Source organism: Serratia sp. P2ACOL2 (assembly GCF_003691565.1).
Classification (GTDB): Bacteria; Pseudomonadota; Gammaproteobacteria; order Enterobacterales; family Enterobacteriaceae; genus Serratia; species Serratia liquefaciens.
The window spans coordinates 5,455,492-5,513,162 of the sequence record NZ_CP033162.1 but is presented as its reverse complement, the minus strand read 5'-3'; the positions used below and the strand labels follow the sequence as shown (position 1 = coordinate 5,513,162).

At 56.2% G+C, this 57,671-nt stretch carries 49 protein-coding genes, 2 tRNA genes and 1 pseudogene (2 of these 52 only partly in view); 17 read left to right on the top strand and 35 right to left on the bottom strand.

Features of this window, described 5'->3' with window-relative positions; genetic code table 11:
• The 5 genes in view from bcsZ to bcsR are tightly spaced (at most 55 nt apart) and all read right to left on the bottom strand, a layout consistent with a single transcriptional unit that may run on beyond the window.
• A protein-coding gene (gene bcsZ / locus EBA31_RS26365) for a cellulose synthase complex periplasmic endoglucanase BcsZ (protein ID WP_122080695.1) crosses the window boundary here: on the bottom strand, positions 1-859 show its 5' portion. Its footprint begins 254 nt before the window's first position; 859 of the gene's 1,113 nt are visible here — the first part of the coding sequence; the start codon lies at positions 857-859; its stop codon lies off the left edge, out of view.
• A gap of 5 nt (positions 860-864) precedes the next feature.
• Positions 865-3,168: a cellulose biosynthesis cyclic di-GMP-binding regulatory protein BcsB gene (bcsB, locus tag EBA31_RS26360; RefSeq protein ID WP_122080545.1), complete on the bottom strand. Its 2,304-nt coding sequence runs from the start codon at positions 3,166-3,168 to the stop codon at positions 865-867.
• A 55-nt stretch (positions 3,169-3,223) separates the two neighbouring features.
• Positions 3,224-5,827, bottom strand: coding sequence for a UDP-forming cellulose synthase catalytic subunit (gene bcsA, locus EBA31_RS26355; protein ID WP_122080544.1), 2,604 nt, complete (start codon positions 5,825-5,827; stop codon positions 3,224-3,226).
• On the bottom strand, positions 5,824-6,561 hold the full coding sequence (gene bcsQ / locus EBA31_RS26350; RefSeq protein WP_122080543.1) for a cellulose biosynthesis protein BcsQ: 738 nt from the start codon (positions 6,559-6,561) through the stop codon (positions 5,824-5,826). The genes bcsA and bcsQ overlap by 4 nt, the downstream gene beginning before the upstream one ends.
• 3 nt (positions 6,562-6,564) lie before the next feature.
• On the bottom strand, positions 6,565-6,756 hold the full coding sequence (gene bcsR, locus EBA31_RS26345) for a cellulose biosynthesis protein BcsR (RefSeq protein ID WP_046374762.1): 192 nt from the start codon (positions 6,754-6,756) through the stop codon (positions 6,565-6,567).
• 201 nt (positions 6,757-6,957) lie between these two features.
• Here bcsR and bcsE point away from each other — a divergent pair, with 201 nt between their 5' ends.
• From bcsE to bcsG, 3 genes are read left to right on the top strand one after another with little or no spacing between them, the layout of a single operon-like run.
• A complete protein-coding gene (bcsE, locus tag EBA31_RS26340) occupies positions 6,958-8,526 on the top strand; it encodes a cellulose biosynthesis protein BcsE (protein WP_122080542.1) in 1,569 nt (522 codons plus the stop codon).
• Positions 8,513-8,716, top strand: coding sequence for a cellulose biosynthesis protein BcsF (gene bcsF, locus EBA31_RS26335; RefSeq protein WP_020824733.1), 204 nt, complete (start codon positions 8,513-8,515; stop codon positions 8,714-8,716). Before bcsE ends, bcsF begins: the two co-directional genes overlap by 14 nt.
• A complete protein-coding gene (gene bcsG / locus EBA31_RS26330) occupies positions 8,713-10,365 on the top strand; it encodes a cellulose biosynthesis protein BcsG (protein WP_122080541.1) in 1,653 nt (550 codons plus the stop codon). The genes bcsF and bcsG overlap by 4 nt, the downstream gene beginning before the upstream one ends.
• A gap of 333 nt (positions 10,366-10,698) precedes the next feature.
• Here the strand turns inward: bcsG and dppF are convergent, their stop codons facing one another.
• From dppF to EBA31_RS26300, 6 genes are all read right to left on the bottom strand, one after another.
• Positions 10,699-11,688 carry a dipeptide ABC transporter ATP-binding subunit DppF gene (gene dppF / locus EBA31_RS26325; protein WP_020824731.1) on the bottom strand — a complete coding sequence of 330 codons (990 nt, stop codon included), beginning with the start codon at positions 11,686-11,688 and terminating at the stop codon, positions 10,699-10,701.
• On the bottom strand, positions 11,685-12,665 hold the full coding sequence (dppD, locus tag EBA31_RS26320; protein ID WP_020824730.1) for a dipeptide ABC transporter ATP-binding protein: 981 nt from the start codon (positions 12,663-12,665) through the stop codon (positions 11,685-11,687). Before dppD ends, dppF begins: the two co-directional genes overlap by 4 nt.
• Before the next feature lie 15 nt (positions 12,666-12,680).
• A complete protein-coding gene (gene dppC, locus EBA31_RS26315; protein ID WP_041414095.1) occupies positions 12,681-13,583 on the bottom strand; it encodes a dipeptide ABC transporter permease DppC in 903 nt (300 codons plus the stop codon).
• Between the two features lie 11 nt (positions 13,584-13,594).
• Positions 13,595-14,614 carry a dipeptide ABC transporter permease DppB gene (gene dppB, locus EBA31_RS26310; RefSeq protein WP_020824728.1) on the bottom strand — a complete coding sequence of 340 codons (1,020 nt, stop codon included), beginning with the start codon at positions 14,612-14,614 and terminating at the stop codon, positions 13,595-13,597.
• A 170-nt stretch (positions 14,615-14,784) separates the two neighbouring features.
• A complete protein-coding gene (gene dppA, locus EBA31_RS26305; protein ID WP_122080540.1) occupies positions 14,785-16,392 on the bottom strand; it encodes a dipeptide ABC transporter periplasmic-binding protein DppA in 1,608 nt (535 codons plus the stop codon).
• 601 nt (positions 16,393-16,993) lie between these two features.
• On the bottom strand, positions 16,994-18,685 hold the full coding sequence (locus EBA31_RS26300; protein WP_122080539.1) for a glycosyl hydrolase family 18 protein: 1,692 nt from the start codon (positions 18,683-18,685) through the stop codon (positions 16,994-16,996).
• Positions 18,686-19,066: 381 nt separating this feature from the next.
• Between EBA31_RS26300 and EBA31_RS26295 the strand changes: the two genes are divergently transcribed.
• Positions 19,067-19,357, top strand: a complete 291-nt coding sequence (locus EBA31_RS26295; protein WP_122080694.1) for a DUF6516 family protein — start codon at positions 19,067-19,069, stop codon at positions 19,355-19,357.
• Positions 19,354-19,701 carry a glycosyl transferase family 1 gene (locus EBA31_RS26290; RefSeq protein ID WP_046374767.1) on the top strand — a complete coding sequence of 116 codons (348 nt, stop codon included), beginning with the start codon at positions 19,354-19,356 and terminating at the stop codon, positions 19,699-19,701. Before EBA31_RS26295 ends, EBA31_RS26290 begins: the two co-directional genes overlap by 4 nt.
• 53 nt (positions 19,702-19,754) lie before the next feature.
• Here EBA31_RS26290 and EBA31_RS26285 read toward each other — a convergent pair.
• From EBA31_RS26285 to EBA31_RS26255, 7 genes are all read right to left on the bottom strand, one after another.
• Positions 19,755-19,831 (bottom strand) — tRNA-Pro (locus EBA31_RS26285).
• A 120-nt stretch (positions 19,832-19,951) separates the two neighbouring features.
• Positions 19,952-21,283, bottom strand: coding sequence for an MFS transporter (locus tag EBA31_RS26280; RefSeq protein ID WP_020824723.1), 1,332 nt, complete (start codon positions 21,281-21,283; stop codon positions 19,952-19,954).
• 100 nt (positions 21,284-21,383) lie between these two features.
• Positions 21,384-22,919, bottom strand: coding sequence for a signal transduction histidine-protein kinase/phosphatase UhpB (gene uhpB, locus EBA31_RS26275; protein ID WP_046374768.1), 1,536 nt, complete (start codon positions 22,917-22,919; stop codon positions 21,384-21,386).
• On the bottom strand, positions 22,919-23,509 hold the full coding sequence (gene uhpA / locus EBA31_RS26270) for a transcriptional regulator UhpA (RefSeq protein WP_046374769.1): 591 nt from the start codon (positions 23,507-23,509) through the stop codon (positions 22,919-22,921). Before uhpA ends, uhpB begins: the two co-directional genes overlap by 1 nt.
• A gap of 366 nt (positions 23,510-23,875) precedes the next feature.
• Positions 23,876-25,570: a kdo(2)-lipid A phosphoethanolamine 7''-transferase gene (eptB, locus tag EBA31_RS26265; protein ID WP_122080538.1), complete on the bottom strand. Its 1,695-nt coding sequence runs from the start codon at positions 25,568-25,570 to the stop codon at positions 23,876-23,878.
• A gap of 223 nt (positions 25,571-25,793) precedes the next feature.
• Entirely contained in the window at positions 25,794-26,219 is a 426-nt protein-coding gene (locus EBA31_RS26260) for an organic hydroperoxide resistance protein (RefSeq protein WP_004934114.1), read from the bottom strand.
• A gap of 157 nt (positions 26,220-26,376) precedes the next feature.
• Positions 26,377-26,841 (bottom strand): MarR family winged helix-turn-helix transcriptional regulator, encoded by a 465-nt coding sequence (locus tag EBA31_RS26255; RefSeq protein WP_020824719.1) that lies wholly within the window; start codon positions 26,839-26,841, stop codon positions 26,377-26,379.
• Positions 26,842-26,953: 112 nt separating this feature from the next.
• Here EBA31_RS26255 and EBA31_RS26250 point away from each other — a divergent pair, with 112 nt between their 5' ends.
• Positions 26,954-27,553: an HD domain-containing protein gene (locus tag EBA31_RS26250; RefSeq protein WP_041415142.1), complete on the top strand. Its 600-nt coding sequence runs from the start codon at positions 26,954-26,956 to the stop codon at positions 27,551-27,553.
• Between the two features lie 3 nt (positions 27,554-27,556).
• Here the strand turns inward: EBA31_RS26250 and EBA31_RS26245 are convergent, their stop codons facing one another.
• From EBA31_RS26245 to EBA31_RS26230, 4 genes are all read right to left on the bottom strand, one after another.
• Complete coding sequence (locus EBA31_RS26245; protein ID WP_122080537.1) at positions 27,557-28,951, bottom strand: carbohydrate porin; 1,395 nt, start codon at positions 28,949-28,951, stop codon at positions 27,557-27,559.
• A gap of 128 nt (positions 28,952-29,079) precedes the next feature.
• The gene (locus tag EBA31_RS26240) at positions 29,080-30,483 is read right to left on the bottom strand and encodes a glycoside hydrolase family 1 protein (RefSeq protein ID WP_115057938.1); all 1,404 of its coding nucleotides are present in this window, start codon (positions 30,481-30,483) and stop codon (positions 29,080-29,082) included.
• A 14-nt stretch (positions 30,484-30,497) separates the two neighbouring features.
• Positions 30,498-32,360, bottom strand: a complete 1,863-nt coding sequence (bglF, locus tag EBA31_RS26235) for a PTS beta-glucoside transporter subunit IIABC (protein ID WP_122080536.1) — start codon at positions 32,358-32,360, stop codon at positions 30,498-30,500.
• Positions 32,361-32,622: 262 nt separating this feature from the next.
• A complete protein-coding gene (locus tag EBA31_RS26230) occupies positions 32,623-33,381 on the bottom strand; it encodes an SDR family NAD(P)-dependent oxidoreductase (protein WP_046374774.1) in 759 nt (252 codons plus the stop codon).
• A 114-nt stretch (positions 33,382-33,495) separates the two neighbouring features.
• On the opposite strand from EBA31_RS26230, the gene EBA31_RS26225 reads away from it, so the two are divergent.
• Positions 33,496-34,359 (top strand): LysR family transcriptional regulator, encoded by an 864-nt coding sequence (locus tag EBA31_RS26225; RefSeq protein WP_122080535.1) that lies wholly within the window; start codon positions 33,496-33,498, stop codon positions 34,357-34,359.
• 91 nt (positions 34,360-34,450) lie between these two features.
• Positions 34,451-35,200 carry an NAD(P)-dependent oxidoreductase gene (locus tag EBA31_RS26220; RefSeq protein ID WP_122080534.1) on the top strand — a complete coding sequence of 250 codons (750 nt, stop codon included), beginning with the start codon at positions 34,451-34,453 and terminating at the stop codon, positions 35,198-35,200.
• Here EBA31_RS26220 and EBA31_RS26215 read toward each other — a convergent pair.
• Positions 35,197-36,645 (bottom strand): carboxylesterase, encoded by a 1,449-nt coding sequence (locus EBA31_RS26215; RefSeq protein ID WP_122080533.1) that lies wholly within the window; start codon positions 36,643-36,645, stop codon positions 35,197-35,199. The two genes, EBA31_RS26220 and EBA31_RS26215, sit on opposite strands and share 4 nt — an antisense overlap.
• A gap of 322 nt (positions 36,646-36,967) precedes the next feature.
• On the opposite strand from EBA31_RS26215, the gene EBA31_RS26210 reads away from it, so the two are divergent.
• From EBA31_RS26210 to EBA31_RS26190, 5 genes are all read left to right on the top strand, one after another.
• A complete protein-coding gene (locus EBA31_RS26210; protein ID WP_122080532.1) occupies positions 36,968-37,981 on the top strand; it encodes a TRAP transporter substrate-binding protein in 1,014 nt (337 codons plus the stop codon).
• A gap of 23 nt (positions 37,982-38,004) precedes the next feature.
• On the top strand, positions 38,005-39,876 hold the full coding sequence (locus EBA31_RS26205; protein WP_122080531.1) for a TRAP transporter large permease subunit: 1,872 nt from the start codon (positions 38,005-38,007) through the stop codon (positions 39,874-39,876).
• A 24-nt stretch (positions 39,877-39,900) separates the two neighbouring features.
• Complete coding sequence (locus EBA31_RS26200; protein ID WP_122080530.1) at positions 39,901-40,662, top strand: SDR family NAD(P)-dependent oxidoreductase; 762 nt, start codon at positions 39,901-39,903, stop codon at positions 40,660-40,662.
• A gap of 68 nt (positions 40,663-40,730) precedes the next feature.
• The gene (locus EBA31_RS26195) at positions 40,731-41,768 is read left to right on the top strand and encodes a LacI family DNA-binding transcriptional regulator (RefSeq protein WP_122080529.1); all 1,038 of its coding nucleotides are present in this window, start codon (positions 40,731-40,733) and stop codon (positions 41,766-41,768) included.
• 104 nt (positions 41,769-41,872) lie between these two features.
• The gene (locus EBA31_RS26190; RefSeq protein WP_020824705.1) at positions 41,873-42,295 is read left to right on the top strand and encodes an HIT family protein; all 423 of its coding nucleotides are present in this window, start codon (positions 41,873-41,875) and stop codon (positions 42,293-42,295) included.
• A 36-nt stretch (positions 42,296-42,331) separates the two neighbouring features.
• Here the strand turns inward: EBA31_RS26190 and EBA31_RS26185 are convergent, their stop codons facing one another.
• Entirely contained in the window at positions 42,332-42,568 is a 237-nt protein-coding gene (locus EBA31_RS26185; RefSeq protein ID WP_020824704.1) for a DUF4282 domain-containing protein, read from the bottom strand.
• Between the two features lie 144 nt (positions 42,569-42,712).
• On the opposite strand from EBA31_RS26185, the gene EBA31_RS26180 reads away from it, so the two are divergent.
• Both EBA31_RS26180 and EBA31_RS26175 read left to right on the top strand, forming a co-directional pair.
• Positions 42,713-43,300 (top strand): histidine phosphatase family protein, encoded by a 588-nt coding sequence (locus EBA31_RS26180; RefSeq protein WP_122080528.1) that lies wholly within the window; start codon positions 42,713-42,715, stop codon positions 43,298-43,300.
• Positions 43,301-43,684: 384 nt separating this feature from the next.
• A complete protein-coding gene (locus EBA31_RS26175; protein WP_122080527.1) occupies positions 43,685-44,320 on the top strand; it encodes an acyl-homoserine-lactone synthase in 636 nt (211 codons plus the stop codon).
• Here the strand turns inward: EBA31_RS26175 and EBA31_RS26170 are convergent.
• From EBA31_RS26170 to EBA31_RS26155, 5 genes and pseudogenes are all read right to left on the bottom strand, one after another.
• Positions 44,289-45,037, bottom strand: a pseudogene (locus EBA31_RS26170) (LuxR family transcriptional regulator). The gene EBA31_RS26175 and the pseudogene EBA31_RS26170 sit on opposite strands and share 32 nt — an antisense overlap.
• A gap of 880 nt (positions 45,038-45,917) precedes the next feature.
• A complete protein-coding gene (locus EBA31_RS26165; RefSeq protein ID WP_020824701.1) occupies positions 45,918-46,673 on the bottom strand; it encodes a nucleotidyltransferase domain-containing protein in 756 nt (251 codons plus the stop codon).
• A gap of 31 nt (positions 46,674-46,704) precedes the next feature.
• Positions 46,705-46,799: transfer RNA gene (locus EBA31_RS26865), tRNA-Sec, on the bottom strand.
• 102 nt (positions 46,800-46,901) lie between these two features.
• The gene (locus EBA31_RS26160; protein WP_122080526.1) at positions 46,902-48,248 is read right to left on the bottom strand and encodes an esterase-like activity of phytase family protein; all 1,347 of its coding nucleotides are present in this window, start codon (positions 48,246-48,248) and stop codon (positions 46,902-46,904) included.
• Between the two features lie 76 nt (positions 48,249-48,324).
• The gene (locus EBA31_RS26155) at positions 48,325-49,524 is read right to left on the bottom strand and encodes a cyanate transporter (protein WP_020824699.1); all 1,200 of its coding nucleotides are present in this window, start codon (positions 49,522-49,524) and stop codon (positions 48,325-48,327) included.
• A 126-nt stretch (positions 49,525-49,650) separates the two neighbouring features.
• Between EBA31_RS26155 and EBA31_RS26150 the strand changes: the two genes are divergently transcribed.
• The gene (locus EBA31_RS26150) at positions 49,651-50,505 is read left to right on the top strand and encodes a LysR family transcriptional regulator (RefSeq protein ID WP_020824698.1); all 855 of its coding nucleotides are present in this window, start codon (positions 49,651-49,653) and stop codon (positions 50,503-50,505) included.
• Positions 50,506-50,510: 5 nt separating this feature from the next.
• Here the strand turns inward: EBA31_RS26150 and EBA31_RS26145 are convergent, their stop codons facing one another.
• The 6 genes from EBA31_RS26145 to xylF form a co-directional block, all read right to left on the bottom strand.
• A complete protein-coding gene (locus tag EBA31_RS26145; RefSeq protein ID WP_122080525.1) occupies positions 50,511-50,951 on the bottom strand; it encodes a DNA-binding protein in 441 nt (146 codons plus the stop codon).
• Complete coding sequence (locus EBA31_RS26140) at positions 50,902-51,522, bottom strand: nucleotidyltransferase domain-containing protein (RefSeq protein WP_122080524.1); 621 nt, start codon at positions 51,520-51,522, stop codon at positions 50,902-50,904. The genes EBA31_RS26145 and EBA31_RS26140 overlap by 50 nt, the downstream gene beginning before the upstream one ends.
• A 67-nt stretch (positions 51,523-51,589) precedes the next feature.
• Positions 51,590-52,768, bottom strand: coding sequence for a D-xylose utilization transcriptional activator XylR (gene xylR / locus EBA31_RS26135; RefSeq protein ID WP_020824695.1), 1,179 nt, complete (start codon positions 52,766-52,768; stop codon positions 51,590-51,592).
• 318 nt (positions 52,769-53,086) lie between these two features.
• A complete protein-coding gene (gene xylH / locus EBA31_RS26130) occupies positions 53,087-54,271 on the bottom strand; it encodes a xylose ABC transporter permease XylH (protein WP_122080523.1) in 1,185 nt (394 codons plus the stop codon).
• On the bottom strand, positions 54,249-55,790 hold the full coding sequence (locus EBA31_RS26125; protein ID WP_020824693.1) for a xylose ABC transporter ATP-binding protein: 1,542 nt from the start codon (positions 55,788-55,790) through the stop codon (positions 54,249-54,251). Before EBA31_RS26125 ends, xylH begins: the two co-directional genes overlap by 23 nt.
• A 29-nt stretch (positions 55,791-55,819) precedes the next feature.
• Positions 55,820-56,815 (bottom strand): D-xylose ABC transporter substrate-binding protein, encoded by a 996-nt coding sequence (gene xylF, locus EBA31_RS26120; RefSeq protein ID WP_020824692.1) that lies wholly within the window; start codon positions 56,813-56,815, stop codon positions 55,820-55,822.
• 366 nt (positions 56,816-57,181) lie between these two features.
• On the opposite strand from xylF, the gene xylA reads away from it, so the two are divergent.
• A protein-coding gene (xylA, locus tag EBA31_RS26115) for a xylose isomerase (protein ID WP_115057926.1) crosses the window boundary here: on the top strand, positions 57,182-57,671 show its start. The gene runs 830 nt beyond the window's last position; 490 of the gene's 1,320 nt are visible here — the first part of the coding sequence; it begins with the start codon at positions 57,182-57,184; its stop codon lies off the right edge, out of view.

The window sequence follows — 57,671 nt, the reverse complement described above, 5'->3', positions numbered from 1 at the left end:
CGATTTTCTCCGGCGGCACGCCTTGCTGGGCCGTTAGCTGCGCCATAGGTTGCAGTTGCTTGAGCAACGCCGCCTTATGTTCATCGTCGTCCGCCAGCATGCCGGCCCACAAATAAACCCGGATGGCGTCATAACTGCCGATATTCGGTTTGACGGTATCCGGCTGCCAGCCTTTGCCGACCTGCCACACCACCCAGTCCGGCGAAAAGCCGTGCGGTGCGGTTTCCAACCACAACCGCTGGTTGGTTTGCTGCATCTTCCGCCATGGGCCATTCAGCACGGCAAAACGTGCCAGCAGTTGCGGGGGTAAATAGCTCGGATTGAGGCGCCAGCGATCTTCCGCCACAAAGCCGACTTTGCCCGGTAACAGCATCAACCCCAGCCCCGGGATATCCGCCACTTCTTCACGAGCGATACGTTGCAACAACAGGGTGCCAAGGGTTTGATAACGGCGGCTTTTCCACAACCGACCGGCTTCCAGCAAATTGTAGGCAATCCACAGGTCGGCATCGGATGCCGAATTGCTGTCCAGCACCGTCCACTGTTTTTGTTCGTTTTCGCCCCACAACCAGGCGGGCAAATGTGCACTGAGGTCGCCCGCGGCCAGATTGTTTTCCGTCCATGTCAGCAATTGATCGAAAGCAGGCCGATCGTTTGCCACCAGCGCGAAGAACAGTCCGTAACTCTGGCCTTCCGAGGTGGTGATTCGGTTAGGACTGCTCGGATCGATCACTCGCCCCTGCTCACTGATATAAAACTGTTTGTACTGTTGCCAGGCCGGCCATTCACAGGCTGCAGCCGCGCTGAATGCGCACAGCAGCAGCATGCCGATGGTCAGACGCTTCAACCTCGCAGGCATGGCAATCAGTCCCGGTCTTCAGGTGACAGGCGACGGCGGCTGAAGGCCTTCAGGCCACGCCATAACATCAGCGCCAGCACCACCACGACCACCACGGCGATCACCGCCAGCCACACCGGATGGGTCGACAGCGCGTGCCAGATACGCTCCCACCATGGCAGATGGCCAACATAATAAACGTCGCCCACTCGCAGACTGTTCACGCCTGATTCACGGATCACCGCAACCGAACCAAACACCGCGGCACGCTTGCCGCTGTCCAGCTGCGCCGTGTTCAACAGGTCGTAACCCCGCGCGCTGTCCGCCAGCAATGCCACAATGCTGCGCTGAGCGTTAAACGGCGACTGCACGCCGATAATTGCAGCCATCGCCCCTTCAGAACTGATGGTGGTTTTGCTGTCCGGCTTGGTGTCTTCTGCCAGCACGTCCATGGTCGGCAGCGGCAACTGCCGGGTCGGTTGTTTGACCCAGCTCTGGGTGGCGTCCACCAGCAGGCTGATCTTTTTATCGTCCTTCAGCTCCGGGGGAATAGTGCCGATCATCAAAATATCGGCATCCCGATCCTTGGCCTGCGACCAGTCGTCACTCAGCGTCATCGCCAACGCCGGGTAACCGGTTTGCGCGCCAATGATGCCCATCGCGTTCAGCAAAGCGCTGACCTGCGCCGGTTGCGGCTGCTTGTTTACCAGCACCAGCGTTTGCGACAAATCGGCCAGGCGGCTGAAAGGGAAACCGGCATTGGCAAAGGCCCGCAGGTCCGGCATCGCCATAAAGTGACGGTAACCGGAGAAATCAATGGTCGATGCGCCGTCGATCACCGCATGGTTAGCGGTGAAGGAATAGGTTTCGCAACGCCCTTCCGCGCCGCTGGCCAGCAGCGTGGTGTAGTCAAAGTCGAAACGCAGTTGGTTGGTCGCCCCCAGACGCAGCGCCGGAATATTGACGTTCTTGTCCGAGTCGATCAGCCCCTGGGTCAGTGGCAAGCGCAGCAACTGGGCCCCCTGCTCATGCTCCGGCACCAGCGAGTAAGCCTGCACGAACTGGTTGTTCAGGCTGACGCTCAGCCGAGAACCGTCCTGAATGCGCGGGGCGGTATAGCGGTATTTCAGGTGCATATCGATGCCGGTACTGCGGATCAGGAACAGGTCCGGCGGCAAATTCATGGTCAACGAAATGGGGCCCGGCTCGATACCGCTGGTTTGCAATTGCTCAGCGTACTGCTGCAGCTCGGCGAAGGTCATCGGCCGATCGGTGCGCACCCAGTTAGGCGCATCATAGGGCTGACGCGGAGCCAGCTGTTCGACCTTGTCCACCGTGACGTTTTGGCCACGGAACAGAATATTGCCCTGCGCGATACCTTTCACCGCGGTGATCAAATCGTTGTCATCGCGCCCCTGCACCAGCAGCAGTTTGATGTACGGGTTATCCGGATGGCTTATCATCTCCACCGTCGGCCCGTTGACCGCCGGATAATCCCGCAGGAAATCCGGACGCTGCTTGTTGGCGGCGAAGACGATGGCGTGCTGTTCCGGCAGCTTGTTGTACAGCGTCGGGAACGACTGACCGCGCCACTGTGCTTTGCTGCCGAACCACGAAGCCAAAATGCCTGCCGCGCGCTGCTGAGTGATATCCGGCTGGCCGGCAAACACCATCGGCAAGATCAGTGGGCGGTTATCGCGGCTGTCAAAAAACGGCTCCGGGAAATGCGACAGTTCGTTCTTCACCGGCAAGGTCTGGAAGCGCAGGTTCAACGAGCTGGATTTACTGACTTCCAACCACAAGGTCGTGCTGGCCGGGTTTTCGCAAATGTTTTGGTAATGGCCAACGAACACCAGCCGTACGCGGTTAAAATCGGTGATATAGCGAGGATCTATCGCCATTTGGATGCGATTTGGTTTACCGAGCTGCTCTTTGGCAAGGGTCGTCACCCCCATCAGCTCATCATTAAGGTAGACCTTGACGTGCGATTCCACCGGGAGCAGCGACGGTGACGGCGTAAACTCCAGATCAAGCATCGCCTGCGACACCACCTCATCGCTGCGCACACCGAATTCAACCTGGCCATCCGGCCGGGTACCACGCAGGGTAAAGGTCCCCGGCGGCGGAGCAATAGTGGCGAACGGCAACTGCACATCACGAACCGGCGCATTCGGATCCACCGGCGCGGCCGATCCCATAGGGGTGGTGACCGACGCATCGGCGGGTATCGTCACCGGCGGCTGTCCGGTCGGCGCGGTGGCGGTTTCAGCCTGAGACAGGGTGCTGATGCCTAAGGCCAGGGCGGTAAACCAGGTTATTTTTCTCGTCATCGTATCATCATCAATGTTATAGCCTGGGGGCCAGGCGAGTGAGCGGGCGGTTTGCCTATACCACTGTCTCTTTTTGGCTGAAGGCCGGGGCTCTGCCAACGCCGTGTGGGATAAATGACACTACCCACGCAATCAGCGTCGTGAACCCGACCAGCAGGCGGCGCACCATCGGCGGTGCATAATCCGCCATACGTACGTAACCCCGGAAGCCCAGCGCCAGAACGTCGCGCAGGCTTTCGATCGGTTTATCTTCAGGGAACCCGTCCTGCCACAACGCCCAGGTATCGGCGCGGGCAAAGGTGCACTGAATAAAATCAATGTGTTCGCGGGTGGTCATGGAAACCATACGGATCCCCACCTTGCTGCCGAAGGCTCGGGTCACCACACACGGAAAGCTGTATTCCTGCTGCCCGCGTTTGAGCAGCAGCGACACCTTGTCGCCATCTTTCAGCGCATCCGCTACGCGCATCTCAATGCCCACCCCTCCATCGGAATAATCGCGCAGCGTACAAGGGAACAGATGGCCGTCGGCACGAGCGATTGCGGCCGGCATCGCGATCTCTACCCGGTGCGCCTGACGCACCTGTTTGGCCTCTACCGCTACCGCCACCGCCCCACCGAGAATGGTCATGTTGTACAGCACCCACACCAGGCTGATGATCACCGTCATGACTTCATCGGTCGGGCCGTAACCCAGCCGCCAAACGCCGAAGAACAGCCCGGCCAGATTCAGGATCACCAGGAACATATAGGGCCGGGTGATCACCCAGTCGACGTGCTCTTCTTCCACCAGCCCGCCTTTGGCGGTGACGTTGAATTTGCCCTTGTGCGGATTGAACAGCGCCACCGTCGTTGGCCGGGCGATATACCAGGCCAATACCGTTTCGTAGATCTCGCTCCAGAAAGAGTGCCGGTATTTCCCCTGAATACGCGAGTTGGTCAGACTGGCGTGGATCATATGCGGCAACACATACAGCGCGATCGCCAGCGCCGGGGCGAAAATAATGTAGGCATGCAGCAACAGAAAGGCCAAGGGTGCGGTCAGGAAGATCAGCCGTGGAATACCGGACAAGAAGTGCAGCATGGCGTTGGCATAACATAACCGCTGCGCCAACTTCAGCCCCTTGCCTAACAGCGGGTTATCCAGCCGGAAGATTTGCACCATGCCGCGTGCCCAGCGAATACGCTGGCCAATGTGCGCCGACAGGCTCTCGGTCGCCAGCCCGGCGGCCTGGGGGATACGGATATACGCCGAGGTGTGTCCACGGCGATGCAAACGCAATGAGGTATGGGCATCTTCGGTGACGGTTTCCACCGCGATACCGCCGATTTCATCCAGCGCACTGCGACGCAGAATGGCGCAGGAGCCGCAGAAGAAGGTCGCGTCCCACATGTCGTTGCCGTCCTGCACCAGGCCATAGAACAGCGTTCCTTCGTTCGGCGTCTGACGAAAACGCCCCAGGTTGCGCTCAAAAGGATCCGGCGAGAAGAAGTGATGCGGGGTCTGCAGCATCGCCAGCTTTTTGTCTTTGAAGAACCAACCCATGGTCAGTTGCAGGAACGAGCGCGTGGGTACGTGGTCACAGTCAAAAATCGCGACAAACTCGCCGGTGGCCTGTTTCAGCGCGTTGTTGATGTTCCCGGCTTTGGCATGCTCATGAGTCGGCCGAGCGATATACTTAACCCCCACCTCTTCGGCGAACGCTTTGAATTCTGGCCGGTTACCGTCATCGAGAATGTAAATACTGACCTTCTCTTTCGGCCAGTCGATGCCAAGCGCGGCGTAGATGGTCGGCTTCACCACCCCCAGATCTTCGTTGTAGGTCGGCACCAGCAAATCGATCGTCGGCCAGGTTGCGCTGTCGGCAGGCATCGGCACCGGCTGGCGATTCAGCGGCCAGACGGTCTGGAAATACCCCAACACCAGCACCACCCAGGCATAGGTTTCCGCTATCAGCAGCAGCAGGCCGCAGGTCAGGCTGAGCGGATCGTCCCAGTTCAAGGTGGCGGTATAGCGCCACCACAGGTAGCGGCAGGAAACGGTCAGCGACAGCACGATCAGCATCAGTCCCGGCAGACGGCCCGGTACCCGGCGCACCACCATGGCAATGGCCCACAGCAGCACCACAAACACAAACTGCGCCGGCAGATCGAACGGTTGAGAAATACAGAGTATGGCGAGGATTGCCGCCAATACGCCGACAATAATAAACAGCAGACGGCGCATGCGCTGGCTCATCAGGCCTAGGCGCTCGACCGAACGCTGCTCCAGCCCGGCATTTTCCAGCCGCTGTGGCAGGGTTTGCAGCCATTGGGCGTAGCGCAATTGCAACCGCCGCCAGCCGGCGAAACGATGATGGGTTACAGGTGCACGATCGGTGCGGAACACCAGCAGCCACAACCCTTGCACCAGATAGCGCAGCGCGTCCGCCGGCCGCGGACGGCTGGAGGATAGATGGGGGAACCAATAGCTGCGCGCAGCCCGCAACCGTTGCCAGCCGGGGGATTCGAAACGCAGGAAAATCCAGCCCAGTGCCACCAGCAGCGTGGTGAAAAAGGCGGTAAACGCCGACGAACCGTGCCGTCGGTAGTTACGGTAACGCGTCTGCACCGCCTGATGGACCGGCGGCACCAGCAGCAAGTTCATCACCCGGCTCATGTCGGCGTCCCCTTCAGGTTAATCAGACACCAGTTAGCCAGCGTCAGCACTTCATCCGCAGCCAGGCTTTCCGGCCGATATTCCCCCAAAGGCTGTTTCACCGCCAGGGCTTCGGCCATCGCCTCATCGCGGTGGATAACCACCGGCAACAATCCCCCCAGCGTTTGCAGCCACAGTTGGTGTAAATCCTGCTGGAGTCGGCTGGCGGCGAAATAGTGGTTAATCAGGAAACGGCAGCCTTGCGGCAGCGCTTGCTGATGCAGCCGCACCTGGCAGTTTGCGTCCGGAGCAATCAGGGTAAAGACGCAATCTGCCACCGCCAGCGCCTGCTGAGCCAGTGCTTCATCATCCGCCGGCAGATCCAACAGGATCCAGTTGTACTGCGCCGAGGCGTTTAGCTGCGCCAGATTGTCCTGCCAGCGGGCGGGCTGCTGCCGACAAGATTGCTGTACATTCACCCGTTCCGCCAGGGTGAGCTGGCCAAAGGGGAGAAAGTCGAGGTTTTCACAATAGCGCATCGCGCCCTGTTGCCAATCGCCGCCGTCCTGCTCGGCCCGGGCCCAACCCCGTGCCAGCTCGAATGGCATATTAAAATGCAGACGCAGCAGGTTATCCGGCGCAAAATCAATCGCCAATACCGACTCGCCCAGTTGCTGTAATGCCCACGCGAGCGCCGCGGTGACCGACGTCGCCCCCATCCCGCCTCGCAACCCCTGCAGAGCAATCACTGGCATAAACTAACGGCTCCCCGTGGTCTGCGCTAATTCGGCCAGCAGCGGCCAGTTGGCCATCATTTGCGTTAACCGCTCCTGACGTGCGATATCGACATAGCTTAATTTTGGCAGCGAAAATGCCTGACTAAGCGCCAGCAAATCGTCCTGAGTTTCCGATGGCACCACTGCGTGAAAGCGCGTTAATTGATCATTCATTCTGCCGCCTCAAAAAAATAGGCTAATGTTAATTACTATAGCAACGCTAAAAAAAAGACATGGCCAATAAGATGATTCTCAACAAATATTAGTACATGGCTGGTTTTAATTTTTTTATTATTGTTCCCAATGACAGGATGGCCGAATAGCTATACTCAGTTGGCCGCGACGACACTTTCAACGAAAGTAGAAAAATATCCTATGGCGCAATCTTTCTCATTAGGTGTTCGGCAGATTTGGGAAGAACTGTCTGTCATGCAAGCCCCGGGGCTGTATTGGGTGAATGTCGACCGTCAAACCGATGCCAACCTGCTCTGCCAGCAAACCTTGGCTGCCCAGGCTGCAACCAGCCAGGTCGCGTTGATATGCAGCGGAGAAAAACCTGACGGGTTGCTGGCGGCACTTGTCTCCCCCGCATTGAAAAAAATCCCGCTGTACCAGCTACCCGAGAAAAAAGCGGCACTGATGCACTTTAGCGACGACCTGATGCGCGCCCTAAAACCGCAAAATCGCCTATTGATTCTGTTGGCCCATGCCAGCTTATGGCAGACCTTCACCCGCGAAGAGTTGGGTGACTGGACCCGCGCCACCGGCGCCTGGCTGCGCCGACAAGGCTGCACGCTGCTGATCCTCAGCCACGGCGGCGGCGTGAATAAACTCAAAGGGCAACTCAGCACTCAACACCGCATCCTTAACGGGCTGGCCAGCCTGCAGTGGCAGCAGGACAGTGCACAGTATCTGGTTAACTGGTGGAGCACCGAAAACGGCATCAACGCCAACCAATTGCTGACGCTGTATGCCGGTGAACACGGCTGGCAGGGTGACGACGACAGCAATAAACCTTCTCCGACCTCCATCCGCAGCGATGAAGGGCGCTACCTGGCCCAGCAGAGCATTCTTGAAGGCGCGCCGCCGCTATCGGCCAACTGGCAACTGCTGCAAACCAATGCGCAACTGGCGCAGCACGGCATGTTGACGCTTTCGGCTACGTTGATCTTCGCCCTGTACCAAAGTGATGAAATTGATGCGCTGGCACATCAAATCCACAGCCTGCGCCGTCAGCGCGGCAACGGACTGAAAATCGTGGTACGCGAGATGAGCGCCAGCCTGCGTTACAGCGACGAGCGCTTGCTGTTGGCCTGCGGCGCCAATCTGATTGTGCCGCACGTGGCACCGTTATCGCGCTTTTTAACCATGCTTGAGGGTATCCAGGGGCAACGCTTCTCGCGCCACGTTCCGGCAGATATTGATGCCCTGCTGGCCGGGCTGCGCCCGCTGCAACTGAAAGGTTATATGCGGCCGGACGATTTTAGTCAGGCGGTGATTTCGCTGATGGGCAACACGCTGCTGCCGGAAGACGGTAAAGGTGTGATGGTAGCGCTGCGCCCGGTGCCCGGGTTGCGCGCCGAACAGGCGATGACCCTGTGTTTTCTACGGCGCTTCGGCGACGTAATGACCGTGGTGCAAGGCCGACTGGTCCTGTTTCTCTCCACCTGCCGGATTAACGATTTGGATACCGCTCTGAAGTTTATTTTTCGTCTGCCGGTAGATGAAGCCTTCAGTAACCGGGTGGTGTGGCACCAGGACGTAGATATTATTTCTGAAATTAAACGGCTGGCGCACAACGCCAATATTCCGTTGCCTGCAGCGACCGTACAGGCCACACCGCGCCAGGCCGCCGCCGAGGCTGACCGCCCGCAGGAGCGCCGTCAACCGGTGGCTTTCACGCTGACTACCGGTGTGCAGGAGAATAAGCATGTTGAATCTTAACGACATTGTGCAACTGATTATTCTGTGCGCCATTATTTTCATCCCGCTGGGTTACGCCTTTCACCGGCGTTTCCCGCACTGGCGTCAGTACTGGCAAAACCTGTTGTTATCACCGCGCTATTTAAAATCCATCGGATTATGGGTGCGCGAAGGTTCTTCATCTCAGATTAAGCGTAAGAAACAGCCATGAAGCCAACAAACAACCCGCAATCCGACAACTCCCTGTGGCGCTACTGGCGTGGGCTGGGTGGCTGGAACTACTACTTCCTGGCCAAATTTGCCCTGCTGTGGTTCGGTTACCTGAACTTCCACGCCTTGCCCAACCTGGTGTTCATGGCATTTCTGTTGATGCCGATACCGGCGATGCGTCTGCACCGCTGGCGTCATTACGTGGCGATCCCGATTGGGATTGCATTGTTCTATCACGACACCTGGTTGCCCGGCATCAACAGCATCATGAGCCAGGGTTCGCAATTGACCGGCTTTAGCGCCCAATATCTGCTGGAGCTGATAAATCGCTTTATCAATTGGCAGATGATCGGCGCGGCCTTCGTGATGCTGATTGCCTACCTGTTCCTGGCTCAATGGGTACGGGTTACCGTGTTCACCGTTGCCGCACTGGTGTGGTTGAACCTGGTCAACATTGCCGGGCCGGCCGTCTCCCTGTTACCGGCCAGTACCAACGCTTCTACCAGTAGCACCCCGGCAACGACGCCGCCGGCTGCCGGGGGCGACAGCGCACCGGCGGACAGTGCGCCGCCAACCAGCGCCAACCTGACGGCCTATCTGAATCAGTTCTACGACAAGGAAAAAACCCGCGCAACCGCCTTCCCGGCCAGCCTGCCTGCCGATGCTCAGCCGTTTGACCTGCTGGTGATCAACATCTGTTCGTTGGCCTGGGCCGACATGGACGCGGTAAAACTGGAAAACCATCCGCTGTGGTCGAAGATGGACATTATGTTCGACAACTTCAATTCGGCCACCGCCTACAGCGGCCCGGCGGCAATCAGGTTGTTGCGCGCCAGCTGTGGTCAGCCTTCGCATCACGATTTGTATCAGCCGGTCAATCAGCAATGCTATCTGTTTGATAATCTTGCCAAGCTGGGCTTCAAAGAGCAGCTGATGCTGGATCACTCCGGCGTGTTCGGCAACTTCCTGAAAGAGCTGCGCGAACAGGGTGATATGCAGGCACCGCTGATGTCTCAGGCCGGGATCGGCAATGAGCTGGCCTCGTTCGATGGCGAACCGATATACAACGATTTGGAACTGCTCACCCGCTGGCTGGATCAGCAGCAGAAAGCCGGTGAGACCCGCAGCGCCACCTTCTTCAATATCATTCCACTGCATGACGGTAACCGTTTCGTCGGTTCGAACAAGAGCGCGGACTATCAACCCCGGGCGCAGAAATTGTTCGACCAGTTGAACACCTTCCTGGATCAATTGGAGAAGTCTGGCCGCAAGGTGATGGTGGTGATCGTGCCGGAACACGGCGCGGCACTGGTGGGAGACAAAATGCAGATGTCCGGCCTGCGCGATATCCCAAGCCCGAACATTACCCATACGCCGGTAGGTATCAAACTGGTTGGTATGAAAGCGCCGCATCAGGGCAGCCCGCTGCAGGTCAAAACGCCAAGCAGCTACCTGGCGCTTTCCGAGCTGGTTTCTCGTTTGGTAGACGGCAAGGCCTTCACCGCACCGAGCGTAGACTGGCAGGCGCTGACGCAGAACCTGCCGCAGACGGCGGTCATTTCCGAGAATGACAACGCCATCGTGATGCAATACCAGGGCAAGCCTTACATCCGGCTAAACGGCGGCGATTGGGTACCTTATCCCCAGTAATTGCATTACGTGATGACTCAGGAGCACGCCTTCGGGCGTGTTTTTTTAGAGGCATCAATCTGCCACGGCGCAGTAATCCTTAACATTAGCTTTGGTAATTCCATTCCCAAACGGCGAAATAGTCCGGGCAGAAAAAGCCAGGATATTAATTATCACTGGCTTGCGAAGATTCCTAATTCAGCTTATTTCGTCAGGATTTCGTTAAGAAAAATAAGCGCCATTAATATAAATAAAAAATCCACTCAATAAACTAATTAATACGCTCATAATTAAAAGCAAAAAAATGCCGGCGTAAAGGCCGGCATTTATAGTTAATTGTCATGGATAACAAAGTTATGCCGCAGAATTTTCATCCTGATCGACCGCAAAGCAGGCCACCATCTGCTCGCCGTATTGCTTTAACTGCGGTTGCAGTTGGGTACAAGGCCCGAAAGCACGGCGGCAGCGAGCATTGAATGCACAGCCTGGCGGCGGGTTCATCGGGCTGGGCAGTTCGCCGGTGAGCTTGATGCGCTCGCGACGCATATCCGGATTCAGGCGCGGCGTCGCGGACAGCAACGCCTGGGTATACGGATGACGCGGGTTGTTGAAGATGGCGTCTTTACTGCCCTTCTCCACGCAGCGGCCGAGATACATCACCATCACTTCGTCGGCAATGTGCTCCACCACCGACAAATCATGGGAGATAAACACGTAAGACAGCCCCAGATCCTGCTGCAAATCCATCATCAGGTTCAACACCTGCGCCCGCACGGACACGTCCAGCGCGGAAACCGGCTCATCGGCAATCACCACGTCCGGGTTAAGCATCAACCCGCGTGCAATAGCGATACGCTGCCGCTGCCCGCCGGAGAACATATGGGGATAACGATCGTAATGCTCGGTTTTCAATCCGACCTTGGCCATCATCTCCAGCGCTTTCTCACGGCGTTCTGCGCTGCTTAACGCGGTATTGATCTGCAATGGCTCCTCAAGGATCTGCCCGACCTTCTTGCGTGGGTTGAGCGATCCATAAGGATTCTGGAACACGATCTGGATCTTTTGTCGTCGAAGTTTCTCGGCAGTGACATCCGGCTTCAGCAAATCCTGCCCCTGATAGTACAGCTCACCGCCGGTCGGCACTTCAATCATCGTCAGCAGGCGACCCAGCGTGGATTTACCGCAGCCGGACTCGCCCACCACCGCCAGCGTTTTGCCACGCTCAAGCGTAAAGGAAACGCCATCCAGCGCTTTGACCAGCCGCTCCGGGGCAAATAGCCCCTTCTTGACCGGGTAGTGTTTCTTCAGGTCAATCGCCTGCAATAAGGGTTGGTTCTGGCTCATACGGTCGGCCTCCCCGCATCATCCAGCGGTGTGTGACATTTAACCTGACGGCCGGGAATGCTGCGCAGTTCCGGCTCTTCAGTACGGCAACGCTCATTGGCGTACGGGCAGCGTGGATTGAGCAAACAGCCGCTTGGGCGGTCATATTTGCCCGGTACCACACCAGGCAGCGAAGCCAGGCGCGCTTTATCGGCGGCGAATTCCGGCAACGCGCGCAGCAGCGCCTGAGTATAAGGGTGACGCGGTGCGCGGAAGATTTCCGATGCCTTACCGGACTCCACCACCTGCCCGGCATACATCACGATGATGTGATGCGCCGCCTCGGACACCAGCGCCAGATCGTGAGTGATCAGCAATAAGGCCATATTTTCGCGTTGCTGCAGTTCCAGCAGCAGTTCGATAATTTGCGCCTGAATGGTCACGTCGAGCGCGGTGGTCGGTTCATCGGCAATCAGCAGCTTTGGTCGGCAGGCAATCGCCATGGCGATCATCACGCGCTGGCTCATCCCACCGGAAAGCTGGTGCGGATACACGTCGAGACGCGAAGCCGGGTCGGGGATACCTACCTGGGTCAGCAAATCGACAGCCCGTTGACGACGAGTGCGGCGGTTGCCGCCCTGGTGCACCTTCAACGCCTCCATGATCTGGAAGCCGACGGTGTAGCACGGGTTCAGGCTGGTCATCGGATCCTGGAAAATCATCGCCACTTCCGAGCCTACCAGTTGGCGACGTTCTTTTTCGGAAATTTTGCGCAGATCCTGGCCGTTAAACTCCAGTTTTTCGGCCATCACCTTACCGGGGAAGTCGATCAGCCCCATAATCGCCAGCGAGCTGACGGACTTGCCGGAGCCGGATTCGCCGACAATGCCCACCACCTGGCCCTGCTCCACGCTGTAACTGATGCGGTCTACCGCGCGGAAGGGAGTGCCTTCGTCACCGAAGTGCACCGAAAGCTTGTCTACATTTAATAACGCCATCTCTCTCGTCCTCTGTTACTGCTTGAGTTTGGGGTCGAGAGCGTCACGCAAGCCGTCCCCCATCAGGTTAAATGCAAGCACCGTCAGCAGAATCGCCACGCCGGGGAAGGTCACGACCCACCAGGCGCTTTGAGCGAACTGCAGTACGTCGGAGAGCATGGTGCCCCACTCCGGCGTTGGCGGTTGCGCACCCATGCCCAGGAAGCCGAGAGCGGCCATATCCAGAATGGCGTTCGAGAAGCCAAGAGAAGCCTGGACGATCAGCGGCGCCAGGCAGTTTGGCAAGATGTTGATAAACATTTGGCGCAGCGCACCAGCGCCCGCCACGCGTGAAGCGGTGACATAATCGCGGTTTACTTCCACCAAGACCGCCGCGCGCGTCAGTCGCACGTAGTGCGGCAAGGCGACGAAGGTTAACGCCAGCGAAGCGTTGACGATGGAGGGGCCGAAAATGGCCACCAGCACCAACGCCAGCAGCAAACTCGGCAACGCCAACATGATGTCGACGATACGCATGATGATCGCATCCACTACGCCGCCGAAATAGCCCGCCAACAGGCCCAGCACCACGCCCATGATCAGCGAAAGCACCACCACCAGACAGCCGACCAACAGCGACAGCCGCGCGCCGTACATCAGGCGCGACAGTACATCACGGCCCACATCGTCAGTACCGAGGATATATTGCCAGCTGCCGCCTTCCTGCCAGACCGGCGGTTTGAGCAGCGCGTCGCGGAACTGATCCGCCGGCGCATGCGGTGCCAGCACCCCGGCACCGATGGCGATAACGAACATCACAATGATATAAACCAGGCCGACAACGGCCCCTTTATTGCGCTTGAAATAGTGCCAGAACTCCTGAAACGGGGTCATGGGCTTCGGCGCACCTTTAACTACAGACTCAGTGACTTGAGACATTAGAGCGCCCCTTATTTCTTGTGGCGAATACGCGGGTTGACCACGCCGTAGAGCACGTCTACCAGCAGGTTAACCAGAATAATCATACAGGCGACCAGCAATACGCCGCCCTGAACAACCGGATAGTCGCGACGCTGCAACGCATCCATCAGCCAGCGCCCCAGGCCCGGCCAGGAGAAGATGGTTTCGGTCAGGATGGCACCGGCCAGCATGGTGCCGACCTGCAGGCCAATCACCGTTACCACCGGCAGCAAGGCATTGCGCAAAGCATGCACCACGATCACCCGCATGCGGCTCACGCCTTTGGCGCGCGCGGTACGGATGTAATCTTCGCCCAACACTTCCAGCATTGAGGAGCGCGTCATACGCACGATCACCGCCAGCGGAATGGTGCCGAGTACGATAGCAGGCAGGATCATATGCATCACGGCATCAGCGAAGTCGCCCGGTTCGCCCCAAATCAGGGTATCAATCAGCATAAAACCGGTTAACGGCAAGGTATCGTCGAGGAACACCGTGTCGCTGACCCGCCCCGATACCGGCGTCAGGTTTAGCTGCACCGAGACCAGCATGATCAGCATCATGCCCCACCAGAAAATCGGCATCGAGTAGCCGGTCAGCGAGATGCCCACCGCGGTATGATCGAATATTGAGCCTCGCCTGACTGCCGCCAGCACCCCGACCGGGATACCCACCAGCACGGCAAAAATCATCGCGCAGAACCCTAATTCCAGCGTGGCCTTGAAGCGTGGAACAAACTCATCCCAAACGGAGATGCGGCTTTTGAGGGACGTACCCAAATCACCCTGCAACACGTTGGATACGTAAGAGAAATATTGTTGATAGAGCGGTTTATCCAGCCCCATTTCCGCCATCAACTGCGCATGGCGTTCTGCGGAGATCCCGCGTTCCCCGGCCATGATGGTCACCGGGTCACCGGGGATCATATGGACGAATGCAAAAGTCAGCAAAGTTATGCCGATAAACGTTGGGATAACTAACCCCAAACGTCGGAGTATGAACTGCAACATATCCCGAACTCTCTGTATAAAGTGCCCGGCAGCTCATCGTCCGCCAGGCTTATTAAAGCTCACACACTTTGAACAATCCTGATGCCATACGCCGGAGACTGGTCAGCAGAAGCGCAACCTGTTGCGCCCCTGCCAAGTCCATTCGTATGTCGCCGGCTTAACGGCCAGAATTAATCTAGAGAGACATTCTCAAAGTGATGCTTACCAAGCGGATCCACAACATAGCCCTTCACTTCTTTACGCACTGGCTCGTAAACGGTGGAGTGGGCGACAATCAGTGCCGGAGCCTGATCGTGCATCACTACCTGAGCCTGTTTGTACAGTTCGATGCGTTTGTCGTGGTTCGATTCAGCGCGTGCCGGTTGGATCAGATCTTCAAACGGCTTGTAGCACCAACGAGAGTAGTTGGAACCATCTTTCGCCGCCGCACAGCTAAACAGCGTGGCGAAGAAGTTGTCCGGATCCCCGTTGTCGCCGGTCCAGCCCATCATCACCGTCTGATGCTCGCCCGCTTTGGCGCGCTTGAGGTACTCACCCCACTCATAGGTCACGATTTTGGCTTTCACGCCGATTTTCGCCCAGTCAGACTGGATCATTTCCGCCATGCGGCGCGCGTTCGGGTTGTACGGACGCTGTACCGGCATAGCCCACAGATCGATGGCGAAGCCGTCTGCCATGCCCGCTTCTTTCAGCAGCTCTTTGGCCTTGACCGGATCGTAGGTGTAATCCTTCACCGCGTCGTTATAGCCCCACATGGTTGGCGGGATCAGGTTTTTAGCCGCCTGGCCTGCGCCCTGGTACACCGCGTCGATGATCGCCTGCTTGTTGACCGCCAGGGTCAACGCCTGACGCACCTTCAGGTTATCCAGCGGTTTTTTCTCAACGTTGAACGACAGGTAGCCAACGTTCAGCCCCGGTTGTTCCATCAGGTTGATGGTTTTGTCCTGCTTCATGCGGGCGATGTCAGCCGGGTTCGGGAACGGCATCACCTGACATTCGTTTTTCTGCAGCTTGGCGTAACGCACTGAAGCGTCTGGCGTGATAGAGAACACTAAACGGTCGATCTTCGGCTTGGTGCCCCAGAAACCGTCGAATGCCTTATAAAGGATTTTGGAGTCTTTCTGGTATTGCAGCAGTTGGAACGGACCGGTACCGATGGGGTTCAGGTCAACTTTTTCCGGAGTACCGGCTTTCATCATCGCGTCGGCGTATTCGGCAGACAGAATGGATGCGAAGTCCATACCCAGGTCAGCCACAAACGGGGCTTCCGGACGGTTCAGCACGAAACGGACTGTGGAATCGTCCACCTTCTCGATTTTGGCGATCAGTTTCGGCATGTCCATGCCTTCAAAGTACTCATAGCTGCCGCCGGAGACTTTGTGATAGGCATTATTCGCGTCCAGCTGGCGTTCGAAGGAGAACACCACGTCGTCGGCGTTGAAGTCACGGGTCGGTTTGAAATCTTTGCTGCTCTGCCACTTCACGCCTTTACGCAGGTGGAAGGTGTAGACTTTGCCGTCTTCGCTAACGTCCCATTTTTCAGCCAGGCCCGGCTGCAGTTCGGTGGTGCCGATTTTGAATTCGACCAGACGGTTGTAAATCGGCACCGAGCTGGCGTCATAAGTGGTACCCGAGGTAAACAACTGCGGGTTGAACCCTTCCGGGGAACCTTCAGAACAGTAAACCAGAGTCTTGGCTTGCACGCTGGCCGCAACGGTCAACGCAATCAGCCCAATACCGAATTTCAGAATCCCTGTTTTTCCCAAGGAACTTGTCATCGCTAGTGCTCCATTATGTGATGTGATGTGTGTTTTACCGCCAGAGCCTGTATTTTTTATTGCGCGGCCTGTGCAGTGTGCCCGAAGGCTGGGAGGGATAATTGCGCGAGAGAGCCGGGTGGAACGCGTCCCGGTGGGGGCGTCTGAGCGCGTGGAATTCACTCAAACAACTCTCGCTCTTACCCCTGAGGCTACCAAATTGCCAACTGTTTGGGGTGTCGTCAATATAACCAGTAGGGATTTACACAGACTGTGAGAAACAGCAAACAAACATAAAAAAAACCTTTCTTTAACAGTTGCAGCATTAAAAATTATGCTACACGGTCATTTTTAGTTCGTTAGCCTGCACTGAAGAAAGTTACTGGTGTTTAACTCCGATAAAAAACTAAAAAAGTTTGTTGCTGAATGATGAATATCTGAACGGTTATTTTTGTGATCTGCGTTAAATACAGGATGAAATGCTGATCCCCTACCCGAAAGAGTGAGGCACTGAAGCCCTTTTTGATCGAGACGACTCCACAATCTATGCGCCGTTAAAAAACTTTCGTCTGTAAAAAGCCGGGGGCGAAAAGATATCCCCCGGCAACGTACTACAACCGATTTAAGGCGTACCGACGCTGTTGCCCAGGCTGCTGTTCATGTTATTCAGAATATCGCCGTTGTCGGCGTCAATTTCCCATGAGAACAACCCGCCCAGCTGCTTATCCAGCACATATTTGCCCTTCGCCTGCACCGAGCGCGCATCGTCGAAGGTGATCAGATCGCCAGTGGAAGGTTTGAAGACATAGGGTGCTTCAGCGGTAGCATCGTAGCTGTACTGCCATTCGCCGCTCATAAACTCATTGGCGATCTGGCGGTAATCCACGATGCCATTTTCCCAGGTGCCTTTCACCGGGCCAGTGGCGGTGCCGGTAAACGGAATGTTGTTCTGGTAACCGTTCACCCCGGTCCAACCGCGACCGTACATGGCGGTGCCCACCACGATTTTGCCCGGCTTCACGCCCTGCGTGAGCAGTGCATTAACGCCATTCACCGTGGTATACGCCGTATCCGGTTTCCAGGCCGGCGCTTTCAGCGCAGTCTGGTGGCCGAGGTTTTTCAGATCGAATGCTCCATAGAAGTCGTAGCTCATCAGGAAAATGTGATCCATCGAGTTTTGTGCGGTGTTGTAATCCACCTTGTCGATTTTATCCTTGCCGGCGCTGATCGCAGAGGTCAGTTCATACTTACGGCCCGTTTCCGCCGAAAGCTGATCCAGCATGGTGCGCAGCTCTTTCATCAGTTGCACATAGGTTGCCCCATCCTGCGTACTGCCCAGTTTCGGGTTAGCACCCTGCCCGCCCGGGAATTCCCAGTCGATATCTACGCCGTCAAAGAACTTCCAGGTTTGCAGGAACTCCTTCACCGAGCCGACGAAGCGGTCGCGCTTCACCTTGTCGCCCATAAAGAAGAATGGATCGGACAACGTCCAGCCACCGATCGACGGCAGGATTTTCAGGTCCGGGCGGGCCTGTTTCAACGCCATCAACTGACCGAAGTTACCTTTGTAGGGGTCATCCCAGGCGGTCACGCCCTTCTGGCCTTTCTGCAGCGCAGCAAACGGATCGTGGATCGACACCTTAAAGTCTTCACGCCCCTGACAGGAACGCTGTAACGCCTGGAAGCTGCCTTCGATCTCTTTCAGGCTGTCGTTGATGCCGTCACCGCCGCAGATAGGAATAAAACCGTACAGCAGGTGAGTCAGGTTCTGAGCCGGAAGTTTGTCAACGGTGAAGTTACGACCGTAAACGCCCCATTCAACGAAATAGGAACCGACCACTTTGCCGGAGTCTTGTTTATAAGGCTTATTCTTTTCCAACAAAGGTTCTTTTAAAGGCGCCAAATGGCTGCCGTCGGTATCTGCCACCACAATTTCGGTTGCATCGCTGGCGGTGCAACCGTCGGCATTGCATAACGCCACCTGCATTTGATAACGGCCGCCTTTATTCACCTTAAAGTTTGCGGTTCCCGAAGCGCCGGTTGAGGCACCGCTCCAAACTTCTTTGCCATTTAATAATACTTTTGCCGTAGTACCGGTATCGCCATTCCATAAATTCCATGAAACAGAAATGTCGGCGGCATTTTTTACTTTCACCAGATTATTATAAGCCGTCGCCGCTTGATCGACTTCGACAATGGCGAATTTGGTATTACCCCAGGCCAACGTAGGTTTGCCCGGTGCAGCGGCCTGCGCCGCAGAGCACAGCGTGCTGCCGATCAGCAACGCCAACAGCGGTTTATTAAATTTGCGCATAACTGATTCCTTTATTCCGAGAGGATAAACATAAAATAATTAATCATGGCCACCCATTGTCGGAACAAAATAATCCCGCAATAATCCTGGCCGATTAAAGTCAATAAATAAGCATTCATCTTTCCACGCAACGGAAATCTATCATTCCCATTTCGTGTATTCAGACTATAGATAAAATAATCATTAAAACAAGATGGCTATCAAGCGGGTTTTATTGAGCAGCGATGAATTTATTTAATAATGAATCTCCGCGACCAATAGGAATAAGGTGTGTGAATTAATTTCTGGGGAAGGATCAATATTTGTCATGTCACACAGTGTTGTCATCATTGACAACACTTAAAATATGCTGTTATTTTAAACAACATGAAGGAGATGGAAGTGCCTTCTCAACTGATCTATCAGGACAGGATCCCACTGACAAACACTGAATTTATACAATTGGTTATTTGGCATGTCGAGCCACCCGTTAGCGGCAGCACTCATCACTATAAGTACCGGTTTGCCTATGTGAAAGAGGGTGTTTGCCGTTTGCGTTATGACAACGAGGCAGGTAAAGGCGATCACAAACATGTGGGCAACACTGAGCAGCCTATTGTTTTTACCCATCTCATCGAGCTGAAACGCAGTTTCTTCAGTGAAGTTGCTCAACTAAGAGGAGAAAGAGAATGAACAGAGTCACTATCCGTGTTGCTTCTCTTGATGAGCTTCAATGCAACATGGAAGAAGCCCTGCAGGGCAATAAACAGCAACAGGGAAGCTACATCACATTTTTAGATTGGGAGAGCCTGTGGAAAACCCTGTCGCCCAAGAAAATGCAAATCCTGCACACCATGACCGGCGGTGGTGAACTTTCTATCCGGGAAGTGGCACGCCGCGTCAAACGGGATGTGAAAGCGGTGCATACCGATCTTCAGGCACTGCTGAGGTGCGGCATTGTTGATAAAAGCGAACAGGGGATTATTTTTCCCTATGACGAAATCCATTTTGACTTCGTGGTCGGAAAAGCGGCCTGAAGGGCAAATAACAGGCGAAAAAAAACCTGCTTATAAAGCAGGTTTTTCAAATGTGGTCGGCGAGAGAGGATTCGAACCTCCGACCCACTGGTCCCAAACCAGTTGCGCTACCAAGCTGCGCTACTCGCCGATGCGGGGCGCATCTTACTGCTGGGGATAATACGCGTCAATCACTTTTTCAACCCAGCCCGCCAAGTGGCGATAAAAGCGTCATAAAGCGCGGTACGATGCCCTGTACCGCGCTTTTGCATCATGCCTTGGCGGTTTTCAGCGCCGGTGATTGCGCACGCAAGAACGGCAGCAGGAACAGCGCGGACAGGCAGGCGGCGATAGAGATCACCACGAAGAAACCGTTCCAGTGCCAGATTTCCATGATGCGGGCAATCGGGTAGCCGGACAGTGCCGCCCCGAGATAGGCAAACAGACCGACGAAACCGGTCGCCGCTCCGGCGGCATCCTTGTGCGAACATTCCGCCGCCGCCATGCCGATCAGCATCTGCGGGCCAAAGATAAAGAAGCCGATGGCAAAGAAGCAGGCAGCCTGCAGCAGGAAGGTCACGCCCGGCATGAGCCACAGCGCCGCCACCGACAGGAAGATACCGATGGCGAAGATCAGGTTCATTGGCCCACGGTTACCGCGGAACAGCTTGTCGGAGCCCCAACCGGCCACCAGCGAGCCGATAAAGCCACCCACTTCGAACAGGGAAATCGCCGAGTTGGCGGTCATCAGCGAATAGCCTTTTTCCTGCGTCAGGTACAGGTTGCCCCAGTCGTTGATCGCCGTACGTACGATGTATACCAGCACGTAAGACACTGCCAGCAGCCAGATGTACTTGTTGGTCAGCACGTAACGCTTGATGATTTCCCGATTGGTCAGGCCCTGGCCTTCCGATTCCTGCACCAGTTCCATGGCGTCGTTGCGCCATTTACCGACGCTAGGCAACCCCATGGATGACGGCTTGTCACGCAGACGCCAACACATCAGCAGGCCCAATAACACACCGATAATGCCCGGAATGATCATGCCGTAGCGCCAGCTGAAGTGCAGCGAGATAAAGCCGACCAGCAGCGGGATCAGCGCACCACCGAAGTTGTGCGAAGTGTTCCAGATAGCCCACCAACTGCCGCGTTCGGAGCGGGAATACCAACTGGTGAGGATTTTTGAACAAGGTGGCCAGCCCCAGCCCTGGAAGAAGGCGTTGAGGATCCACAGCGTACCCAGCATCAGCAACGAAGAGCTAAGCCCGAAGAAGATATTGAGCACGCCGGTCATGATCAGACCCAGGCCCATAAAATAGCGCGGATTGGAACGATCGCTGATCATGCCTGAGATAAATTTCGAGCAGCCGTAGGTGATGTAGAACAGCGTCCCCAGGATGCCGACATCGGACATCGTCAGGCCAAGATCGCTCAGCATAGCCGGCATGATGAAGTTGAAGCTTTTGCGCGTAAAGTAAAACGCGGCATAGCCGATGTACATCGTCCACATCAGCTGGATACGCCAGTATTTATAGCTGGCATCGATCTGTTTTTGATCGGTAACCGGCGGCACATCCTGGCGGCTTTTAAGGAAAGACCACATGTGAAACCTCAGAGAATAGGAAAAGTGCCGCTATCATGCTGCGCGCGCGCGCGAATGGCTTACGCCGGATTCCCGACGCAGTTAGGAGTATTTCCTAGTTTTACGCTTCTGCCGTTGAAACTGTGGGTAAGATCACATTCAAACAGGTGCCATGCTCCGACGTCAGCCGCAGTTGGCCCCCCAGTGCGCTAATGCGCTCTTGCATGCCGCGCAGGCCGTAACCCGGCTCATGGTCAGCCAAATCGATGCCGATGCCGTTATCGCGAATGGTCAGCAGGATTTGCGGCGGTCGCCCTTTACGGTGACGAAGACGCGCGTCCAGCTCAATGCGGCTGGCAGCAGCGTGGCGGCAGACGTTGGTCACCCCCTCCTGACAGACCCGGTACAGGGTAATTTTCAGCGTTTCATCCAGCAGTTCATCCGGCACCTGCCACTGCATCGTGCTCACCAGCGACGTATCCTGCGGTAGCGACTCACGCAACATCGCCGCCACCGCCGCCGACAGCGGCAGGTTATTCAGGGCGGCGGGCCACAGCTGAGTCAGCACGTCGTGAACGCCGTCATACACCCGCAGCGCCAGCGTATCTATCGCTTCTGCACAGCCGATCACCGGCGGCTGTGGTGCCAGACGCTTGATAATACTGGCCTGGGTACGGATAACGGTGATGGTCTGGCCGACTTCGTCGTGCAGCTCACGCGCGACCTCCCGCCGGGTTTGCTCTTCGGCCGTCACCAGCGCGCGCGCCAGCTGGCGGTTTTCCGTCAATCGCAGCCGTAGCTGCTGGTTCAACTCACGCTGGCGTTGAATGCCGGCCCCAAGCAGCAGCCCGGTCAGGCTCTGGGCCAGCAGCGACAACAGCAGGTCGCGATGCGACTCGGGCTGCGGTGGCTCGTTGGCGACCAATACCACGCCGTTGAGCAGCGTCGCCAACAGCGCCCCCTGCCAACCGTAACGGTACGACATGAAGACGATCGGGATGGCCAGACAAAACGGCGCAAAGCGGCGCAACTCGGCGGCATTCACCTGCTGTTGCAGCCAGATACTGAGCGCAAACAGCAGCAGATAGGTAGCCAGATGCCGTAACCGCAGCGTCACCGGTTTATGGATCAGGCCCGGTTCGAGCGGTACCCAGATTTGCCGCGCCAGATAGTGCCATAGCAGCAGGCAGGTCGGGGCGATGGTGAAGCCACCCGCCAGCCCAAGCAACAGCGCACGTGCGCCCTCGCCGTTCACCACCTGCCACACCAGCGCCTGCAGCAGTGCGGCGACCGCCACCACCGCGCCCTGCATCAGCGGCCATTGCCATTCGCTGTCGTTTTGTTGATGGCGCAGCAGCCACGGGGACGCGACCAGGCTAAGCAACACCGTCAACACCAGCACCACCACCGAAGCCCACAGCGCCGGCCCGTAACCGAACTGATCCGCCAGCAATACCATCAGCAGCAGATCGGCCAGCAAGATCCCCGGCCAGAAGCGATAAGGGCTTTGCAGCAGAATGCCCAGGCGCAGGCCAAACGGGAACAGCAGCAGCGCCTGCCAGGGCGGGTCGATCAGCGCGGTGCCGATGCCCCACAGGCAAAACGCACTGGTGGCATAAATGAAAAACAGCGCCAGTTGGGTGATCAGGCGTTGCATCACAGATTCAGCATCCGCTTCGCCAGTTCGACGTTATTGTTAATGCCCAGCTTGGCGAACAGATTGGCGCGATGCACGTGGACCGTTTTCGGCGATAGCCCCAGGGCGACGGCAATCTCCCGTACCTCCAGCCCCTGGGCGAGTAACAGCGCGATTTCGCGTTCGCGACGCGTGAGGGGATCCACCTTCACCCGTGCCAGCTGTTGGGCGATTTCAGGCATCAGGTACACGCCGCCGCTGGCGACGGTGCGCACCGCGGTGATCAAATCTTCCGGCTTGCAGCGTTTGGACAAGAAGCCACAGGCGCCACGCTCCAGCGCCATTTCCACCAGCGCCGGGTTGTCATGCATCGACAACATCACCACCCTAATGCCCGAGGGAATGTCCGCCAGCAAATCCAACCCGCTGCCATCCGGCATCGAAATATCGCAGATGCAGATTTCCGCCTCCAGACCTGGTAACCCAGCGCGCGCCTGAGCAGCACTGCTGAACTCCCCCACCACCTGAATATCCGCCTCAAGCGACAGCAGTTGCACAAAGCCCGATCGCACAATGTCATGATCGTCAATAAACGCCACGCGCAAGGTCATGGAAATCTCCGGTTCGAGGGGGAAAGTGCCCAAGTATACCCTATAGCTTTCAAGTTGCAGCTAGGCGCACAGCTCGTTCATCCCCAGGTATTGTAGGGGCGCCGCATGCTGCGCCCGCATTAATCGGGATGAATTTATTCGCCCCCTACAGTAACTGGGGTGAACGACAAATCTGTCGGGAACAGATTTGAACGCTGCTTGCAGCAGCCCCGAAGGGGCAAGACCCACGGACGGGTCTTGTAAGCAGGTAACAACGCTGCAAGTTGAAAGATGACGGGTATATACCGCAAGCCTGAGCCGGATTAATTGATGAAGGGAAGGTATTAACAGATTTTACCGGGCGCAGTGCGCCCGGTATTGCAGAGGTTACAACTGTGCCGCCGGCGTTTTTTCCTGCGGAACATTGCACCAGTTGTTTTTCGCCACGATGCCGCCGTTCGGCGAGGTATATCCGAGGCAGCCGAGAATGGTATCGAACAGCTCTACATGACGGTGGGTTTTACCCACGCGCTGTTGGGCCTGAAGTTGTTCAAACGCCCCGCGATGCTGAGGATCTTCCAGGAATTTATCGGATGCCCATACCATCATCGGTACGCGGAACTGCTCCGGCGGTGCCATTTCACGCGGCGTACCGTGCAGGTGCGAATTCTCGCCGATAGATTCGCCGTGATCGGACGAATAGAACACAATTGCCTTCTTCTCACGCACCTGATCAATCACGTTGGCGATAAAGCTGTCGGTATACAACACAGAGTTATCGAAGGCGTTAACCAGCTGCTCTTTAGAACAGAAATTGTCGACGCCGGTACACTCCGGTTGGTAGCGCGCGTAGCTGCGTGGATAACGCTGTGAATAGAGGTAATGCGAACCTTTGGTGTGCAGGATCACCATGTGCTTGCCCTGCGGATAGCGGGCCAGCGACTCTTTCATTTCGTCCACCAACAGCATGTCGTCAACCGATTTACCGTCATTGCGTTTCTCGGAGGCGATCATTTCGCGGAACGAATAGTTGTTCACTTCGGTATTGTTATAGAACCAGACCTCGCTCTGCATGGCGAACAGCTCCGAGGTGAAGCCCAGATCCTTCAGCACTGCAAACACGTTCTGCTCTTTCAACGTACGCTGTGGGTTGTCCGAGGTACCGCCTTCGCGCACGAACATGCAGCGCAGAGAAAGTTTGGTCGAGGTATCGCAGGATTCACCGCGGAACGCCACCAGGTTTTTCTCTTTGGACAGGCGTGGCGTGGTGTCACGGTCGTAACCCAGTATCCCCATGTGATCCCAGCGCGTGGTTTCACCGATAATAAACACCACGTAGGTATCATCGATATCGGCCGGCGGCACATAGGTAAAGTTCTTGGCCGGGTCGAACAAATTGGCCTGATCCTGGCTTTCGTCATACCGGGTATAAGCAAACAGCCCCAGCGCAGACAGCCAGTTGGATGGCAAATAGGAGTGCGCCACTACGCCACCGTAGCTCGGCAAATCCACATTGGTGATTTTTTCCTGCGCGCTCTGTTCGCTGTCCAACATACGCAGCGGCAACCACACCAGCGCCACCACCGCCACCAACACCACCAGCGGTTTCACCCGGTGCCCTGGGGTTTTCAGCTGTTCGATCAGCGTGTAGCGCAGGTTGTTTTTCCAAATGCACAGCAGCGGCAAGGCGCTGAGCGCCAGCATCCATAATACAAAGTGCAAGCCGACCACTTCTTTTGACAGGTCGATATCCGTGGTCATGACCGAGACCACAATGCCGTAGCCAATCACCACGTTGAAGAACGTCATGTAATAGCTGGCGGCAACGGAAATCAGCACCAGTAGCGAAGCAACGATACGGTAAAACAGCCGGCCACCAAGCGAGACCAGCCGCATGATAAAGAAGGTAAACAGCACGATAGCGATAACCTCGGTTACCGCAGAAATAACCTTAATCCCCTGGATGCCGTGCGAAAACGAATCAAAGCGACGATAGAAAACGGAAAGGTTTAAAAAGATGCCGATATAAATCGCTAACAATAACGATAAATTCTGCTGTGAAAGCGATTTAACTTTGTTCATGTAACGCGGTGGCTCCGGACGGTAACGGTTCTGAATCAGTCAGACATTCAATGCGGCTTCAGGTTCAGCCGATCGGCAATAAGCGCTATTTCGGGGGTAATAATCAAGAGAATTCTCAAGAAACGGATATTTTTTTTATTTTTGTGTGAAGTGTACAGGCGGGGCAGAACGAGAAAGGGAGGGATAATAACCCTCCCCTTTTTCCGTGACGTTGGCGAAAGTCTTACTTAACGTTAAGCGTTACATCAATATTGCCGCGGGTAGCATTGGAATAAGGGCAGACCACGTGGGCTTTTTTCACCAGGTCTTCCGCCACGCTGCGCTCGATACCCGGCAGGCTGATATCCAGTTGCACTTCGATACCGAAACCGTTGGGGATTTCACCGATGCCGACGGTGCCATCAATTTTGGCTTCGGCAGGAATTTTCACCTTTTCTTTCGCCGCAACAAACTTCAGCGCGCCGAGGAAACAGGCCGAGTAACCGGCAGCAAACAGCTGTTCTGGGTTAGTGACTTCACCGCCCGCACCACCCATTTCTTTCGGCACGCCCAGTTTGACATCCAACACGCCGTCGGATGAGGTCGCACGGCCATCGCGGCCACCGGTTGCTGTGGCATGAGCGCGGTAAACAACTTTTTCAATCGACATAAATCATTCCTTCTTTTGGTTGGAGGCATCATATCGGATCCAGTTGGCTGAACCCGATCACAAGTCTATCTTTCACGATTAAATCGCGCACTACTTAAATTACCCACTTATTTCAGTGTAGCGCAGGATCGCCGATCCTGCGTCTGGCAGCCGTTCTTCAAATCTGATCTATCAGCTTGCCGCGCAGCTTTTCGAGCTGCTGCTTGATATTAACGATTTCATCGAGGCTGCAATCGGTAGCGCACATCACGGCTTCCGGCACCGCCTGCGCTTTTTCACGCAGCGCGCGCCCGGCGTCGGTTAATGCGATAATCACCTGTCGCTCGTCGGTCGTGGCGCGGTAACGCAACAACAGCCCTGCCGTCTCGAGCCGCTTCAACAGCGGCGTCAGCGTGGCGGAATCAAGAAACAGCCGCTCGCCGATGTCCGAAACCGTGATTTCGTCACGCTCCCACAGCACCAGCATCACCAAATATTGCGGATAGGTGAGATCAAGCTGGCTCAGCAGTTTGCGATACACCTTGTGCAACGCCAGATTGGCGGAGTACAGGGCAAAACACATCTGCTGATCGAGCAGCAGCAGGTTTTTCGCTACGGGGTGTTCGGGGTTTTTACTTTTCATGTTTTGAATATAGATAGCGCACGATGTAATCGCAAGCTATTTTTTAATCGGTATGCTACCTTTTTTAATGCAGGGGATGCCACAGCAGGGTGCTGTGCCGGAGGAAAAGGATATGACAACCACACTGGTAGAACGCGCACGCCGCTACGCCACCAAGGCGCATGCGGCTATCGATCAGCGCCGAAAATACACCAATGACCCCTACATCGTTCATCCGCAGGCGGTAATGGAAATCGTCAGCAGCGTGCCGCACAGCGAGGAAATGCTGGCTGCCGCCTGGCTGCACGACACGGTGGAAGACACGCCCACCACCCTCGGCGATATCGAGAGCCATTTTGGGCCAAAGGTGGCAGAACTGGTGGCAATGCTGACCAACGTCAGCGGCACCGGCGGCGGTAACCGCTTCGAACGTAAAAACCGCGATCGACGGCACAGCGCCAACGCTTCACCCCAGGCCAAAACCATCAAACTGGCCGATCTGATCGACAACACCCGTTCACTGCTGGAATTCGACAGCCATTTTGCGCGCACTTATTTGATAGAAAAACAGCGTCTGCTGGAAGTGCTGACCGAAGGCGACCCGACGCTGTGGCGCCAGGCCAACCATATCGTCGAGCAGGGTCTGGAAAAGCTGCTGTTGCCGCCGCATAACGTCCCGGCAAGCTGGTTCGAACATGCACGCCAGCGTTACCGGGAAAGCGATGCGGCGTAACCCTCAGAAGGTCACTACGGTTTTCAACGCCGTCACCCAGGCATCCTGCGTTTCACTTACGCCCCCCGGATGATGCCAGTATTGTAGGCCCGGCTGCAGCTGCAGCCAGGGGGTGACGTTGAAGCGATAGTAGAGTTCTGCCGTCACGGAATGTCCTGGCACCGGGCGGAAATTGGGATCGTTATACGCGGTGGCGTTGTTGAGTTGATTCAGGTAACGCTGATTATCCCGGTAATGGTCGCTCAACTTGACCATTGAAACGCCCAGGCCCAGCCAATCGTCCGGCCGCGCGTCAAACAATCCGCGGTAGCGAATACCGGTAGAGGTGGAGTAATGCATATAGTTGGAACGCGGATCGGCCAATCCCAGGCTGTAGAACAGGCTCAGACCCCGATTGGCATCATCCGGATGACGCGTTAGCTGTTGGTTAAAACCACTGTACAGGAACCAGGTGCGGTCATGGCTGCGATAGCCGTTTGGATCGCTCGCTCCCGGGCCGCCGGAGACCCCCTCATACAAATCTTGTTGCCGGGCATTGGTGAACAACACTCCCAGGTTATAAACCCCCGGCAACTGATTGACCGCATGGGTTTTCAGTTCCAGCTCCATCGGCAGCAACAGGCCTTTACTGCCTTTGGTCGACCAGCTCCAGGCGTGGCTGCGGCTTGGGGCACTTGGGTTCTGCTCCATCAGGCCGGTTTTGAAGGTCAACCCGTCGGTCAGTTTGTATTGCAGCGTGGTACCCCAGTAGTGGACGTTCCAGTTATACCAGGTCAATGAGTTGGCGGACTTGCCGCCGCACAGCGTCAGCGTCTGGAAGTCACAGGGAATGATCTGATCGAAATCCTGCACCTTGTTCATCATGCCGATACGCCATTGCAGCCGACGCTCCAGAAAACTGCGGCTAAAGGTCAGCCAGCCCAGCCGGGTGATCGACTGGCCACCGTAACTTTCCTGGGACAAATCGGTCGGATTAACGCGCGGATCCTGCAGGCGGTCGCGCGTCAGGTTGTTATCATGGTTGCGGTTAACGATATTGCCTTCAAGCGCCGCATCCGGAATGCCGGTCAGCGCCTGCAGGCCCTGGCTGAAGGTCAGCGAGAACTGATCGATATAGGACGCCTGCCTGTCGTGGTTATATCCACCGCCGGCGTTATAGGAAAGCTGGCTGAGATAACCCAGATTATAGTGAAAGCCATGATCTTCCAGGATCGGTCTGATCCCCAGCATGTCGCCCAACAACCCAGGTTGTGGCGGTTCGAACCCGAGCGCGACGCCTTGCCACTGGGCCGTTGGCGCCTCCACGTCTTTGGCGGTTTGCAAAGTTTCCGCCTGTGCGCCAACGCTGACCCACAGTAATCCTGCGCAGGTTATTGAGTGAGGTAATGGGTATTTCATTATTATATTTCTCCGCATATTACGCTGACTGCGGGCAACAGCATTCCCTGGGCGAGAATTCCCCAAACATTGGCAGCAGTAGATAAAGGTCATGACCCGGTGATTGCCACCGGGTTAATGGGTAAAACCTAGGCTTTTTCTTTCAGTGAGTTACCGTTGCTTTGAATCACGTCGCGATACCAGTAAAAACTCTTTTTGCGATGGCGCTCCAGGCTACCGTTACCGGCATCGTCGCGGTCGACATAAATAAAGCCGTAGCGTTTGGACATTTCGGCTTTAGAAGCGCTGACCAGATCGATTGGCCCCCAACTGGTGTAGCCCATCACTTCCACGCCGTCGTCGATCGCTTCCGCCACCTGCACCAGATGATCGTTGAGATAATCGATGCGGTAGTCGTCGTTGATACTGCCGTCGGCTTCGATACGGTCCTTGGCCCCCAACCCGTTCTCGACGATAAACAACGGCTTCTGATAGCGATCGTACAAGACGTTCAGCAAATAACGCAGGCCAACGGGGTCGATCTGCCAGCCCCACTCCGAACTGGCCAAATGCGGGTTAGGCACCATATTGAGAATGTTGGCGCGGGCGGCGTTGTTTTGCTGTTCGTCGGTGGTGACGCAGCCGCTCATGTAATAGCTGAAGGAGATAAAATCGATGGTCTCGCGCAGCGCCAGCCGGTCTTCGGCGGTGATCTCAATCTGAATGCCGTTTTCGCGGAAGTAGCGCTGCATATAGGCCGGATAGTCACCGCGGGCCTGCACGTCACCAAAGAACAGCCAGTCGCGGTTCTGGCGCTGAGTCTCCAGCACGTCCTCCGGTCGGCAGCTCAGCGGGTAAACAATACCGCCCAGCAGCATATTGCCGATTTTGCCGTCCGGCACGATTTCGTGGCAGGCTTTGACCGCCCTGGCGCTGGCCACCAGTTGATGATGAATGGCCTGGTAAATCTCGCTCTTGCTGCTGTCCTCTGCCAGGCCAACGCCGGTAAAGGGCGCATGCAGCGACATATTGATCTCGTTAAAGGTCAGCCAGTGCTTCACCTTGTGCTTATAGCGCTCGAACACCGTGCGTGCGTAGCGTTCAAAAAAGCCGATGGTCTTGCGGCTGCCCCAGCCGCCGTAGCGTTTCACCAGCCCATACGGCATCTCGTAGTGCGACAGCGTGATCAGCGGTTGAATGCCGTACTTCGCCATTTCGTCGAACAACCGGTCATAGAACGCCAACCCCGCCTCGTTCGGGGTGTCCTCATCGCCCTGCGGGAAAATCCGCGTCCAGGCGATGGAGGTTCGCAGGCACTTGAAGCCCATTTCAGCGAACAACGCGATGTCCTGCGGGTAACGATGATAAAAATCGATCGCCACGTCCTTGATGCCGCTGTCGCCGTCAACCCGTGGGACAATCGCGCCGAAAATGCCCTGCGGCTGCAAATCAGAGGTCGATAGGCCTTTGCCGTCGGTCTGATAAGCTCCTTCCACCTGATTGGCCGCTACCGCACCGCCCCACAGAAAATGGTCTGGAAATTTGCTGCTCATGGTTTTCTCCTCGGTTAACGTAATAAAGTCAGCAGCGGCGCCTGCTCCCGCACCCTGCTCTCGCCACTGGCCAACACCTCGACGTAGTCATCGCTGTTGCTGATGATGATCGGCGTAGTGGTGTCAAAACCGGCGGCGCGGATCGCTGCCTGGTCAAACTCAATCAGCAGATCGCCTGGCTTAACCCGATCCCCCTCTCGCACATAGGCGCTGAAATGCAGCCCGTCGAGCTTGACGGTATCTATACCGACGTGAATCAAGATCTCCGCACCGTCGTCCGATTCAATGCCGATGGCGTGCCGGGTTTTAAACAATGAGGCCACGTGCCCGGCGACCGGTGACACCACCCGGCCCTGCAATGGGACAATCGCTACCCCCTTGCCCAATAAACCGCTGGCGAAAGTCGCGTCGTTCACCTGCTCCAGCGGCAATACGTCACCGGCAATCGGGCTGACGACGGACTCTTTGCGGTTAAGCGGGGCTGCAGGCGCCTGCTCGGCGACCGCTTCAACGGGGACCACGCCGAACAGATAGCTGGCCACCGCCGCAAAGCAGAACGACAGCAAGGTACCGGCAATCGCGCCCCACACCGTGGCGTCAAAGCCACCGGCGGGAATAATCTGCGCAAAGGTGAAAACGTTCACCAGACCAAAGGAATAGGTGGCAGTGTGGAAATAACCGATCACCGCTCCGCCCAGCGCCCCCCCGATACAGCCGAAAATAAACGGCCGCTTGTTCGGCAGGGTCACGCCATAAACGGCGGGCTCGGTGATACCAAAAATCCCTGCGCCGATAGCAGAACCTGCCAGCGCCCGAAGTTTGGCGTCACGGGTACGCAACATCACGCCCAGCGTAGCCCCCACCTGCCCCATCACGGCCGGCAGCAGCAGCGGCACCATGGTGTCGCGACCAAACACGCTCAGGTTATTGATCATCAAGGGAACCAGTCCCCAGTGCAGGCCAAAGATCACGCACACTTGCCACATCGCGCCCATAAACGCCCCGGCAATAATCGGATTAAAGGCGTAAATACTCTGATAGCCATTGGCCAGCAGATGGCTGAGCCAGGTGGCCGCCGGGCCGATCAGCAGGAAAGTCAGCGGGACGGTGATCACCAGGCACAACAGCGGCGTAATAAAGTTGCGGACCGCGCTGTGGATCACCCGGTTAAACAGCGGCTCCAGGCGGCACGAAATCCAAGCGGCAAATATGATCGGAATGACCGACGAGCTGTAGTTGATAAAGGTCAGTGGGATACCGAAGAAATACTCCCGCACCGCATCGGGCTGCTGGGCGGTTTCAAACGCCGCCATCATCAGGGGGTGGGTCAAAGCACCGCCGATCGCCATGCTGATGAAGGGGTTACCGCCAAATTTTTTCCCAGCGGTGTAACCGAGCATGATGGGCAAAAAGTAAAACAGCGCATCACTGGCAGCAAACAGCATTTTAAAGGTGCCGCTGCTCTCCAGCAGCCAGCCGCAGGCCAGGCTCAATGCCAGGAAGCCTTTCAAGATCCCCGAAGCGGCCATCACCCCCAACAGCGGAGTAAAAATGCCGGAGACCACGTCGATAAAGCGGCTGAAAAGATTGTCTTTTTTGTCACCATCTTCCGCCACCGCCTCACGCTCGCTCAGGCCGCCCACCTGATTGACCGCGTTGTAGACGTCGGCCACGTGGTTGCCTACCACCACCTGAAACTGCCCGCCGCTTTCCACCACCATGATCACACCCGGATTTTTTTTCAGGGCGGCGGCGTCGGCACGGCGGCTGTCGCGCAGCTTGAAGCGCAGGCGAGTGGCGCAGTGCACCAGGCTTTTTACGTTGTCGCGGCCACCGACGCCGGCCAAAATCTCACTGGCTAATGCCTCATATTTCATCGCGATATCCTTCAATCCTGCGTTCTGCCAAATCCCACTCAGCGGTGGCCAATCGCCGCCACAGAATTCAGCGCAAAAAAAAACCTAAACCTCATGGCCTCTGCACCCACGAAGGGAACAGAAGCACGAGGTTTAGGTTTTGCCTGCCTGAGCAGTGACAACCCTAAATCGGCTGAGTTATGACGTTACCACCCGACTTTTTGTCGAGGCAAGAGCTTGCGACGGCAAATTACCGAACTGTGATCCGCCGTACAAAACGGCGTCAGTGAGCGAAATAGTGCATGCCGCCGTCTACCGGGATCACCGCACCGGTGATATATCGCGCGAGCGGGGAACAAAGAAACGCGGCCAGATAAGCCATGTCTTCCGGCTCGCCAAAATAGCCGATCGGGATATTCTGTTCGATAAATGCCAGGCGCGCGGCGTCGGTCGGGTGCAGTTTTTCACGCACCTGTTCGCTATTAATCCGCCCGGGCTGCAGCGTATTGACGGTAATGCCCTGCGCCGCCACCTCTCCCGCCAGCCCCTTGGCCCACAGATGCAATGCGCCTTTAGCGGCAGTGGCGGCGTTTAAACTACGCGGCTCCATCGAGCCACTGATGTTGATGATCCGGCCCCATCCCTGCGCCTGCATGCCGGGCAGCAGTGCGTGGGTGACCCGACGCGCCGGCGTGAAATTCAGGGCAAACGCCTCTTCCCAACCCGCGTCGCCTTCGTTCAGTGCGGTTGGACGAGCCCCACCGACGGCATTAATCACAATGTCTATCGTGCCGAAGCGTTGCTGCACCTGAGCAAGCAGGCTGTCGAGTGCTCCTGCATCGGTGATATCCGCCGCAATCACGTAAGGCCGTATGCCACCGCTTTTCGCGATCTCATCTGCCAGGGCCAGCAGGCGATCTTCACGACGGGCGGTAGCCACCACGGTAACGCCCTGCGCTGCAAATACCCTGACCATACCCGCACCAATTCCTTCACTGGCGCCGGTCACCAACGCGACGCGATCCTGCAGTTGCAAATTCATAAGATTACCTTATTTAATAATTCAATTTGGTTTCAAACATAACGGCATTGAATCACACCCCGCTCTGTGTGAATATTCCATAAATTTGCAACGATACTGTGCAGGAATTCACTGATGTTCGATTGGCAGGATTTAAAACACTTTGTGGTGCTGGCGCGTACCGGTTCATTGTCGGCAGCGGCGCGAGAGATGGGCTGTGATCACGCCACCGTGGGCCGCCGAGTCGCGGCACTGGAGAAAGCGCTCGGTCTGCGGCTGATCCTCCGCCTGCCGCGCAGCACACCGCTGACACAGGATGGCAAAATGATTGCCGGGCTGGCTGCCGAGATTGAAAACCAAAGCCACGCCATTGTCCGTCATGCGCGCGGCGCCGGCGAAACACCGCAAACCCAGGTGCGCATCAGTGCGCCACCGTCGGTTGCCGCACGGATTATCGCACCGCAAATTGCGCAGTTTCATCAGGCTTTTCCGCATATTACGTTGATATTATCCGGTGAATCGGCCATCGCCGAATTGGATCGGGGCGATGCCGAAGTGGCGGTGCGCATGGTGCGACCGCAACAACCGGACCTGCTGGTTCAGCGCATCGGCATGATGCGCTACGCACTGTACGCCACGCCGCAACACGCAGCCCTACCGGAAGCCGCACGGGCCTTTATCGCCTACGACCACCACTACCAACACCAGCCCCACCAGCAGTGGTTGCAGCTGCTGTTGCAGGGCCGCCCGGTGGTTTTTGAGGCCAGCGACCTGTTCTCGTTGCAAGAAGCCGCGCGTTCGGGGCTGGGAGCCGTAGTATTGCCGACGTTTGTCGCCGATAGCGACCCGGAATTGGTGGTATTGCCCACCGCCATCGCCGCGCCGACACGCGAACTGTGGCTGGTCACCTACCCCGATCTGGCGCGGTCTGTAGCTATACGCGCGGTGATGACTTTCTTGGCCGATATCATCGAAAAAAAATGCCCATTGGCGACATAAAACATCAGCTAAGCTAATTGATGCTGGACAAAAGTCACGCAGGGGATTATTACTGATCACCGCGTATTTGACTTTAGGGACTGCTGAGATCATGACTTTGCGTACTGAATTTGGACGAATTCTGATTACCGGCGCGGGCGGCCGGGTCGCTACCGCATTCCGCCAATCCGTCGGCAATCGCTATCAGCTGCGGCTGGCGGAAAGGGACGTCAGCCTGTTGCACAATCTGCAGCCGGACGACGAGATCATCAGCTTTGATATCGCCGATATCGAGGCCTGCCGGGCGGCCTGCGCCAATATCGATACCGTACTGCACCTGGCGGCCGATCCTTCCCCCGATGCCGACTTCTGCAATTCCTTGATGGATAACAATATCCTCGGCACCTTCAATATCTTTCGTGCGGCGAAAGACGCCGGTTGCAAACGCGTGGTGTTCGCCAGCAGCGCGCAGGCGGTGGAGGGCTATCCGTTGGATTACCAAATTCGACCGCAGGACGCGCCCAAGCCGAAAAATCTGTACGGGGTCAGCAAAGCGTTTGGCGAGGGCATCGCCGCCTACTTTGCCCATCAGGAGGGGCTGTCTTCGCTGTCGGTACGCATCGCCAACTTCACCACGTTGGAACGCGGTGAACAACTCAGCGCCCGTGATATGAGCGCCTTCCTCAGCCATCGCGACGCCGCCGATCTGCTCGAACGCTGCCTGCGCATTGAAGGCGTGCACCATGCGGTGGTGCACGGCGTTTCCAACAACCGCTATAAGCGCCTGTCGCTGGAGGAAACCACCCGCCTGCTCGGCTACTACCCGCAGGACGATGCCTTCAGCATCCTCGGTTTCGACTAAAGCTTGCTATCGATGCGCTGCAGCAGGTAAGGGAAAAACGGGTTAGAGGCAATGCGCATCAGCGAATCCAGATCGACCACCAGCACCGAACGTTCGCCACGCGCTGCCAGCGTACCCAGGCTGATACCGAACTCGCCGCGCTGAGCCGGGAAGCGGCCATAAAGCGAATCGCTCACCGGGAATGGCAGCGCCACGTGCGACAGCGAATAGATGTCCGCCGGATAGGTCATGCCCAGTGGCTGTACGCTTTGCGTCGTTTCTCCGGCCGCTGTCACACTGGCAATGGCTTCGCTACTCTCGGGCGAGGCGTTGGCAATCACCGTGGTTTGATAACGGCGCGGCGGCGCAGGCAACAGTTGGCTGACCGCCGCCGCCGCATTGGGTCGCAGCAAGGGCCCAAAGTTTACCGTACGATTGACGTCAAACAGCACCAGTTCGCTGCCGTTAGCCGGCAATTCATTATATAACGCGCGGATCACCGCCCGCGTACTGACGGTCGAATCCATTACCGACTGGAAGGTCAGCACCGGCGCCAATTTGTCCAGCTTGCCATCACGCGCTGCCCGAGCGATTTGCTGTTGCAGACCGTTGCTGAGCAGGTAAGACTGACGCGCGCCGTTCACTGGAAATGAATTGTATTTGAAGGGGTTAAACTCCGGCAGGACGCCGAGCCAGGCCGCTTTGGCAAACGCCGGAAACACCGCCGGCCAGCCGGCAATACCGGCGAAACGGGCAAAACTGGTCACGCCAATCATCGGTGAGATCAACACCAACCGCTGCGGCGCCGCCAACTGCGGATCGTCCAGCGCATCCAACGCATACTTCATCGCCAGCGCACCACCGTTGGAAAAGCCCACGATATGCAGCGGCTTGTCGCCTCCGGCCTTGCTGCGCGCCTCGCGCACGGCTAAACGCGTTGCCGCCAGCCAGTCGCGCCATTCAATATCGGTCAGTGCCCCCGGCACCGTACCGTGCGCCGGCAGGCGAATACCTACCGCCACATACCCCTGCTGCCGGTAGTTCTCAGCGATATGCCGCAGGCTATAAGGCGAATCTGTCAGGCCGTGCAGCAGCACCACCGCACCACGGGGTTCGCCCTGCGGCAGCAATTCGTAGGAGCGGTTCCAGTCGCGGGCAAAATGTTCCGGGTAGACCGGGCTGCCGTCAAAATAACGGTTGAGCGGAATACGTTCGCTGGCGGAGAGTTTGTCGGTGACGTTAACTTTCACCTCGTCAAATACCCGGCTCTCTGCGGCCAGATAGCCCTGCCAGTTGGTTTTATCCAGCTCGGCAGCCGACAACTCGTGCGGCACAAAAGTATGCCACGGCTCCAACGCAGGGCCGCGCTGAGTATCGTAAACCCGCACCGCAAACAGCGTGAGCATGACGGTGACGCCTACTATCGTCAGCCGTTTGGTCCATTTAATTATTGCCCTGGAAGGCATGCTCACTCCTGAATTCACGGTTATCCAGCAGCGATTATAGAAGCTAAATGCCCGTAGCGGCAGCCCGCCGATCGCGAATCTCAAGCGGCCTATTTTTAGAGGCTGCTCACAGAACGTGCATTTCCCGGCCTTTTTCACGGATAAAAATTGATCTGCCAACCGAATGTTTGTAGGTTTTCTGTAACGATACACTAAAACGTTACAGTTAAAGATTAAGACACAAAGTATCGTCCCGTTCCCCCCTGTCCCTACCGCATTGCCCAGCAGGGGAATCATCTTCACTACCAGCATCGCAGGCTGTCTGCGATCGGGAGCCAGGCTCATGAAATCAATGACATGTCGCTTAACGCCACGCCTGTTTATCACGTTGTTATTTATGCTGTTTACCCTGCCGCTGCGCGCCAATGCTGCCGAAGTCAGCCTGCGGGTTTATTCATCGTTACCCGACGATGGCTACTCCGCACACGCCATCTGGTTCAACCGCTTCAAGCAGAATTTGGAGCAGCGTCTGCCGGGTAAAATTGCCCTCAACTATTTCCCTAACGGCATGCTCGGAAAAGAAGCCGATGCGGTGCAGCAGGTGCGTATCGGCGCGATCGATATGATGATCTCCGGGACTTCTATCTGGGGCACGCTGGTGCCCGAAATCGGCGTGCTCGATCTGGGCTATCTGTTTAACGACAACCAACAGCTGGGTCAGGCGCTCGACGGTCAGGCAGGCCAGTTGCTGAGCGCCATGCTGGCCAAACAAAGCAACATCAAAGTGCTGGGCTACGGTTTCAGCCTAGGGGCACGCAACATTTACAGTAAAAAACCGCTGCAGTCGCCGCAGGATCTTAATCGGATGAAGGTGCGGGTGCTGCCGGCCCCCAATTTCATCGCCACGCTGAAAAGCATGGGCGCTACGGCAATCCCAATGCCCGGCGGTGAGGTTTACTCCGCACTGCAGATGGGGGTGATCGACGGCGTAGAACACGATGCCGCCACGGTGTACACCAGCAAGTATTACGAGATCGCCAAAAACGCCACGCTGACCCGTCATATCTATAACCCGATAGTGGCTACCATCAGCCAGGCGGCTTTCCAGCGCATTCCGCAAGACTTGCGTGACGAGGTGCTGGCCGCTGCCAACGAAGCCACCCTTTATGAACGCAAAATTGCGGCGGAAAAAGAAATTCAGGCCATGGAAAAACTGAAAGCCGCCGGCGTGATTTTCAGCGAAACCGACCGCAATTATTTCCGCCAGCAAGCCCTGCCGCTGCAGGCGGCGTTTACCGCCAAGTATCCACAGGCCAAAGCGGTGCTGGACGCCATTCATGCCGCAGCGCAGCCGTAACGCGCCCCGGCGGAGGATTTGCTATGACCCTTCCTGTAACCCTTGAAATGAGCGTGAAAAAAGTGGCTATCCTGACGCAGTTAAGCCGCGCCCTGACCCGCTTTACCGCCTGGGGCGGCGCACTGGCGCTGCTGGTGAACGTGGTGGTGGTATTCGCTTCGGTCGTCTGGCGCTACGCTCTACACAGCCCGATCGAATGGGCCGAAGAAGTGGCGCGTGCGCTGATGGTGACGCTGGTGTTCTTTGGCGTCGCCACCTCCACCGGGCGCGGCAGACACATTGGTGTCGATCTGTTTCTGCGCTGGCTACCGGAAGCCACCCGGCCGTATGTGATGCATGCCAGCCGCTGGGTTTTGGTGTTGGTGGCATTGGGGCTGACGGTATCCAGCTTTAGCCTGGTCGGCATTTCGCTGCCGCAGACCACCGAGCACGGCCTGCCGCAGGCAATTTTCGTGGTGCCGGTATTTATCGGTGCCGCGGTGATGTTGGTCAGCGCGCTCGACCACGCCTGCCAGGCGCCGCTGAAAGTGGTGTTAACCAGCGCCGCCGTCGTCGCGCTGTTGGGTGCCGCGGGCTACCTAAGCTTGCATACCGCAACCGGACTGGGCTCGCTGCCCGCCGCGCTGATGCTGGCCTGCTTTATTCTGGGCATTGTCTCCGGCGTACCGATCGCCTTTACCCTCGGCATGTCGGCGATGGTGTTTTTCCTCAGCGATCCATCGTTGCCGTTCGTGTTCTTTGCCCAGCAGGTCACCGCCGGTGTCGACCATTTCGTGCTGCTGGCGATCCCGTTCTTTCTGCTGGCGGGCGCGGTGATGGAAGTCAACGGCATGTCGTCACGGCTGGTAGAGCTGATCGTGCGCGGCATGGGGCGCTATCGCGGCGGCCTGAACATGACGACGATCTTGTCGATGGCGTTTTTCTCCGGCATTTCCGGTTCCAAACTGGCGGACGTCGCCACGGTCGGCGGCGTGCTGATGCCGGCGGTACGCCGGGCTCGCCAACCTGCCGAAGAGTCTGCCGGGGTATTCGCCGCTTCGGCCATTATGGCGGAGACCATTCCCCCCTGCGTCAACCTGATCGTCATGGGCTTTATCGCCAACATTTCGATTGGCGCCCTGTTTATCGCCGGGCTGATCCCGGCCCTGTGCCTGCTGATATTGCTGCTGATTGCCGCCGTGATATTCGGCAAACGCATCAACGTCGATGACGCCTATCCGGTACGGATGCCGACGCGCCAACTGCTGATCGGTGCCGCCGTCGGTCTGGTCATGATTTTGATGATCGGCAAGGGGGTGGTGGCCGGCATCGCCACCTCCACGGAGATCTCCGCCTTCGCGGTGGTCTACGCCATCGTGGTCGGGCGGTTGGCCTTTGGTGAGCTGACGCTGAAAGCTACCCTGAAGCTGTTTGTCGACACCGCTGCGCTGTCCGGCATGCTGCTGTTTATCGTCGCCTGTGCCACCAGTTTGTCCTTCGCTCTGACCATCGAGATGATCCCACAGCAGTGCGCACAGCTGCTGGTCGCCATCGGCGCAGACTACGGCCCGTGGCTGTTCCTGCTGCTGTCGATTGTCATCCTGATTATCTTCGGCGCAGTGCTGGAGGGCGCTCCGGCGCTGATTATCTTTGCGCCGATCCTGGTGCCTATCGCCACCCAGCTCGGCTTCAACCCGCTGCACTACGCCATTGTGATGATTCTGGCGATGGGTTTCGGCCTGTTTTCCCCGCCGATCGGCCTGGGGTTGTACACCACCTGCGCCATCTGCGGCGTTCCGATGCAGGACGTGATTAAACCTATGGCCAAATACCTGCTGATCGTGCTGTTCGGCATCATCGTTATCGCGCTATTCCCGGCGCTCTCCACCTGGTTGCCGACGCGGCTGGGCTACTGATTTTCTCAAGCAAGGAGTCACACCATGTTCTCTGATTTAACCGACAAACGCGTATTGATCACCGGTTCCACCGCCGGTATCGGGCTGGCGACCGCCGCCCTGTTCGCCCGGCACGGCGCCAAGGTAGGCATTAACGGCCTGCGCAGTGAGCCACCGGCAGAGATCGCCGCTTTCCCCGGTGAATGCGCATTCTTCTCGGCCGATCTGTCGCGCTCCGCCGGCTGTGAGGCATTGGTGGAAGCCTTTGTCGCCCGCTTTGGCGGCATCGATATATTGATCAACAACGCCGGTGGACTGGGCGGTCGCAACGGGCTGGAAGCGATAGACGACGAGTTTTTTGATCGAGTGATGGATTTGAACTGCCGCTCGGCGCTGATGGTGACCAAATTTGCTATCCCTCACCTGCGCGCTTCGGCTCGCGAGAACGGGACGACCGCCAGCGTCATCAGCACCGGCTCCATTGCTGCACGCGAAGGCGGCGGGATCGGCGCCGGGCTGTATGCCAGCGCCAAAGCCTGGCTGCACAATATCCACCGCAACTGGGTGAAGGAGTTCACCCAGGACAATATCCGTTTCAATATCGTGTCACCGGGCAGCATCGACACCGCCTTCCATCACGGCAAGAGCGACGAAGTGCTGGGTAAAATGCGCGCTTCCATTCCGATGGGCCGCTTTGGCCGCAGCGAAGAGGTGGCGCCCACCTACCTGTTCCTGGCCTCGCATAACTGCAGCGGCTATATCACCGGGCAAATTATCGACGTCAACGGCGGTCAACTCGCGCCCTAAGGGTCTGTGACTCACTTTCGGCCACGTGATAAAGTCGGGGTAATGGGTTAATGCAAAACGGGAATGTGATGGCGAATATACGTGATGTGGCACGTCATGCCGGGGTGTCGGTCAGTACGGTATCCAACGTGCTGAACGGCCGAGTCGATCAGATGCGCAAGGATACGCTGGCCCGTATTGAACAGGCGATGGCGGCGCTGCAATACCAGCCAAACCGCGCCGCGCAGCAGCTTAAAACCGGGCAGGTCAAAATGCTGGGCCTGCTGGTACCGTCCATCGTCAACCCCAGCTTCGCTGCGCTGGTGCGCGAAATTGAGCTGGCGGCCAAGCAAAACTATGGTTATCAGGTGTTGCTGGGCGATACCCATCGCCAACAGGAAGAAGAGATCCGTTTTCTCGACGATCTGCTGGCGTTAGGCATTCGCGGCGTAGTAGTTGCCTCCACGTTTTACGATCGCCCCCATTTTCGCGATGCCCTGAAACGCGGCCTGGTGATGATTAACTACGACGAGCGCACCCTGGCCGCCCCTGGCGAGGCGGCGCTGCCGATCGACAGCGTGTCGATGGATAATTGCGCCGCCGGCAGCATGGCGGCACAGCATCTGATAGCCCAAGGCTGCCGCCGTATCGCCTTCGCTACCGCTTCCGGCATGACCAGCAGCCGCGCCAACAAAATTGCCGGTTACCGGCAGGCACTGGAAAACGCAGGGCTGCCGGCCTGGGTGATCGAAGGCAAGGCGCAGTTCGCCTACGGCGATGCTGAAATGGCCGAGTTGGGCAAGACGCTGGCCGAACAAATTTGCCAGAGTGCCCCCCGGCCGGACGGCATTGTGGCGCTGAACGACATGTTGGCCATCGGCATGATTTCTGCCTTCCAGCGGCTTGGTGTGCGGGTGCCCGAGGATATTTCAGTTGTCGGCATCGATAACATGTTCCTGTCCGAGCTGTTTAACCCGGCGCTTAGCTCAGTGGCGCCGCCGCTGCGCGAGATGGCGGTGAAAATCGTCGATCGGCTGATTGGTCGGCTGGAAAACCCTGAATTGCCGGTGGAGGAATTTTTATTCGCGCCTAGCCTGGTGCGCCGTCAGTCGGTCATTAACACGTAACCTCCTGCGGGGCTACGGCTCCGCTCTCTTCCATACTGAATCCATGCTGCGCTAATGCGCGGCGGGAGCTTCGCTGCGCCCAAAACCGCGGCGGGAGAATAAAAATGAACAATGAATCCTGCGTTTACTGCCATCCAACCAATGAAATCCTGCTGTGGCAAAACCCGCTGTGCCGGGCCATTTTCATTGCCGACAGCCCTTTCCCCGGCTGGTGTCGGGTGGTCTGGCATGAGCATATCGCCGAACTGAGCGATTTGCGTGACGATCAGCGCAACAGCATCATGACCGTGGTCGCTCAGGTTGAAGCGCAACTACGGCAATTGCTGACGCCGGCGAAGATCAATATCGCCAGCCTGGGCACCGCACTGCCCCATTTGCATTGGCATATCATCCCGCGCTACCTCGACGACTCACATTTCCCGGAGCCGGTCTGGAGCCAGGCGCTACGCTCGCCAACGGCGAGAACCGTGCCGGAGAATTTTATTGAATTAATGAGGGAACGGCTGGCGATAACGCTGGGGGAATAACAAAACGCCGGGCATGGCCCGGCGTTTACTACTTAATTAAGGCTTTTCGGCAATCTTGCGCAGGTACTCATTATTTTTAAACGCAATGATGATCATTTCGAAGCAAACGCGGGTGAACACGCCGCCGATAATGATCGCAAACAGGCCGCGGAAGAACTCACCGTAGAACATCGACCCAATCCCGCCAACAATGATGCCCAGCAGGCACAGCCAGTACACGCCGGTGATGATTTTCGGCGTCAGCATCGCATCAAAAAAGAAAATGTTTTTCATTGTAAATCCTTCCTTAGGTCAGTATTTAATTATCCCAGAGGCACCGCATCAGCGCGGCATGCCTTGTTGTCACGCCAGTTATGATAGCGAGTAACGTGACGAAAAGCGCTCAGAAATCAGCAGGCCATTACATAAGGGTTGAGGATGTTTAACAAAATCGGCAACAAAATCCTGGGCGGTTTAGCGGCGTTGCTGCTGCTCAGCCAAAGCGCACTGGCACAGGAAACGCTGATCTTCGTGCGGCACGGGGAGAAACCCGCCAACGACAGCGGGCAGTTAACCTGCAAAGGGCTCAATCGCGCGCTGGCACTGCCGGACGTGCTACTGGACCGCTATGGCAAACCTGATTTTATCTTTGCCGCCGGGCCCAAAGAGAATAAGACCGGCAGTTCGCTGCGAGCGCTGTCGACCATTATGCCCACCGCGGTACGTGTCGGACTGCCGATCGGCATTCAATTCCACGCCGATGACATCGCCGGGCTGCAGCAGGAGCTGCTCAGCGATAAGTACCAAAACTCGCGCATCTTCATCGCCTGGGAGCACAAGAATCTCGATAAGGCAGTGAAGAACATCGTTGCCGCGCGCGGCGGCGACGCCAGTTTGGTGCCCGAATGGCCAGGCAGCGACTTCGACAGCATTTTTGTGGTCACGCTGGATCAGGGCAAGGTTTCGTTCCGACAAGAACGTGAGGGGTTGACTCAGTTGGCGGAGAGCTGCCCTTCCGCGGGGTAACTAAGATGGCAAGCAGACTCTTTGAAGGCTTGATCGCGAGGCTTATTATAATTATGCCCATTTGGAAATAATGAGTTATTACCCGTTTAGGATCATTTTTAACTACTTAAGGACGGGTGATTTATTGATTTGGCATAGCTCAATAATTATTAGCCTGTGCCCTCTGTTCCAAGATTTACCCCATGTCTGCCAAATCCATAAACAGTGCCTTATGATTTACTTGGGAGTAACGTCATTGTGAAAGGCAAAAATTTCATCACCAAAGTTGTTTTTTATCTCCCGATATGACCTTGTTTTCATCAGCTAGCTTAAAATTTTTGTAGAATACTCGCAGACTGTTTGAAATACGTAATATATTTACGCCAATAATAAAAGGGTCATGGAATGCTTGAATTATTTGATGTCAGCTACGAAGAGCTGAAAACGACACACTCGAGCGAGCTTTACCGGCTGAGAAAAAAAACCTTCAGTGACCGACTAGGTTGGGACGTAGCATGTAACCTTGATATGGAGTTCGATGAGTTTGATAACTCCGGCACGCGCTATATTCTCGGCTTGTGCAACGGACAATTGGTCTGCAGCGTGCGTTTCACCGCACTGAGCCAGCCCAACATGATAACCCACACATTCCGCGCCTGTTTTGACAGCGTTAAGCTCCCTGTAGAAGGGGTCGAATCAAGCCGTTTTTTTGTCGACAAAGCTCATGCTCGGCGGTTGCTAGGCGAGCGGTACCCAGTCAGTCAAGCCCTGTTTCTGGCCATGATTAATTGGGCTTTGCACCATAAGTACAATGCTATTCATACCATCGTAAGCCGAGCGATGCTTAGGATCCTTAAGCGCTCCGGATGGCAAATCCGTGTACTCAAAGAAGCCTTCCTCAGCGAACACGAGCGTATTTACCTGGTGGTACTCCCAACTGAGCCAGAGGACCAGAACCAAATGGCGTCAGGAATTATCTCCGGGCTTAATTGTCCAGCGGTTACCGTTATTACCTGGCCGCTGTCGCTGCCGGAGTTATAAGTTCCAGCTCAACGCCCAGTCGGATAGCCTGCCGGGCGTTACTAACACCTAACTTGACCACAATATTACCCATATGAAACTTCACCGTACTAACCGAAATAGTCGCTATGGCGGCAATCTCTCCGTATGTTTTTCCCATACTGGCCCAATACAGCACCTCATTTTCCCGTGGAGTAAAAATGGGTTTATCCGTGTCTGCCTGATGCTTATGGCCAGTAGATGAAGCGGAGCCGGCGAGACGATACATCTGTTCATTAATGTCGATCAGCAACATCTGCATGGCCCCACGATCAGATGAGAGTCTTTTTTCCAGCTCCCCTTGTCCGTTGGTGGCAATAATGACAGACAACAACGCCAGGTTGTTCATATGGTCATGCAGCACAAAGGTAAATCCGTTAACGATGTTGTACCGCTTGGAAAGGGAAAAAATTTTGGTGAACTTCAAATCTGACATGAGAGTGATATTTTCGTCCCATGCAAAGGGCGAAGTGCGTTTGAATGCTGTCAGTATCACCGGGTCAGTGAGTTGGAAATTATTGGTGCGGTAGAGGTCTACCCATTCGTCAGGATAACTGGAAATAATAAGCACATCTGACGGATTTTTTTTCTAACAACAGTATAAGCGTATTCCGGGCTACCGAGTGGAGACAGCTTTCTGTCGATATGATCCCGGAGCGTTTCCGTTATTGTTTGATTTTCATTGAAGATAGAAAACATACAGGCTCCGTGGCGGTCAGACTTTCCCTTTGGTGATCGAACCTGAACTTAAGTTTAGGTATAGATGGTACTTAAGTACAACTTACGGATTTGGAACCGCAACATATAATGAGTCTCGTTAGGCACTGGAAAAAAAACCTGACCTGTACGGTCAGGTAGCCAACACAGCCAACACCAGGGAAAAATTTCCGGTCAGACAGGGTATACGAAAAATCACTGCTGACCGGGATCCTTACTTTAACACTGCTAATTTATCCTTTCAAATTCATCTGCGCTGACGCTGTTGACCAGCCCCTGTTTGACTAGACGATCAGCGTCAGTGCAAAGAATGGTGTTCGCCAGAGATAACGTCTTTGAGCCGAGTCCACTGCGCTATTTTAATTTATTATATATTGGACTATTTTATAAACACCCCAACCATTTAATAATAATCAATTAAGATTACTCATCAACATATATATAAATAAAATAGTGCAATGAAAATGATATAAATTATTTATATATCGAAACAAACAATGGCTAAATATCTTTAAATTTAAAAAATCAACTCCAGCATTCACTAATATCAAACTAATGTCTTGTATTTCACTTATGGGATTGAATATCTACAGGAACCTGTAAATATCTTTATTAGCGGTGCTAGGGTAGCGCCGCACTGATTAAGGAAAGATCATGATGACCAGATCCCCCCTTGGTACTACTGCTTCAACAGGGCAAAAATGCCCGGAAAGCGGCGTTTGGAAGGTCGTGGGCACACCATCAACCACCGCCCCCATCGCGAAAGGTAATACCATGCCGCCCTACAATAATAAGGCGGCTACCTGGAAGTTAACCCAGTACGCCTAAGCCTTAAGTTATAAGCCGCCACTTCGGGGCGGCTTTATTGCTGACGTTCAAGCCAACAAAGAAAGTCCATCATTCGCTCGGTAAACTCAGCGTCATTAGCATTATTGATAGCATGTGCCAGCAGATAATCTATTTCTGTAGCCTTATCAGGATGCCGCGCTAATAATTGCTCGGCATAATCATCAAGCGCTATCGGCCAAAACAGGCTATCAGGATCACGCAGCATATTAGTTGCTCTGATCAGCTTTCTGGCCGCTTCGCGTTTGAGTCGTTGCAGCTCAGCAACCCGAGACCCGCCCGAGATTTTCACACCATAATCTTCCAGCACGGTGCGCAGATCGGCATTTACCGCCCGCGCAATACGACGATCTGGCCGGAACAGTGGCAATACGTTGCTTACGTCATTTCCCCAAAGACAGCGGCAATGGTGTTTCAACCAATAGCCCCAGCTATAGCGATTGGCGGGATTTAGCGCTTCATCGAGGGTGCCAATATCAAAATCCACCTTACTGACTATCGTCTGATGTTGCTGGAAATCCTCACGCCATTGCTCAATAAGCGCCAATTCAGCGTCAGTAGCCCGCCGACTCAGCAACAAGGTGATATCCAAATCGGACTCCCCCGGTGTCGCTTGCCCGCGTGCCACACTGCCATAGAGATAAATACAGTGGATCAAGTCGGGGAAATGGCTCGGCAAGCCTGCGACCAACGCTGTCAGCACAGGCGTGAACGCATCCTGCAATGAGAAGTCGGTTACCGTGGGGATAAAGCCATCGCGGCAGAAGGTCATTGGCTGCTCCGAAGGGGTTTACGCTGGAGAGTGGCGGAAGATCACAGGAGTCGAACCTGCCCAGGACCGCTGGCGGCCCCAACCGGATTTGAAGTCCGGCCGCCCCACCGGGGACGAGGATCTTCCTTCGGGAGTCAGAAGCAAGAGCCTGATTATAGCGCAGTTTATCCTTAGCGCTAAGAGGGAAATAGCGGCGGCCCCCGGCAAAAATACCGGAGGCCGGCAGAATTACGGCTTCAACAGATCTTTGACGTCCAGCAGGATAAATTCATTGTCATCCGCCATGTTCGGCTGGCGGCTGGAGGAGAACGGGAAGTTATTGTCGTTACCGACAATAATATGACTGCCGTCCACCACGTCGACGTTTTCAATGGTGAAGAACGGGAAGGTCAGCACACCGTTGTTCAGCGGTTTGCGCGCCAACTTGTTCGGGTCCTGAATGTTCAACAGGTCGATATAAGCCAGTTTATCGACCGGTTTGCCGACGTTGGCATCAGAAAAAGCGATTTTATATACCCGCTTGAACTTCGCCACCTGGCTGAAGCAGTTGTCGGTTGGCGCACCCGCCGCACAAGCTTTGTCCGGCGTACCTTCGCCATTATCACGCTCAATCACCAGGCCATGGGTAGCGTCGATAATATTGAAATCGCCGATGGCGTTCTGATTGTCTTCCAGCACGTACTGCCAGCTGCGGCCAGTCCAGGCCTGCTGTTTCACGTCAAATTCCAGCACCCGCAGGTAACGTTTTCCATCGCGGTTTTCAAACTTTTCGCCATCCCACAGCGCGCCCTCAAGCAACGGGTACAGCTTGCTGCCGTCCGGCGATGCCGCCATGCCCTCAAAACCCTTGGAACGCGCCACCTGGAAGTTCTGTTTGCCATCCGGTGCACCCGGTAGGGTCAGCGTCGGGTTATCCGGCGATTTGACTACCTTGCCCTCCACCTTGGTGTCGAACACCGCCAAAACCTTACCGTCCAGATCGGCCTTGATCAGGTAAGGGCCAAATTCATCGCCGATCCACAGGGCATTGTCGGCGAACTGGAAGCTTTCCGGGTCGAAGTCACTGCCGGTCAGGTAACGCTGGTCGGTGCTCTCATTGACGATATGGAACGGCACTTTCTGGTCAGGATCGTGCAGGAATACCGTTTTCAGCGGCGTCACCGTGCCGTTGTCAAAGTCGATTTTGTAGTGATTGAGGTACAGCATCGCATCCGGTGAGTTGGCTTTGCTGCCGAAGCCGTTGTCGGTCAACACCCAGTAGGTGCCGTCAGGCATGTGCTTGATACCGGAATGGCCCTGAAGGGGTTGGCCCGCGATCGGCAGGCCGATACCGGTCATGCGATCGGCGGATTTTCCCGCCACGCTGCCCAGTTCCGTCACGCGTTTGCCGCTGGTGTACTTACCGCTTTGTTGCAAATCGGTGGGAGCATCCTGTGGCGCCGCAATACTGGATTTTACCGCCAGTATCGCATGCCCGGCCAGCGTCGCAGACACCGGTTGGGCGTCAGCCCACAGGTTACCGCTCAGCGCCATACAGCCAGCCAACAGCGCCAGACGAGTTTTGGTGATGTGCATGTCATGGTTCCCTTTTTGTTGTTATCGCCCAGAAGTAAAAGCAACGTCACTATAGGGAGCCGCAATGACAGAAATATTATTCGGCGAACGCTCGCCGGTAGCTGTGCGGATGGAAGCACCAGGTGATGGCGATAAGCACCACCACCAGCAGTGCGTGAATTTGCCAATCGAGCACAAAGCCACCGCTGTAATCACGCAACAGGCCGGAAATGTACGGCGTCGTACCCGCCAGCAGGAAGCCGATACCCTGCATAAACGCCACCAGTCGCCCCGCCGCCGCCGGGTGCGGAATATGGTCGAGTGCCAGCACCAGACACAGCGGGAATGCACCGCCCAGCCCCAGGCCGGAAAGCAGTACCCACAGCCAAGGCAGCGTTTGCGGCAGGTAGATAAGGCCGATGAAACCTGCCAACTGCATGATCAGCGCCAGCAACAACAGCGGACGGCGGTCCGTAGCGCGCGCCAAGGCGGGCAACAGCAGCGCCCCCACGACCTGGCCGAAGGTCATCAGCGCCAATAGCGACCCGCTGGCCTGCGGCTGCCAGCCGAGCTGCATGTAATAAGGGGGGAGCCAGGCGATCAGGCTGGTGTAGCCGCCATTAATCAAACCGAAATAGGCACCGAGCAACCAGGCGCGACGGCTGCACCATAAGCTCGGTCCGCGAGCAGTACCGGATGGCGTCAGGCGTGCCAAACCTCGGCTGACGGGCCACCAGGCGATCAACGCCACCAGCGCCGGCGCTGCCCACCAGGCCAGCGCGCTATGCCAGTCATGGCCCACACTCATCAGCCAGGGGGTAATCGCCGCCCCCAGCCCACCGCCGCCCATCAGCGCCGCCGACCACAGCCCGGCCACCAACGCCATCTGCTTGAGAAAATGATGCTTGATAATACCGGGCATCACCGCCTGGATAACGCCAATCCCCAGCCCGCCCAGCACTGCACTCAACATCAACTGCGTGCTGCCCGGTGCCAGCTCGCGCCAGGCAGCACCCAGGCCAATGGCCAGCAAACTCAGGACAACGCTGGTGCGTTCACTGAACAAACGGTTGATGGCACCGCCAGCCAACGCCATCAGCCCCATCATCAACACCGGCAAGGTGGTCAGCAGGGCCGCGCCGCCAAAACTCAGCCCGGTAGCCTGGCGCAGCGTCGGCAGCAGCGGGCCAATAGACGTCAGCAACGGCCGCATATTCAAGCCAATCAGCACCAGTACCCACAGCAGGGGATTGAACCAGCGGCGTAAGAAAGGGGGAGCAATAAAATGATTTAACACGGTCTATTCCTGAACTTCCGGGGTGAAGAGTGCGACGTCACAACCTGTACGCCGCAGCGTTGCATTACTCTAGGCAACGCCGCTAGTATTGGGAAATTAAATAATAAAATAGCCAGCAGTGGGAAAATGAATCGCTACCCGATGTTCAATCCGCAGTTATTGCTCAGCTTTGTCGCCGTGTGCGACAGCGGTAGCTTCACCCGCGCCGCGGACCGGGTATTTTTATCGCAGTCCACCGTCAGCCAGCAGGTGCGTCGGTTGGAGGAGATGCTCGGTAAACCGCTGTTTGAGCGCTCCTCTCATCAAGTGTTGCTGACCGAGGAAGGCGTCAAACTGTTGAGCTATGCGCGGCGGATCATCGCACTGAATGAAGAGGCACACGACGCCCTGACCGGTATCTGGCGCGACGGCGTACTGCGGTTGGGGATGCCGGAGGATTTCGCGGCGCCAACTACGGAACTGCTGGCGGAATTCAGCCGGGCGCACCCGCACCTGCGGCTGGACGTCACCAGCGGCCTGAGCGCCGATCTGCACAGCGCCTATGCCCGTGAAGAACTGGACCTTATCCTGGTGAAACAGCGTCGTAGTCAACCTCCGCGCGCCGCCAGGCCGGAGCCGCTACTGTGGCTGGATAGCCTGGCCTTTCCGGCCATCGAACAATCCCCGGTACCGCTGGCGGTGTTCCCGCTCAATGGCCTGTACCGCGATGACCTGTGCCAGGCGTTGGATAACCTTGGCAAGCGCTGGCGCATCGGCTACAGCAGTGCCAGTCTGGCGGCTCTCACCGCCGCATCCGCCGCCGGGTTGGGCGTCACGCTGTTGCCAGCGAGCTGTCGCTTGCCCAGCCACCGGGTGCTCGGCATCGCCGAAGGGTTACCGCCGATCGACAGCATCGAACTGGCGCTGTATTACCGCGACGGTGCCCCCGCCGCCACCCCGGCACTGGCCGAACGGCTGAAGGCGTTTTGCGGATTAGTGTGAACAGGCTATTCCAAAAGATGCGGATGTTTGAGTGACAACCAATCATTAATCGCCAACCACAGTGCCTCGGCTTGTTCCAGGCAGGTGTACACTGCTGCATCCGTCACTAAATCACCTGAGTAATCAGCGATATTGCGTTGTTTTCGCAAAGCATCCAGACAGATCATTGCTTCACGCGAGATACCCAGGGTAAGCGGCAACGATTGAATCATTAGCTGATGATGACCAGGTTTATTTGTCGAAGTCCGAAAACCTTCCGCCTGCAGAGCAGCATTGGCAATTTGCATAACCGCTTTATAGGCCGCATCAAAACGTGTTTCATTGCTAGGCAAAGTGATGCTGGCATCATGCTGGTTACGCGCAGCGGCGGAGAGTAATTTTCTGATGGCGCCCGCGTCAGGTTGTATCGCCTCCAGGCCAAGACCTATCAGGTTGTCTAACGTCATCCTTGCCTCCCAAAATCCTTAGCTGGGGCTTACTCATAATATCCTGAATAAAGGCTGAGTTTTCCGCCAAAGCCATTTGCCACTCTGCCGGCGAGTACAGCTTGGGGTTAATTTCTCGACCCAGTTCCTGCTGTAACGGGTAAAACGCGTTGATCACCTCAGAAAAAGACAAGTGACCGACGATCAGGACGTCTATGTCACTGTCTGCCGTCGCTTTACCACTGGCGATCGAACCAAAAATAAACGCCAGCTCAAGCTCAGCATTAAGCTCGGATAATACCTGCCGCAAACGTGCGGCCACCCCAGAGGTTTTGCGGAAAATCGCTACCAACTCTGCAAAAATCAGGCAGTCGGGGTTAGCGCGATAATAAATCTGCTTCCCTTGGGGCAGTCTTAGCAGAATGCCGCCCAGCGCCAACTTGCTCAACTCTTTATGTAGAGTACCGGCCTGAGTTGCGGTCCGACGCGCAATTTCGCGCACATGAAATGCCTGCTCCGGCTGCATTAGCAGCAGATTTAGCACTTTTCGTCGATATTCACTGAATAAAAGATCGAGCAAAGAGTCGTACATGGTGCTTCTCTATGTAGCCTTATTAGCTACAAATGTAGCCAACAAAGCTACATTAAACAAGCAAGCACTAATACCCGACCTCACCGTAACGCTCGCGGTAATCTTTCGGCGTCATGTCGTAACCCTTCTTGAATACCGAGTAAAAATACTGCAGTGAGGGGTAGCCGCACATCTGCGAAATCTCGTTGATGGTCAATGAAGTTGCCTTTAACAGGTTACAGGCCCGATCCAGCTTTTCCTGATGGATTACATGGTGGATGGTTTCGCCGGTTTCATCTCTGAAGCGTTTTTCAAGATTGGAACGCGACAGCCCTACCGCATCGAGCACCTGTTCGACCTTGATACCCTTACAGGCGTGATGGCGAATATAATGCATGGCCTGGATCACCGCCGGGTCACGCAGCGAGCGAAAGTCGGTGGAACGACGCTCGATCACCTTCACCGGCGGCACCAGAATACGTTGCAGCGGCAGCTCACGACGATCGAGCAACTGATGCAGCAGCTTGGCGGCACGGTAGCCCATCTGGCGGGTGCCCTGCGCCACGGAAGACAGCGCCACCCGCGACAGGTAGCGCGTCAGCTCTTCATTGTCGATGCCGATGACGCATAGCTTTTCGGGCACCGCAATGTCCAGATGTTCGCAAACCTGCAGCAGATGGCGTGCCCGGGCATCAGTCACGGCGATGATGCCGGTCTGCTGCGGCAGCGTCTGTACCCAGTCCGCCAGCCGGTTCTGGGCGTATTGCCAATTCTCCGGCGCAGTGGCCATGCCCTGATAGACCACGCCCTGATACTGCTCCAGCGCCACCCGCTGACGGAAAGCATGTTCACGCTCTTGCGCCCAACGTTTACCGCCTTCGCTCGGCAAGCCGTAGAAGGCAAAGCGATTAATGCCCTTTTCCTTCAGGTGGCTGAACGCCGCCTCAACCAACGCCTGATTATCCGTGGCGATGTAATGCACCGGCGGGTAATCCTCATCACGATGATAAGAGCCGCCCACACCGACGATCGGCACCCTGACGTTATGCAGCAAATGTTCGATTTCACGGTCGTCGAAATCGGCAATCACCCCATCGCCCAGCCAGTCCTTGATGTTGTCGATGCGGCAACGAAAATCCTCTTCGATAAAGATGTCCCAATCGCACTGTGAAGCCTGTAAATACTCACCAACGCCCTCAACCACCTGGCGGTCATACACTTTATTGGCGTTGAACAGCAACGTAATGCGAAAGCGCTTTTCGAACATGCGGTATCCCCAGTAACCCCCAGTGAAGGTAGGGGGCGAATAAATTCGCCCCAATTAAGGCGGGCGCAGCATGCAGCGCCCCTACCCTGTCTGGGGATGGCGAGTGAGTCGCCTGGCTGCAACTTGAAACTACAGGGTATTCTCTGCGAGAGCAGCAAGCATCACCTCATAACTGTGACCGCGGGCGCTATATCCAAAATAATTGGAGTCGTATCAAGGCGGCAAAGGAACTCATTCCGATGAGCTTACTAAAGTAAGTGATTCGGGTGAGTGAGTGTAGCCAACACAGATGCAGCTTCAAGTATGAAGGATATATTCTTATGCCCGGCGCTTGGTGGCGGAATCCATCCACACCGCCAGCAGCAAAATGGCCCCCTTGACGATGTACTGCCAGAAAGTCGGTACGTCCAACATGCTCATGCCGTTATCCAGCGAGGCCATGATAAACGCCCCCATCACCGCCCCGGCCACACTGCCTATGCCTCCGGCCAGGCTGGTGCCGCCAATCACGCAGGCAGCGATGGCGTCCAGCTCGGCAATATTCCCCGCCGAAGGCGAACCGGCGCCCAGCCGCGAACTGAGGATCAGACCGGCAATCGCCACCATCAGACCGTTGATGGCAAACACCGCCAGTTTGGTGCGCTCGACGTTGACGCCCGACAGGCGCGCAGCGTCAATATTGCCGCCGATGGCGTAAATCCGACGGCCAAAGGCGGTGCGGGTGGCCATAAATATCCCCGCCAGCATCAGCGCGGTCAGGATCAGCACCGGCGTAGGCACCCCGCGATAGTCGTTGAGCAAATAGATTGCGCCGAGTACCAGCAGCGCCAAAATGCTCTGCCGGGTTACGTCACCGGTCGGCGTGGCTACCGGCAACCCCAGCTGTACGCGTCGACTGCGCCGCCGCCATTGCCAGGCCACAAACAGCATCAGCCCCACCGCACCGATACCGAAACCCAGCCCACCCGGTAAATAGCTCTGACCGATTTGTGACATGGCGCTGCTGGTCGGTGCCACCGTGGTGCCATTGGTGATACCGATCAGGATGCCGCGAAAGGCCAACATCCCCGCCAGAGTGACGATAAACGAAGGGACTTTGCGATAGGCAACCCACCAGCCGTTCCAGGCCCCCAACAGCAGACCGGCCACCAGCGTCACCACGATGGTCAGCGGCAACGGCCAACCGAACCAGACGTCAAAAATCGCCGCCGCGCCGCCCAGCAGCCCCATCATCGAACCGACCGACAGATCGATTTCCGCCGAAACGATCACGAACACCATTCCGACTGCCAAAATGCCGGTGATCGCCGTCTGGCGCAGCAGGTTGGAGATATTACGCGCGCTGAGATAGGCCCCTTCGGTGGTAAAGGTAAAGAACAGCATAATGACGACTACCGCCGCCAACATTACAAACACCTGCAAATTGATGGATTTCAGCTTCACCGTCGTTTTTTTCTCCACCCTTGCCGCTACCAACGCTTCAGACTGCGTGTTTTTCGACATCTGTTTCACTCCTCAAAGCGGCTTCCATCACCTGTTCCTGGGTCAAACCGCGGTTGATCAACGAAGCCTTGATGCGCCCCTGGTGCATCACCAACACCCGATCGCTTAATCCCAGCACTTCCGGCAACTCGGAAGAAACCACGATCACCGCAATCCCCTGCTGTACCAGTTGATTGATTAATTTATAGATTTCTTGTTTTGCACCAATGTCGATGCCGCGCGTCGGCTCATCCAGAATCAGGATTTTCGGCTTCAACAGCAGACACTTGGCCAGAATCGCCTTCTGTTGATTGCCCCCGCTCAAGCGGGCGATGGCCAGTTCTGGCGAGGAGGTTTTCACCCTCAGCTGCGCCAGCGACTGGCGGATGGTTGCCTGTTCATGGGCGTCGTCGATCACCGTCAGCATGCCGCTGAAATCACTCAGCGCCGCCAGCGTCATATTGGCCCCGACGCCCATCACGGGGACGATGCCATCACGCTTGCGGTCTTCCGGCACCATGGCAATGCCGTAGCGCATCGCCTGACGGCAGTTGTTGATAGTGGCCGGCTGACCATTGAGGGTAATGCTGCCCTGCCAACGACCAGGGTAGACGCCGAACAGGCACTGCATGGTTTCGGTACGCCCTGAGCCGACCAGCCCGGCAACGCCGAGTATTTCGCCGCGCCGCAGGCTGAAAGAGACATCGTCCACTCGGCGAACCTGACGGTTAACCGGATGCCAGGCGGTCAGGTTATCCACCTGCAGGATCACCTCGCCTATCTCATGCTGTTGTTGCGGATACAGCTCGGTCAGCTCTCGCCCCACCATCATGGCGATAATGTCGTCCTCACTCATTTCCGCCGCCGGACCGGTGCCGATGTGCTTGCCATCGCGGATCACGCAGATCAGATCCGAGATCGCCTTCACCTCGTTCAACTTGTGCGAAATGTAGATACAGGCAATACCGTGATCGCGCAGATCCCCGATGATCGCCAGCAGCGTGGCGGTTTCACTTTCCGTCAGCGAAGCCGTAGGTTCATCCAATACCAGTAGCCGAACCTGTTTGTTCAGCGCCTTGGCGATCTCCACCAGTTGCTGCTGCCCCAACCCGAGTTCGCCAATCGGCGTATTGGGATCCACCTCCAGTTTGACCTGCGCCAGCATACGTCGGCAGCGCAGGTACATGGCGTCATAATCCATCACCCCGTAGCGGCGCCATTCATTGCCGAGAAACATGTTTTCCAGCACCGTCATCTGCTTTACCAGCGCCAGCTCCTGGTGAATGATGGCAATACCTTTCTGCTCGGTGTCGCGAATATTTTTCGCCGTCAATAAATCGTCAGAGAAATAAATATCTCCCTGATAACTGCCGTGTGGATATATTCCGCACAGCACTTTCATCAGGGTGGATTTTCCCGAACCGTTCTCACCACACAGCGATAATACCTGGCCAGCTTCCAGTTTCAGGCTGACATTATCCACCGCCTTAACCGCACCGAACTGCATGGTGATATTTTTCATTTCTAATAGGTTGGGCATTATTCCCTCCACATTACCGGCTTTCGGAATTATTGAATGTCGGCTTTTTTGTGGAAACCGTCGGCAATAATAGTGCTGTCGATATTCGCTTTATCCACCGGGATCGGCGTTAATAACCAGGAGGGCACTTCTTTGCTGCCGTTATTTAAGCTGGCGTTGGTTTTCGGCTGTTCGCCCTTGCCCAGCTGCACGGCAATGCCCGCAGCCTCATCGGCCAGTTTGCTGATTGGCTTATAGACCGTCATGGTCTGGGTACCGGCGACGATACGCTTCACCGCCGCCAGATCGGCGTCCTGGCCGGAAATGGCCACTTTGCCCGCCAGGCCCTGTGCGGCAAGCGCCTGAATTGCGCCGCCGGCGGTGGCATCGTTAGAAGCCACCACCGCGTCAATCTTGTTATTGTTGGCGGTCAGCGCATTTTCCATGATTTTCAATGCGTTTTCCGGCAGCCATCCATCAACCCACTGATCGCCCACAACCTTGATTTTCCCGCCGTCGATCAGCGGTTGCAGCACCTTCATCTGGCCCTGGCGGAACAGCTTGGCGTTGTTATCCACCGGCGAGCCGCCCATCAGGAAATAATTGCCCTGCGGTACCCGCTGCACCAGGCTTTGCGCCTGCAATTCGCCGACCTTTTCATTATCAAAGGAGATGTAGAAATCGATGTCCGCGTTATTGATCATGCGGTCGTAAGCCAGGACCTTAATGCCTTCCCGTTTGGCTTCGCTGATGACGTTGCTCAGCACCTGGCCGTTATAAGGAATAATCACCAGCACGTCGACGCCGCGGTTGATCATATTTTCGATCTGCGCCATTTGGGTTTCTTCATTGCCGTTAGCGGATTGGACAAACACGTCTGCCCCCAGCGACTTGGCTTTGCTGACGAAGATATCGCGGTCTTTTTGCCAGCGCTCCAGGCGCAGGTCATCGATCGCCATGCCGATTTTGACTTCTTTGCTGAACGCCGGTTGGCTGGCCAGCGCCAGCAGCGCGCAGACAGAAAGGAACACAGGTTTAAATTTCATCTTATATACCTTTGTTATTTAAAGCATAAGGAAGGTAATTGAAATAGGCCGATTACACAGCTTCGAGCAGATTGTTGTCGCTTATTTATACTTCGGCAATTACTGATTTTTACCGGCCAATTACGATTTTTGGTTTAATGTTATTTTTATGATGGCGGTCATGCTTTCACGCTGTAAAACAGCACATCGACAAATAAAAATGAAAGAAGCCTTAAATAAAGCACGGTTAAACCCTTATTATGGGATCTGCCGCACATTTAATAATTCTGTGAATTTAAGTGTGAAATAACGTAATTGAGCCGTCTGCCGCAAACTCCGAAGATAAAGCCATCCCGTAACTCGGGCATTGCTACCCAGGAGTCGATAATGCAACCTTATTTTGATCAGCTTGAGCAAGTGCGCTACGAAGGCCCAACCAGCAATAACCCCCTGGCCTTTCATCACTACAATCCGGATGAACTGGTGCTTGGCAAGCGCATGGCGGAACATCTGCGTTTCGCCGCCTGTTACTGGCATACCTTCTGCTGGAACGGCGCGGACATGTTCGGCGTCGGTGCCTTCGATCGTCCCTGGCAGCAGCCGGGCGACGCGCTGGCGCTGGCCAAACGCAAAGCCGACGTGGCGTTCGAGTTCTTCCACAAGCTGAACGTACCTTACTACTGCTTCCATGACGTAGACGTCTCACCGGAAGGTGCCTCGCTGAAAGAGTATCTGCACAACTTTGCGGTAATGACCGACGTGCTGGAAGAAAAGCAGCACAGCAGCGGCGTGAAACTGCTGTGGGGCACCGCCAACTGTTTTACCCATCCGCGTTATGGCGCCGGGGCCGCCACCAACCCGGATCCGGAAATCTTCA

Bases quoted from the DNA above. Each gene is read 5' to 3' on its own strand.
- bcsB (WP_122080545.1), bottom strand. From the start codon at position 3,168: ATGACGAGAAAAATAACCTGGTTTACCGCCCTGGCCTTAGGCATCAGC.
- bcsA (WP_122080544.1), bottom strand. From the start codon at position 5,827: ATGAGCCGGGTGATGAACTTGCTGCTGGTGCCGCCGGTCCATCAGGCG.
- bcsQ (WP_122080543.1), bottom strand. From the start codon at position 6,561: ATGCCAGTGATTGCTCTGCAGGGGTTGCGAGGCGGGATGGGGGCGACG.
- bcsR (WP_046374762.1), bottom strand. From the start codon at position 6,756: ATGAATGATCAATTAACGCGCTTTCACGCAGTGGTGCCATCGGAAACT.
- bcsE (WP_122080542.1), top strand. From the start codon at position 6,958: ATGGCGCAATCTTTCTCATTAGGTGTTCGGCAGATTTGGGAAGAACTG.
- bcsF (WP_020824733.1), top strand. From the start codon at position 8,513: ATGTTGAATCTTAACGACATTGTGCAACTGATTATTCTGTGCGCCATT.
- bcsG (WP_122080541.1), top strand. From the start codon at position 8,713: ATGAAGCCAACAAACAACCCGCAATCCGACAACTCCCTGTGGCGCTAC.
- dppF (WP_020824731.1), bottom strand. From the start codon at position 11,688: ATGAGCCAGAACCAACCCTTATTGCAGGCGATTGACCTGAAGAAACAC.
- dppD (WP_020824730.1), bottom strand. From the start codon at position 12,665: ATGGCGTTATTAAATGTAGACAAGCTTTCGGTGCACTTCGGTGACGAA.
- dppC (WP_041414095.1), bottom strand. From the start codon at position 13,583: ATGTCTCAAGTCACTGAGTCTGTAGTTAAAGGTGCGCCGAAGCCCATG.
- dppB (WP_020824728.1), bottom strand. From the start codon at position 14,614: ATGTTGCAGTTCATACTCCGACGTTTGGGGTTAGTTATCCCAACGTTT.
- dppA (WP_122080540.1), bottom strand. From the start codon at position 16,392: ATGACAAGTTCCTTGGGAAAAACAGGGATTCTGAAATTCGGTATTGGG.
- EBA31_RS26300 (WP_122080539.1), bottom strand. From the start codon at position 18,685: ATGCGCAAATTTAATAAACCGCTGTTGGCGTTGCTGATCGGCAGCACG.
- EBA31_RS26290 (WP_046374767.1), top strand. From the start codon at position 19,354: ATGAACAGAGTCACTATCCGTGTTGCTTCTCTTGATGAGCTTCAATGC.
- EBA31_RS26280 (WP_020824723.1), bottom strand. From the start codon at position 21,283: ATGTGGTCTTTCCTTAAAAGCCGCCAGGATGTGCCGCCGGTTACCGAT.
- uhpB (WP_046374768.1), bottom strand. From the start codon at position 22,919: ATGCAACGCCTGATCACCCAACTGGCGCTGTTTTTCATTTATGCCACC.
- uhpA (WP_046374769.1), bottom strand. From the start codon at position 23,509: ATGACCTTGCGCGTGGCGTTTATTGACGATCATGACATTGTGCGATCG.
- eptB (WP_122080538.1), bottom strand. From the start codon at position 25,570: ATGAACAAAGTTAAATCGCTTTCACAGCAGAATTTATCGTTATTGTTA.
- EBA31_RS26260 (WP_004934114.1), bottom strand. From the start codon at position 26,219: ATGTCGATTGAAAAAGTTGTTTACCGCGCTCATGCCACAGCAACCGGT.
- EBA31_RS26255 (WP_020824719.1), bottom strand. From the start codon at position 26,841: ATGAAAAGTAAAAACCCCGAACACCCCGTAGCGAAAAACCTGCTGCTG.
- EBA31_RS26250 (WP_041415142.1), top strand. From the start codon at position 26,954: ATGACAACCACACTGGTAGAACGCGCACGCCGCTACGCCACCAAGGCG.
- EBA31_RS26245 (WP_122080537.1), bottom strand. From the start codon at position 28,951: ATGAAATACCCATTACCTCACTCAATAACCTGCGCAGGATTACTGTGG.
- EBA31_RS26240 (WP_115057938.1), bottom strand. From the start codon at position 30,483: ATGAGCAGCAAATTTCCAGACCATTTTCTGTGGGGCGGTGCGGTAGCG.
- bglF (WP_122080536.1), bottom strand. From the start codon at position 32,360: ATGAAATATGAGGCATTAGCCAGTGAGATTTTGGCCGGCGTCGGTGGC.
- EBA31_RS26230 (WP_046374774.1), bottom strand. From the start codon at position 33,381: ATGAATTTGCAACTGCAGGATCGCGTCGCGTTGGTGACCGGCGCCAGT.
- EBA31_RS26225 (WP_122080535.1), top strand. From the start codon at position 33,496: ATGTTCGATTGGCAGGATTTAAAACACTTTGTGGTGCTGGCGCGTACC.
- EBA31_RS26220 (WP_122080534.1), top strand. From the start codon at position 34,451: ATGACTTTGCGTACTGAATTTGGACGAATTCTGATTACCGGCGCGGGC.
- EBA31_RS26215 (WP_122080533.1), bottom strand. From the start codon at position 36,645: ATGCCTTCCAGGGCAATAATTAAATGGACCAAACGGCTGACGATAGTA.
- EBA31_RS26210 (WP_122080532.1), top strand. From the start codon at position 36,968: ATGAAATCAATGACATGTCGCTTAACGCCACGCCTGTTTATCACGTTG.
- EBA31_RS26205 (WP_122080531.1), top strand. From the start codon at position 38,005: ATGACCCTTCCTGTAACCCTTGAAATGAGCGTGAAAAAAGTGGCTATC.
- EBA31_RS26200 (WP_122080530.1), top strand. From the start codon at position 39,901: ATGTTCTCTGATTTAACCGACAAACGCGTATTGATCACCGGTTCCACC.
- EBA31_RS26195 (WP_122080529.1), top strand. From the start codon at position 40,731: ATGGCGAATATACGTGATGTGGCACGTCATGCCGGGGTGTCGGTCAGT.
- EBA31_RS26190 (WP_020824705.1), top strand. From the start codon at position 41,873: ATGAACAATGAATCCTGCGTTTACTGCCATCCAACCAATGAAATCCTG.
- EBA31_RS26185 (WP_020824704.1), bottom strand. From the start codon at position 42,568: ATGAAAAACATTTTCTTTTTTGATGCGATGCTGACGCCGAAAATCATC.
- EBA31_RS26180 (WP_122080528.1), top strand. From the start codon at position 42,713: ATGTTTAACAAAATCGGCAACAAAATCCTGGGCGGTTTAGCGGCGTTG.
- EBA31_RS26175 (WP_122080527.1), top strand. From the start codon at position 43,685: ATGCTTGAATTATTTGATGTCAGCTACGAAGAGCTGAAAACGACACAC.
- EBA31_RS26165 (WP_020824701.1), bottom strand. From the start codon at position 46,673: ATGACCTTCTGCCGCGATGGCTTTATCCCCACGGTAACCGACTTCTCA.
- EBA31_RS26160 (WP_122080526.1), bottom strand. From the start codon at position 48,248: ATGCACATCACCAAAACTCGTCTGGCGCTGTTGGCTGGCTGTATGGCG.
- EBA31_RS26150 (WP_020824698.1), top strand. From the start codon at position 49,651: ATGAATCGCTACCCGATGTTCAATCCGCAGTTATTGCTCAGCTTTGTC.
- EBA31_RS26145 (WP_122080525.1), bottom strand. From the start codon at position 50,951: ATGACGTTAGACAACCTGATAGGTCTTGGCCTGGAGGCGATACAACCT.
- EBA31_RS26140 (WP_122080524.1), bottom strand. From the start codon at position 51,522: ATGTACGACTCTTTGCTCGATCTTTTATTCAGTGAATATCGACGAAAA.
- xylR (WP_020824695.1), bottom strand. From the start codon at position 52,768: ATGTTCGAAAAGCGCTTTCGCATTACGTTGCTGTTCAACGCCAATAAA.
- xylH (WP_122080523.1), bottom strand. From the start codon at position 54,271: ATGTCGAAAAACACGCAGTCTGAAGCGTTGGTAGCGGCAAGGGTGGAG.
- EBA31_RS26125 (WP_020824693.1), bottom strand. From the start codon at position 55,790: ATGCCCAACCTATTAGAAATGAAAAATATCACCATGCAGTTCGGTGCG.
- xylF (WP_020824692.1), bottom strand. From the start codon at position 56,815: ATGAAATTTAAACCTGTGTTCCTTTCTGTCTGCGCGCTGCTGGCGCTG.